The sequence below is a fragment of the Novosphingobium sp. genome (assembly GCF_032093395.1).
GTDB lineage: Bacteria > Pseudomonadota > Alphaproteobacteria > Sphingomonadales > Sphingomonadaceae > Novosphingobium.
The window spans coordinates 1-46,259 of record NZ_DAMDBA010000037.1 but is presented as its reverse complement, the minus strand read 5'-3'; the positions used below and the strand labels follow the sequence as shown (position 1 = coordinate 46,259).

The following is a 46,259-nucleotide window of genomic DNA, read 5'->3' as shown; positions in this document are numbered from 1 at the left end:
CGCACGGCGTCGATCTGCGCACCGGCGTGGCGGTGGAATGCCTCGAGGGCGACGGGCACAAGGTAACCGGCGTGAAGCTGGCGGACGGCGAAGTGCTCCCCGCCGAGGCTGTCATCGTCGGCATCGGCATCGTTCCGGCCGTCGGCCCGCTGATCCTGGCGGGCGCGGCAGGCGCCAACGGTGTGGACGTGGACGAATATTGCCGCACCTCGCTGCCCGACATCTACGCCATCGGCGATTGCGCGGCTTTCGCCTGCGACTTTGCGGGCGGCACGGTGATGCGTGTGGAATCGGTGCAGAACGCCAACGACATGGGCACATGCGTGGCCAAGGCGATCTGCGGTGACGAGAAGCCCTACAAGGCCTTCCCGTGGTTCTGGTCCAACCAGTACGACCTCAAGCTTCAGACTGCGGGCATCAACCTGGGCTTCGACCAGACCGTGATCCGCGGCAATCCCGAGGACCGCAGCTTCTCGGTGGTCTACCTCAAGGAAGGCAAAGTGCTGGCGCTGGACTGCGTGAACATGGTCAAGGACTACGTTCAGGGTCGTAAGCTGGTGGAAGCGGGCGCAAAGCCCGACCTCGCCGCGCTGGCGGACAAGGACAGGCCGCTCAAGGAATTGCTGGCGGAGCAATCACCGGCCTGACCTCAATCGATATCGGAAAAGTTTGCGGCCGCCCGGATCGGGCGGCCGCTTTCGTATCAGAACCGGAAAGTCGCATAGGCCGCTGCGTAGAACAGGTCGCGGCCCGGCTTGAACTTTTCCGAAACGTCTCCGTAGATCGTGTAGAAGCCCAGGGTCGTGAACGGGTTCAGCGCATAGCGCCCGGCCGCCGTGGCCCGCTTGCCGAAGAAGCGGGAATCGCTCTCGTCGGCGCTGCGCAGCACCTGCCCGCCCAGCGAGTAGACGCCGTCGTGGATCGAGGTGCGCCACAGTCCCGCCGCCGAGAAGTCCAGCGTCAGGCGGGCGTTCGGTTGCAGGGTCAGCATCGGCTGGAAGATCGTCAGGTTGTGCGGGCCGAGGTCGCCGTTGTAGGTGAGGGGCTTGGGGAACAGCGGGCCATAGGTGCCGAGCTTGCCGTCGTTTGGATTGCGGTCTCCCGAACCCACGTCCACGCGAAGGGCCAGCTTGGGTTTCCAGCCCGACGCCCAGCCATGGGCCACGGTTCCGGTCACGTAATAGGCGTCGATATCGAGATTTCCGAAGGAGCCCCACTGGCGGATCGCCTCCACGTCGACACTCCAGGCATTGGCCTTTCCGGCATAGCGCAAGGAAAGCGTGCGCCGCCGGTCCCGGGCCGCCGCCGCGCTGTCGAAGGCGACGCTGGCGCGGTCCGAGGCGACGAACAGCATTTCCGCCCGCGACGAGCGTGCCCCGGAACCGAAATTGCGCCCGGCGTGGAAGCCGGTAAGGTCATAGTCGTGATTGGTTTCGTCATCGAACGTGCCGAGTTTTTCCAGCACGGCATGGCCGGTCAGGAAGCCGCCGTCCCATGGACCTGTGCTGCCCATGACGCGCAGCAGGTCGAGCGAGCGGCGCGTGTTGGCGCCTTCGCGCATGTCGAACACCGTCTGGTTGCCGATGCCGATTTCCTGACGCCCGAAGCGCGCGGTAATCTTCGCCTGGCCGACCGGAACATGCGCCTCGATGAAGGCCTGGTTGAAGTCTAGGCGTCCCTCCTCGATCGGCGCCATCACGGAATCGAGGCCGGAGCTGGTGGCATGTTCCAGATCGACGAAGGCGCGGAACAGTCCTTCGATCTGGAGATCGCCCCAGACGCGGGTGCGCTGCTGGAAATTGCCGTCATCGTCTTGCGGCCCACGGCCCCAGCGCTCGCCGATGCGCAGTTCCGGGCGCAGCCGCAGTTCTCCGCCAAGCGTGGCGTAAGTCTTGCCCGCCAGCGGGATGTACTTGAGCCGGGTCCACAGGTTCTGGTCCCTTACCGCGCGGAAGCTGGAGTAGTCCTCGTCATGATTGATCGGCTTGAAGGCGGGTTTGGGCGCCTTGGGCCGGTTGGGCGTCTCCGGCGCTGACGCCGTGACGACGGGTGCCTCTGCCTGCGCCTGCGCTTGCGGAGGAGGGGGCGCGGCCGCCGGAACCGGGGCAGCCGCCGAGGTCAGCGCAAGCGCCATCATATCGAACATTCCTATTCTCCCGAATTTCCTGGCCCGATCGGGCTCTGATTTTTCTATTGTCCTGTTGATGGCGATCAGGTCGCCGCGGCTCGCATCGGGCGCGATGCGAGGGTTTGGAGCACGTGGACCGACAGCCCGAAGATCAGCCCCCAGAACGCCGATCCCAGCCCGGCGAGCGTCATTCCCGAGGCGCTCACCGCGAACGTCACGAGCGCGCCGTCACGCCCTTGATCCGCGCGCAGGGCGGTGCTGAGTGAACTGGATACGACCGGGAACAGCGCCAGCCCCGCCAGCGCGGCGATCAGGGTCTTCGGCAGGGTCGCGAACAGCGCCAGCACGGTGGCCGCGAAAGCGCCGAAGAGGAGATAGGTCACGCCGCCCGCAATCCCGGCGAGGTAGCGCTTCCGGGGATCGGGGTGCGCATCGGGGCCGAGACAGATGGCGGCCGTGAAGGCCGCCAGGTTGAGGCCGTGGCAGCCGAACGGTGCCAGCAGGATCGACCCGATCGCGCTGGCCGAGACGATCGGCCGCGCCGAAGGCTCCGCGTAACCGGCGGCGCGCAGCACGGCGATGCCGGGAAGGAACTGTCCGGTCAGCGCGACCACGGCCAGGGGAAGGGCGATGTTGGCCGTCGCGGCCCAGTCGAACCGGGGCGTCGTCCAGACCGGCAGGGTCAGGCGGGGAGTCCCGATCGTACCCGTGAGCCCCCCCTCGATCATGGTCAGTACGAGTCCCGTCGCCAGCACCGCGACTACGGCATAGCGCGGCGCCAGTACCCGTCCGGCGAAGAAGGCGGCGATCATTGCGATGACCATCAGCGGCGCCGAAGGCACGGCGCCCACCATGTCGATCACGAAGCGGAAGAGGATGCCCGCCAGCATGGCCGCCGTGATCGCGGCAGGCAGGCGGCGCATCAGCCGATCGAAGGTACCCGATGCGCCGACCGCCAGCACCGCCAGGTTGGCGACGATATAGGCGCCCACGGCCGTCGCGAAATCGGTCTGCGGCAGCATCGTCACCAAGAGTGCCGATCCCGGCGCGGACCAGGCGATCACGATCGGCACGCGCCAGCGCCAGCTCAGCACGATGCCCAGCACGCCGCTGCCGATCGAGATCGCCCAGATCCACGAGGCGACGAGTTCGGGTTTCAGCCCTTGCGCGGCCTGGAACACGATCACCAGCGGCCCGGCATAGGAAATGGTGGTGGCGATGATCCCGGCGATGATCGCCGGGATCCACGATGTCTGCCGCGTCGTCATGGTCATCCGCTCAGGCCGCGAGGGCGTAGTCCGGCTGGATGCGCTGTTGACGGCGGCTCACCATATAGAGCGCCGTGGCCAGTACCGAGACGAGTCCGGGAACGGCGAAGGCGATGAAGTTGAGCATCATCGGCAATTGCGCCGCCAGCAGCAGGCCGCCCAGCATAGGCCCGACGATCGCGCCGATGCGGCCCATGCCCGAAGCCCAGCCGAGCCCGGTGGAGCGCACCGATAGCGAATAGAACTCCGCGACACTGGCGTAGAGCAGGATCTGCGTACCCGTGGTCCCCGCACCCGCAATGAAGATCAACAGATAGAGTACCGGCATCGCGCTGTTGAGGCCGAGCAGGGCGATGCAGAGCGCGCCGAGGGCGAAATAAGCCATGACCACGCGGGGCAGTCCGAACCGGTCCGCCAGGCGGCCTCCGGCGATGGCGCCGAACATGCCGCCGAAATTGAGTGCCAGCAGGAACGAGAGGCTCGACCCCAGGCTGTACCCGGCGCTGCGCATGAGTTGCGGCAACCAGGAGCCCAGCGCGTAGACCATCAGCAGGCAGCAGAAGAAGCACAGCCACATGGAAAGCGTGCCGAGCGTCCGGCCATGGCGGAACAGTTCCGATACCGAAGCGCGCCCGCCGCCGCTTTCCTGATAGACCAGCCTGCCGCTTGTCGCGGCTTCGGGCGAAAGGTGCTGAAGGATGGCGCGTGCCCGGTCCTGCTCGCCCTTGCGGATCAGGAAACCGGCGGATTCCGGGAGCCCGCGCAGGACCACCGGCAGCAGGACGAGCGGAACGGCAGCGGCAAAGAACATGACCTGCCAGCCGAACAACGGCAGCAGCCAGATGCCTAGGCCCGCCGCGACCATGCCGCCGACGGCGTAGCCGCTGAACATCAGCGCCACGAGCGTGCTGCGCATCCGCTTCGGCGCATACTCGTTGGTAAGCGCAACGGCATTGGGCATCAGCCCTCCGCAGCCGAGACCCGCCACGAAGCGCAGCAGGCCGAACGTCATCGGCGTCGTAGCGAAGCCGTTGACGAAAGTGGCCGCGCTGAAAAGGGTAAAGCAAATGGCGATGCAGGTCTTGCGGCCGATACGGTCACCCAGCGGCCCGAACAGGAGAGCGCCGGACATCATGCCGAATAGCGCCCAGCTGGCCAGCGAGCCGGCTTGGGGCGCGGTAAGCTGCCAGTGCTCCATAAGTTGTGGAAGCACTACACCGTAGATGAATACATCGTATCCATCGACGATGAGAAGTAGTGCGCAGGCGACGATTATCTTTAAGTGAAAGCTACTGAACCTGGCTTCGTCGACACAGCGACCCACGTCGATATTATGCATATCGATTCCCTCTCCCATACCACTTTGCGTGATTACGAGGGAGCGTGATCGATTTGCAGCCGATCAACAAATACCGATTGAGTCAGCAATCGATACGCCGTGGGTATGTGGCCGCCGGTTCTCGGTGCGAAGGAACGGTCTCTCAGTCTGCGCGCGATGTTCCGGATGCGGATTTCCTGCTCCAGCCGGCATAGGCATCCAGCGCTTCCTGCGGAGCAGTGACCCACCAGTTGTAGCCGTTGCGGCGGCCGACCGATATCTCGTTCACGTCATCGTGGATCGAGCGGTCCTTGTCTCCGAAGATCGGCAGGCCCGACACCACATCGTAATTGCGCGACCAGAGCGGCCCGCCTCCCGCGCGCGGAAACAGCTTGCGGCCGTCCTCGGTCTTTTCCCAGGCATGATCGCGGAGCGCAACCTGCTTGAGCCACGCGATGCCGCCTTCGATGGCGGCGCGCACGGCGGGGGAGGGCGAGGGCTGGTTCATCAGGAAGATCAGCACATCGGTAGTCTCGCCGCTCGCGACCGATCGCGGTTCGTAATTGCGGGCGGAGATCGGCTCCAGCGTCAGCGGATCGACCTGTTGCGGCCAGCCGAGCAACCTTCCGTCCCGGCGTACCTGCGCGGCAAGGATCACGTCGACCGCCTTGCCCACCGCCGCGCCGGCCCTCTGCCGCAGAGAGCCGGGGACGAAGCGATAGGCCGGCGCCTGCGCCACGTCCTGAAGCAACATCGCCGCTTTGGCGACAGCATTGTCGTTGAAGGTGATGCCGTCGTGGAAGCCGCCTTCCAGCGGCCAGATCTGCGGCCAGCCGCCGTTGGGATACTGCGCCGCAAGGAGGTATTCCACGCCCTTGACGATGCTCTCGCGATAGCGGGCGCCCTCGTTTCCGGGCATGGCCTCCGACATGCGTGTCAGGAACCGCATCTCGGTGGTAGTGGCATCGTTGTCCAGCGTGCCGACGAATGTCCAGAACCGGTCGTAAGGGGCGTCGAAATTCGCCGGATCCTGGACCATGGTCTCGGCATCGTTGCCGTAACGCTGCCCGGGCAGGCGGGCCGGGCCGGCACGGTTTTGGTTCTTGCTCCAGCCTCCGGCGGGTGTCTGGAAGCTTACCATGGTATCGGCGATATGCCGGGCTTCGGCGGACTTGTACCACGCCGCGGGCCTATCGAGCGGCATGTTGTAGTGGGAGGGACCGACGGCCTGCGGCGGCGGCGGCGGGGTCTGTCCCGGCTGGAGTTCGGCGGCCAGGGACTGGCGATCGACGCGCGCCTGGGCCTTGGAGCGGAGCAGGTAGGCAAGCCATACCGCCTGCTCGGCATCGGGAAGGGTGCCGATGCGGGCTTCCGTCAGAGTCAGCGCGGGCTGGTTGATGGCGATGACTTTGGCCGCGGCAGGCGAGAGGCCGTCGGCCAACGCCGCAGCGACCAGACAGAACGCAAACATGCGCGCGGATTTCATGATCTCTCTCCCGTGACCTGCGGATCGGCGTGGGTGCTTGGAAGCCTGAAACCGGGCCGGTCTTCAGGCAGCACCTCTTCGGAACAGTCTGCTATCATGCGGAAAATCGATCGAGAAGAGGGAAAATCGAAAGTCATCATATAACTTTCGCCATTTTTGCGTTCCGTCATTGACACCGGTAACCCGTTCATGATGAGAGGGGGCAAAGGCACCGCTGCAAGGTGCCGTCATCCGGGAGCGGCATCATGATCCAGTCGTCGGCAAGCGGCGGTTCGGCACGATCGAGCGGAGCAAGGTTGGCATTGTCAGGCCTTTTATCGATGTCCTGCCTGGTCGGGGCCGTGGCGCCGGTCTTTGCCGGCACGGCGGGGGGCTTTGCCGGCACGGCGCTGGGGGCAGCCGATCGGATCGATCGCCGGGCACTGGTCCAGCGGCACAATCCGGTGCTTACGGCCATAGATCCGCATGCGCCGGTCATGCTGGGCAATGGCGCGATCGGCTTCACCGCCGACATCACCGGCCTCCAGACCTTTCCTGACCGATATTCGCCGCTGGCACCGCTGCTGACGATGGCGCAATGGGCATGGCACAGTTTTCCGGATAAGGCGGGCTACGCCGAGAAGGACGGTCTGGTGCAGGTGCCCGTGCCGGGACGCGGCGAGCAGCCCTACGCCTGGATGCGTTCCTGGGGCGATGCCGAAACCAACCCGGCGCTCAACTGGCTGCGTGCCAATCCCCATCGCATCTCGCTTGGCCGCGTGGCGATGACCATGGACGGCAAGGCGCCGCGCTTCGAGGCCGTTTCCAAGACCCGTCAGGTGCTGGACATGTGGTCCGGAACGCTGACAAGCCGCTTCGCCTATGAAGGGGTGCCGGTCACTGTCGTTACACGGGTACTGCCGGGGCGCGATGCGATCTCGGTGGAAGTCACATCCCCGCTCGCCGCTTCCGGGCGCCTTGGACTGGTGGCGCGCTATCCCGCCGTAGATGCACGGATCAACCCCGATCCTTCCTTATGGAGCGACGATCGCGGCAAGACGCGGATCCTTGCGCAGGGACCGAGCCGCATCCGATTGCAGCGCGATCTTGACGCCACCCGTTATTGGTCCACCGTGGAAAGCGACGGCATTCTTGCTTTTGACGGTAGGGCGACGGTCGGTGCGAAAGGGCAGGGCAGCGAGACCATCCGCCTGACCGTAAGCTACGATCGCACGGCCGCCTCGGCCTCGTTGCCGCCTGTCCAGGAGGGCGGCCGGGCCGTGGCCGATCACTGGCAGGCCTTCTGGACCCGAGGCGGAGCGGTGGACTTCAGTGGCAGCACCGATCCGCGCGCCGTCGAACTGGAGCGCCGGGTCGTGCTTTCGCAGTATCTCTCGGCGATCAACGGCGCCGGGGAACTGCCGCCGCAGGAGGAAGGACTGTTCTCCAACAGTTGGTTCGGCAAGTTCCACCTCGAAATGCACCCCTGGCACTCGGGCTGGCAGGCGATCTGGGGGCATCCCGAACTGCTCGAACGCAGCCTGCCATGGTATATCGCGCATCTGCCCAAGGCGCGGGAGGAGGCGGCCCGTCACAAGGTTCGCGGCGCCTGGTGGCCCAAGATGGTGGGGCCGGAGGGGCGCAACAGTCCCAGCCTGGTCTCTCCTTTCATCATGTGGCAGCAGCCGCATCCGATCCTGATGGCGGAACTGGTCTGGCGGGCCGGGAAAAGCCGCGCGGTACTCCTGCGTTACGGCGAACTGGTGGAGGCGACGGCCGATCTCCTGGCATCCTGGCCCACCGGGGCGAATGGCCGGATGAACCTGGGGCCGCCGCTGATTCCCGCCCAGGAGAACTACGATCCGCTGACGACCGCCAATCCCACTTTCGAGCTCGAATACTTCCGCTGGGCGCTTCAGACGGCGCAGGCATGGCGCGAGCGACAGGGGTATCCGCGCAAGGCCGAGTGGGACGAGGCGATCGGGCGGCTTGCTCCACCACCGATGCGCGCCGGGCTTTACCTGCCGGTCGAAACCGTGCCTGACTTCTGGCAAGTGGCACGCTCGCCGGCATGCCGGGGCAATGCGGTGGCGGAAGCCTGCAAAAACCGGGATCACCCATCTTTCCTGATGGCTTACGGTTTCATTCCCGGCGATCGCATCGATCGGGCGGCCATGCGGCGCACGCTCGATGCAGTGGCCGCGAATTGGGACTTGCGCCAGACGTGGGGCTGGGACTTCCCGATGCTGGCCATGGCCGCGGCGCGCCTGGGAGAGCCGAACAAGGCCATCGACTGGCTGTTCGCCGATCGCAAGAACAACCAGTGGGGGCCGACCGGCATGACGCCTCGGGTCCACCTCGATGCCCATGCCGAGGATCTCGTGCCGGTTTCCGGAGGAGCTGGCGGCGTCGCGCTGGAAGATAATCCGGACGGTGCCGGCTATCGCCGGGCGGCGGAGACCTACTTCCCCTCGAACGGTGCGCTGCTCATGGCCGTGGGCCTGATGGCGGGCGGCTGGGACGGGTCGAAGGGGCATGCTCCGGGATTTCCGAAAAAGGGCTGGAAGGTACGCGTCGAAGGACTGACGCCTGCGCCCTGATTGCTTGTTGGGAGATGACGATGACCTGGGAACGGCAGAGCCGACGCGGATTGCTGAAGGGCCTGGCAACGGGGAGCTTGGCAGCGGGTGGGCTGGCGGCGGGTGCTCTGGTGACGGCGTCGCGGAGCAGGGCGGCGCCTGCCCCTTCCGCTCCGGTGCCGGATCGCCTGGCGGACGCGCCGCCGAAGGACTGGATGGACCCCGTGACCGGTTATCGCATCGTCCGTCTCAGTCCCGACGAGGGCGGCGGCAAGCTCTATTTCTACAAGAACAGCTTCACGCCCGAGGGTGACCTGATGGTCATGTCCACGCCCTCTGGCATCGTCGCGGTGGACTTGAGGACGCAGGCGCTCCGCAAGCTCGTGAGCGATCCCAAGGCCGACCTGTTGTTTACCGCGCGGCGCTCTCGCCGGGTTTTCTACAGCGTCAGCGATCCCGGCGAGGAACAGCCGATGGACCGCCCGCGCACGATCTTCTCGGTCGATATCGACAGCGGACGGAAGCAGCGGATCGGCAGGATTCCCAACGGGCAGATCAATGCGGCCAATGCCGACGACACCCTCATGCTCGGCTTCGTCGCCTATGGCGCCAAGCCGCTCCAGCCGGGCGTCGCCGACCCGCGCAACCGGCGTTTCGATCAGGCCGAATATTCCGCCAAGGGGCCGGACGGAAAGCCGCTGAACTTTGCGCGGGCCAAGGGGGTGCGCATGCTCGAACGCTGGGCGGCGCGCTATCCGATGGAGATATTCACGCTGGATCTGCGCAGCGGCGAGCGTCGCACGATCCACAAGACCAACGAATGGATCGGACACACCCAGTTCTCGCCCACCGACCCGCAGCGCCTGATCTTCAGCCACGAGGGTCCGTGGCATCGCGTCGATCGCATGTGGACCATGCGCACCGATGGCAGCGACCTGCGCAAGCTCCATCAGCGCACGATGAACTTCGAGATTTTCGGCCATGAATGGTTCGGAGCGGACGGGCGGGAGGTCTTCTACGACCTTCAGACCCCGCGGGGCCAGGTGTTCTGGGTCGCCTCAGTCAATCTCGATACGGGCGCACGCGTATGGCGGCGGGTGGAGCGCAACGACTGGTCGGTGCACTTCAACCGCTCGCCGGACGGGACGTGGTTCGCCGGTGACGGCGGCGATGCGGACATGGTCGCTCATGCGGGCGATGGAAAGTGGCTGGTCCTTCTCCAGCCGGAAGAGGTTCCCGATGCCGACCCGCAGAGCGACCAGGCGGACCTGATCTCCACGCAGGTCATGCGATCGACCCGGCTGGTGAACATGGCCGCGCACGATTATCGCCTGGAACCCAACGTTACCTTCACGCCCGATGGACGATGGATCGTGTTTTGCTCCAACATGCATGGACGGAACCACGTCTACGCCGTGGATCTCGCGACCGCAAAATGATGTCGTATGAGCGGATGATCGGTTTCGGCTGGCCGTGCTGATATCGAGATAAAATCCTGAAACAATGCTGTTGCCAGACACGAAATGTTGTCATACATCTTTTCCATTGACACCGGTATCAATGAAAATGCCGGGCAAATGGAGAGGGAAGACCATGAGAGAGCGCTTCGGTGCAAAGGCTCGACTGGCGCTGGGAACATCGGCGCTGGCCGCCATGCTGGGCTTGTCCGCTCCGGCAACGGCGCAATCCACCGTTTCCCAGCCGGAGCAGGACTCTTCGGGCGAGGCCATAGGCGGCGTTTCGGCGCCGGAGATCATCGTCACCGGGTTTCGCACCAGCCTGGACAAGGCCTTGACGATCAAGCGCGGTGAAGCGGGTGCGGTCGACACGATCCTCGCCGAAGACATGGCAGACTTTCCCGATCTCAACCTGGCGGAATCGATCCAGCGCCTTCCCGGCGTGACGATCGAACGCGACGGCGGGCAGGGGCGCACGATCAGCGTGCGCGGCCTGAACGCGGATTTCACGCGCGTCCGCATCAACGGGCTGGAGGCGCAGGCGGCCTATGGCAGCAACCGCAGCCGCGGCTTCGATTTCTCGATCTTCGCCTCCGAACTCTTCAACTCGATCACCGTGCGCAAGACCCAGTCTGCCGAGATCGAGGAAGGCTCGCTGGGCGCGACGGTCGATCTTCAGACCGGGCGGGGCCTCGATTTCGGCGCCGGTCTGCATGGCGCCCTTTCCGCCCAAGGCTCGTACAACGACCTGTCGGAAAAGCTCCTGCCCAGGATCGCAGGCCTGCTCAGTTGGGCCAACGCCGACGAGACGTTCGGCGCACTTGTCTCGGTAGCCTACAGCGAGCGCAAGCCGACCAGCGAAAGCTTCAACACCACCCGCTGGCAGAGCGGCGATCCGTCCCTGGCCTATGGCGCCGGCAACAATTTCGCGGGCTGTGCAACCTGCACCACGCCCGAACAGCGCAGCGAGCTGCTCTCCGCCTACTATCCGCGCATTCCGCGCTATACCATCGGGCAGTTCTCGGAGGATCGCCTGGGCATCACCGCGTCGCTGCAGTGGAAGCCATCGGACGACACGGAGATCACGCTGGACGGCCTGCTTTCGCGGTTCAACCAGGAAGCGGAAAGCCCCAACATCGAGGCGATCAGCTTCAGTCGCGCCGCCGGCGGGGTGCGCGAAACGGGCGTGCGCGACTACGAGATAGACCCGACCAAGAACACGATCTCCTATGGCGTGTTCGATAAGGTGGATGTCCGGTCCGAGAACGGCTTCTCCCGTGACGAAAGCAGTTTCACGCAGCTTTCGTTCAACGCCCGTCATGCGTTCACCGATCGTTTCCGGGGCCGCATCAAGCTGGGAACGTCGCATTCGAAGGCGCGGACCCCGCTTTCGGTGTCCTACATGTTCGACGCCACCAACCGGGACGGCTACACTTACGACTTTCGCGGAAACGACCGCCTGCCGCAGATTTCCTATGGTTTCGACGTAACCGATGGGCGCAATTTCACGCTCACCGAATGGCGCCGGAGCACCGGCGGCGCGGACTACCGCCTGAAGACCGCAGCGGGCGCGCTGGAATACGACCTGACCGACCAGATCACCATCAAGGCCGGCGGCGAGTATCGCACTTACGGCTTCGACACTTACGGGTTCCAGCAGGCGGTCTCGGTCCTTTCCGGCAGCGACCGGGCGACCGACGTGACCAATCTGGGCAAAGTGGAAACCATCGGCGGCGGCCTTGCCATACCCGGTGGAACCGATCTCGATTACATCACCCCGGACATCGGGAAAATCAGCGAATTCCTGAGCATCTACGACGACCCGCTGGTCCCGACCTACAACGGCGTGCGCGAAGTGAAGGAACGCGATACCGGCGCTTTCGTACAGGCCGATTTCGACACCGATATTTCCGGCGTCACCGTGCGGGGCAATGTGGGCCTGCGCTATGCCCACACGGGCACGACCTCTTCGGGTTACCTCAACACCGACTATGTAACCGTGAAGAACGGATACGATGACTGGCTGCCGTCCTTCAACCTCGCGATCGAGCCAGGCGGCGATCTGGTGTTGCGGCTGGGTGCGGCGAAGGTGATGTCGCGTCCGGCCCTGGGCGATCTGACGCCGGGCGGCAGCCTGTCCACGCCGACACGCCGCGTTTCCTACGGCAATCCATTGCTCGATCCCTTCCGCGCGACGAACTACGATGCCTCGGTGGAATGGTACTTCGCCAAGGAATCGCTGCTGGCGGCGGCGGTGTTCTACAAGAAGATCGATTCCTTCATCACCACCGTCACCGACGTGGTGCCCTGGTCCAGCCTGGGTCTTCCCGACAGCCTGCTGATCGGTACGCCGGCCTCTCCGGACGAGGACTTCGAAGTCACCCGCAAGATCAACGGCAAGGGCGGCACCCTCAAGGGACTGGAAGTGCAGTACCAGCAGCCGTTCTCGTTCCTGCCGGGGCCGCTTCGGAACCTGGGCTTTATCGGCAACGTGACCTTCGTCGATTCCAAGGTCGATTACGGCGATTACGGCAAGAACCGCCTGACCGGGCAGTCCAAGTTCATGTACAACGCCACGCTCTACTACGAAACCAAGCGCTTCAGCGCCCGCGTCTCGGCGGCCTATCGCGACAGCTACCTGCTGTCCTTCCCGGGTGGAAACAACAATACTGAGGAGGGCGTCAACAGCACGCTGAACCTGGACGCCTCGATTTCCTATGAGTTGAACGACAATATCAAGCTGTCCGTCGAAGCCGTGAACCTGACCGACGAATATAACGACCGCTATGTCGACGCGACCGATCGTGTGTCCAACTACAGGCACTTCGGACGCGAGTTCCTGTTCGGCGTGCGTGCCACGTTCTGACCGGGCCAGTCCCGATGCGGATCCCCATGCGAGGAGATAGGGTGTGAAAGTGAGGCGCAGGTACTGGCATCGGGTTGCGGGCGCGCTGTTGCTCTCGGGAGCCTCGATGACGCCGTGGGGTGCGTCTTGCAAGGAACTCCAGGCGCAAGTGGACGGCGTCGATCCGCAATGGCTGCGCGTGCCGCCGCGTCCCCACCTCGATACCGAGGGCGCGCGCCTGCCGACGCGGGCGGAAGCCCTTGCGGCAGCGGAATACGTCAGCGCCGCCCAGATCGCCGACATGGCGGCCCGGCCCATACCGCTCTCCACCGGCGGCGCCTTGGATGCGATGGCGCCCAACTGGGTATCGGCGGTCTACTACGTGGGCGCGGCGCGGCTTGCGCGGGTTTCCGAACGGCCGGACACCCTGCGGTTTCTCACCATGATCGCCGAGCACTATCACTATGCGGTGCGCGGCGCCCGCTCGGGCGTGACGATGCTCAATGCCGACGATATCGCGGTGGGGGATCTCTACGAGGAACTCTATAGCAGGCGGCGGCAGGACGGCGTGCTGATGCCCTTGCAGCAGCGGCTCGACTGGCAAGTGCCGCACCTTGCGCGCAAGGAAGACACCAAGGCGCTGGTCTGGTGGTGGTGCGATGCCCTGTTCATGGCCCCCCCGGTGCTTGCGCGCATGTCCGCGATCACCGGCGAGCCCAAGTATCTCCTGGCGGCCGACAAGGAATGGCGGCGCACGGCGCGGCGGCTCTGGGTGCCGAAAGACCGGCTGTTCCTGCGCGACGAGCGGTTCGCGGGGCGCAGCGAGGCGAACGGCCGGCCGATCTACTGGGCAAGGGGCAACGGCTGGGTGCTGGGCGGCCTCGCGCGTTGGCTGGAGGCCATGCCGGCGGACCAGCAGGGGCGCGACTATTACCTCGACCTGTTCCGGACGCTGGCCGGACGCATTGCCGAACTCCAGCGGCCCAGCGGCCTGTGGAGCACAAGTCTGCTCGCGCCCGAAGCCTATCCCGAGCCGGAGACTTCCGGTTCGGCCTTCTTCGTCTACGGACTGGCCTGGGGCATCAACCACGGCCTGCTCGATCGTGCGACCTACCTGCCGCATGTTCTCAAGGGCTGGGCGGGCCTGAACCGGCAAGTGCTTCCGGACGGCCAGTTGGGTGCCGCTCAGAAGACCGGTGATCAGCCGGTACATACGGCCGCCCGCGATACCGGGCCTTACGCCAATGGCGCCTATATCCTGGCGGCACTGGAAATCGCCGATCTCTCCGGGCCGGTGCAGGCTCTGCCTCATGCGGAGCCGACCAAGGACAGCCCGGAAGTGATCGCCGCGACCTCGCCGGCGCCCCCCGCACCGAAGACCGTTCGCGGTCCCGTGGAAATGGCCAGGCGCGCGGCGGAGATGAAGGCCACTGCGGCACTTGCCTACGATCCGGCCATGACGGGCCGTCCTTCCACGGTGGAGCCGCTTCCGCCGCCCTCCCCGGCGGAGCGCGCCCCCCGCGCCATTGCGCGCTTTGCGCCGGATCGGCTCGACGACCTGCTTTGGGAAAACGATCTGGTGGCGCACCGCATCTACGGCCCGGCCCTGCAGGCCAAGGAGGCGCCCTCGGGATCGGGCATCGATACCTGGGCAAAGCGCGTGCGCTGGCCGTTTATGGATCGCCAGTTGAAGTTCCCGAACTATCACATGGATCGCGGCGAGGGGCTGGATTACTACGATGTCGGCCGTTCCCGCGGCAGTGGCGGGCTTGGCATCTGGTATGACGACAAGCTCTGGACGAGCCGAAATTTCGCGACCTACAGGATCGAGGAGACTGGCGGAAAGGTCGCGCGGTTCTCCGCCACGTACAAGCCCTGGCCGGTCGATGTCGTGCGAAAGGTCTGGGAAAGCCGGGAGTTTTCGCTGCCGCTGGGATCGCACTTCACCCGGATGCGCTCGACCTTGCAGTCGGACAGCAAGGAGCCGCTGGTCGTGGGCATCGGCATCGGCAAGAAGAGCAATGCGAACGGCAAGGGTTTTGTCGCCCGAGACGAGGCTTCGGCGCGCATGACATACTGGGAGCCCGAAAGCGCCGAGCACGGCACGCTGGGGATCGCCATCGCGGTCGATCCCGCAATGCTGGTGGGCTTTACCGAAGACGCGGAGAATTATCTGGTGCTCGTGAAGGTCCGGCCGGGCCAGCCTTTCACCTATTACATGGGATCGGCATGGGATCGCGGCGGCGACGTTCCCGACCGCGCGGCCTGGGAAAAGCTGGTGGCGGGCGAGAGGTTCGCGTTCTGAAACGGGCTCCGCCTGCCGTTTCCCCGGCGATAGTTATCGTATAACTATCGCCGGCTTCTAATCGCTTGTGGCATCAAGCTCACTGTCGGAGATGGCATCGCTTAATTCGGAATGGCGCATCAGGCTTTCCTGCATGTGCTGACGGGCAGCGGCGCGCGCGCGTTCGATATCCATGCGCACGATCGCATTGAGCACGGCATCATGCTCGTCATGGACCTTTTCGACATAGTCCTGATGGGCCACGGATGAACGGTCCCGAAGATACAGATTCCGCGGCGGAACAAGGCGAACGCCGAGAAAGTCGATGAAGCGAACGAAATACTCGTTCTTCGTCGCACGGGCGATGGCCATGTGGAACTGGGTGTCGGCCAGGGCCGAGGCAGCCGGATCGTCCGCCACCTCGCGCATATGTTTCAGCGCCGTACGCAGGGCCACGATATCGTCCTGATCGCGCCGCGCGGCGGCAAGGCCGGCCATTTCCGTCTCAATCGCCAGGCGCATTTCCAGCAGCTTTATGATGTCCGAGAGTTCGGACAATTCTTCGCGCGTCACCTGGAACGCGCGGTAGCGGGCGCTTTGGGATACATAGACGCCGGACCCCTGCCGTGCCTCTGCATAGCCTTGCGCTTCGAGCCGGGCGACGGCCTCCCTCACGACGGTCCGACTGACTTCCTCGGACTCCGCGATTTCCTTCTGCGATGGCAGTTTGGCGCCGGGTGCCAGTTCGCCGGACATGATGCCGCTCCTGAGCTTCGCATAGAGTTCGTCAGCCAGCGAAACGGCTTTGACCATCGGCTATCTTTCACTTCGATCTTGCGGCGAGAATGCCCGAAGAAAGAACTCTACGGCATCGCCCGAGGATATTACAGAGCCGATTTCGAGCTTGTATGATCAATTTTGGGGCGAAGTTCGAGTGGGGAAGGTCATGCAAGCCGTGTCGCAGCGGCAAGGCGGCCGAGCAGCGGCGGCCAGAACCGGAGCAGGCCCATTGCGATCGGCAGTACCGGCAGCGCGGCAAGCTGGTGGAGCAGCATCGCCTTGCGCACCTGCCCGGCGATTTCCCGGCGCAGCAGGCCGGAATAGGAGGCCGAACTCCGGCCCGCGCGGAGGCAATCGACCGCCAGAGCCGCGCTGCGCAGCGCGATGGCCATGCCGTCTCCGGTGAGCGGAGCGGTCAATCCCGCCTGATCGCCGAGGCGGAACAGGCCGGGGCGGTCGTCGGCCGGGTGATGGAGGTAACCATAGGGCAGGCCGGCGATGGAAGCCGGGCGGTCCAGCATTTCCAGCGCCCCGTCCAGTCTGCGCGCGACATGATCCTCGCGCATGAGTTCCGCCAGCAGATCGGTCCAGGATCCGCCGAAGCGCTCGCGCCGGACCAGTACGCAGAGGTTCATGACCCGCTCAGCCACGCGCTGGAGCCCCAGATAGCCACCGTCGAAAAGCACCAGTTCAACGGCATGGCCGAGTTCCTCGTCCTGCCGGGCTGGAATTTTCCAATGCATCTTGAAGGCGATATGCCGGGACCGTTCGCCTCCATCCGGCCGGTTCATGCCGCGCAAGTCATGCTTGCCGGTGGCCAAAAACAAGGTCTTCGCGGGGAATCGCCCCGCGCTGGTGCGGAGGCCGCCGTCTTCGATGGCCGTAACCCGGGTGCCGCGCAGAACCCTGGCGCCCGCTGCCGCGGCGGCATCGAGCAGGGCTTCGTCGAGCACTTCCCGGCTGACCCCCAGCGCCGTGAAGGGAAGGCGGGATTCGGCGCTCTTCCGGCCGCTCACGATTCGTACGCGATCGATCGGCACCGCGCCGAGGCGCAGCGGTTCGAACGCCATGTCGCGCAGGTCGCGCTGGGCTTCGACGGAAAGGAATTCGCCGCAGACCTTGTGATGAGGGCCGGACTGGCGTTCGAACAGGTCTACGCCGATACCCGCGCGGGCGAGCCTGAGCGCGGCCGAAGCCCCGGCAAGGCCGCCGCCCAATACAGCCACGGACTCTATGGGCACCGGCTCTACCACTTCGTCCGCTCCACGCAGTAGCGGAACGGAAAGCGCCAGTTCACACGCGCTGTGCCGATCAGGCCGGCCTGGCCGAGCAGCACGTCCCAGTCGTCGCGGCGAAAGGCGCGGGCGATGGACAAAGGGCCGTCATGCCGCACGAAAGGGTGCCAGCGCATCGCCGCCGCCAGCAGCGAAAAGCCATGATAGGCGAAGCGATGTCGGTGCAGATCGTTCACTAACCAGCCGAGCGCGGCCTTTCGTTCCATCCATTGCAGGAAATCCAGGATCCCGGCGTCTGACATGTGGTGCGTGACCAGCGAACTCACCACGAGATCGACCGGCTCGTCCTCGGCCATGGCGAAGGCATTGCCGGTGCGGTAGTCGATTGTCGTCGTCGGGGATGGGGCGGGGGGCGTCAGGCGACGGGCGGCGGGTTCGCTGCGCGGGTTGATATCGAAGCCGATCAGCCGAACCTCGCGCCCTCGCTTGCGCGCGTGTCGGGCGAGCGCTCGCAGCATGTCCCCCGCGCCGAAGCCCACATCGACCACGGTCAGCTTCCGCCCCGGCGGCGTGGCGGCGAAGGCCCGGTCCAGGAAGGCCAGCGTCGGCAGTCTTGCGAGCGTGATCGTGTTGACTTTCGCCAGATCATCGAGGCAGGCGGCGAACTCCTCCGGCGATACGCCATCGCCGTCCATCCACTCGGGCTCGCCGGATCTTCGGCGCAAGTCGATCACGCGGGCAGCAACCTGAACCGGAAGGTCTCTGCGGCAAGGCCGGGGCCGAACGCCATCGCGATACCGTTCCCGCCTGCGGTCGCGGCACCGCCTTGCGTCCGGTCCTCCAACATAGCCGCCAGCACGAACATCAGCGTGGCCGAAGACATGTTTCCGAACCTGCGCAGCACCTCCCGCGAGCGATGAAGCGCATCGGCTGGCAGGTTCAGCGCGCGGTCCACCGCGTCCAGGATCGTGCGGCCGCCGGCATGGACCGCCCAGAGATCGTAGTCGGCCGGAGACAGCCCGCGAAAGATGCTGCCCGGGTCGTTGCGGCCGCGCTCCGCACGCAGGGCATTGGCAATGAAGCTCGGCACCTGCCCGTCCAGATGCATGTCGAAGCCCTGGTCGCCGATCCGCCAGGTGATCGCCTCGCCCGATCCGGGGATGGCGGCGGAGCGAAAGTCGGTGAGGGCGATACCGTGCGGCTCTGCGGTCACCAGCGCGGCTGCGGCGCCGTCTCCGAACAGCAGCATCGACAGCAGCTTTTCCAGATCCTGCGTGCGCTGGAAATGGAGCGTGCAGAGTTCGAGGTTGACCACCAGCACGCGCGCCTCGGGCTCGGAACGGACGATGTGGTGGGCCGATCGCAGCGCATTGACCGCAGCGTAGCAGCCCATGAAGCCCACGACGGTGCGCTCCACGGCGGGGTCGAGTCCCGCTTGAGACACCAGCACCTGGTCCAGCCCCGGCGCGACGAAGCCGGTGCAGGAAGCGAGCACGAGATGGGTCACGCCCTCGGCGGCGATATCGGTGCTGAGGGCACGCACCGCCTGCAAGGCCAGAACCGGGGCGTCGCGCTCGTAGCGGGCCATGCGCGCGGCGGTCGAGGGCCAGTGTCCCAGGCCGTAGAAGCGGTCGCGATCGGTGATGCGACCGTCGGGCAGGACTTCGGGCTGGATGAACGAGAAGCGCCGCTCGATCCCCGCGCGCGTCACCATGCGGTCGAACAGGCGAGCATGGGCCGGGTCCGACAGGGAGGCCCGCACGAAACCGACGAAGGCGTCGTGGACCTGATGCGGCGGCACCGCCGTGCCGATGGCGTTGACGTGTGCGATTGCGGTCATGATGCGATCCTGCCCACGAGCACGGCGTTGAGCCCGCCGAAGGCAAAGCTGTTGGAAACCAGTACCCGGTGATCGATGGGCCTGGGCTGGAGAGCCAGCGGCAGGTCGCATTCGGGATCAGGCCCTAGATGATTGAGGACCGGCGGCGCCACGCCGCGCGCCAGCGCTTCCATGCCGATGACGAATTCCATGGCGGCGGTTGCGCCGATCAGGTGCCCATGGGCGGACTTGGTGGCGATCACCGTGTGATCGCGCAGCGCGGAGCCATAGACCGCTTTCAGCGCGGCGGCCTCCACCACGTCGTTGAGGCGGGTGCCGGTGCCGTGGGTGGAGATCAGTGCGGATTCGTTCGGTGCGATCCCGGCATCCTCATGGGCCATGCGGATGGCAGCTTCGATCCCGCGCAAATCCGGAGCGGTCATTTCGGCGGCATCGCTGCTGCTGCCGTAGCCGGCCAGCTCGCCCAGAATTTTCGCGCCGCGCGTGCGGGCGTGTTCCTCGCTTTCCAGCACCACCATGGCCGCGCCTTCGCCCAGGACCATGCCCTTGCGATCTCGCGAGAAGGGGCGGCAGGTATCGTCGGCCATGACGCCGACGGAGTTCCAGGCGACCCAGGATCCCAGGGTGAGGCAAGCCTCGCTGCCGCCGGCAAGGGCCACCTCCACCCGGCCCGAGCGGATCATGTGCATGGCCTCTCCCAAGGCATGGGCGGAGGAGGCGCAGGCGCTGGAGATCACGAATGTCGGGCCGTGGCAGCCGAGCAGCATCGCCAGATGGCTGGCGGGGGCGGAGATCATCGAGGCCGGGATGGTCTGGGGATGCACCCTGGCCATGTCGCGGGCGTAGAGCCGCTCGAAAGCCAGGTCCACCGTCGCATTGCCGCCGCTGCCGCAGCCGACCAGAATGGCGGTGCGATGTGCCAGCGAGGCGTGACTGCGCAGCCCGGCCGTTTCGACCGCTTCAAGCCCCGCGGTCAGGGCATGGAGAGAAAGCGGATCGAGTTGGCCCATGGGCCGCAGGTCCGCAGCGCCTAGTGCGGCCCGGCAGGCTTCGGCGTCTACCCAGGCGGCGGGCCCGTCGATGCGCCGGTTGGGATGCTCCGGGGGCGGTTCGCGCCGGAGCGGACGGATTGCGCCCTTGCCTTGCGCCACGTTCCGCCATGTTTCCGCAATTCCGATACCCAGGCCGCTGACGCAGCCGAAGCCGGTCAGGACGACCTTTCGGCTCATGAAGGCGCCAGTTGCCGCACGAGATTCACGAATTCCGCGATCGTGGAGGCTGGGTTCAACTGGTCGGGATCGATCTCCACGCCGAACTTGTCCTCGATGGCGAACAGCGTGCTGGCCACGTCGAGCGAGCCGATGTCGAGCTGTTCGAAAGTGGCATCGGGACGCAGGGCAGCCGGATCGAGGCCGGATTCTTCCGCTATCACGCCCAGTATCGCATCGGTGGAAACTGTCATGCCGCTCCTTTCCCCGTCAATCTATGGTGTGCTGGGCGCTGCTGCCGGAACGAAGCGACACGTGGCTCCATCGCGCATGCCGCATGGCAGGAGGGCAGCAGGAAGGCCGAGGTTGGGGCGGGCAATGCCGTCATGACGATCCTCCACCACGGCCGAAGGGATCGACCTAGGGTCAGGATATCACGACGGATCAGTCCCGTACATGAGTTTACGCCTTAAAGGGAGTCGACAAGCGGCGCGAAGGCGAAGCGGACGCCCCGCTTCGCCTTCGCGGCCTCATTCGAAGCGGGGTGCCTTGTCGAAGTCGCTTTTTCCGAAAGGTCGATCGCGGAACAGGTAGTCGTAGTAGAATGTCCGCAGGCGGCGGTGGTAGTCGCGGATACGCTCGCGGTAGGCGATCTGCGCCGCCAGGTCGGTCTCCGCCATGCGCGTCAGCAGCGCTTGCACCCCGACCGAGGGCAGCACCCAACCGATCCCGCGCGCCGCACGGTCCCGGCGTTCGAGGCCCTGGCGGTAGCCACCTACCTTGTCCGCGACGCTTTCGTCGCCCACCTGGTGGAAGGCGAAGTACCACTTATAGTGGAAATCCGTGCCGAGCGGAGCGGAATCGGCCCAATGGGGGTGATGCGCGTAGAAGCGCCGCATCGTCTCCTCACGCGGAATGTCCCAGGCGTGATTGACGGCCTCGCGCTGGGCGGAGGCGATCTCGGCGCCTTGCGGCAAGGGAATGGCGCGGTTGATCGCGACATGGCCGAGCGTCGGCAATACCAGCACGAGGACCAGCCAGAGCGCGCCAAGGCTTGCGGCATTGGCGACGCTGCTCCAGCGCAGGCGGCCGATCGCCGCGGACAGCCCCACCCAGAACAGCAGGTAGGCGGCGACCAGCAGCAGGATCACGAGAATGGAGCCTGCGTGAACGCCCGAGATCGCCGCCGCGACCAGGAAAGGAATGCCGATCGCGGTCCAGAGCAGCGCAAGACGCAGCACGGTGCGGCGGCGCCACAGGGCGGGGCCGCCATGTGGCAGCGCGGCCAGGGTGCGCCAGCGGCCCGCCTCGCGTTCGCTCGACGTCAGGTCATGGCACAGGGCAATGACGAAGAGCGGGGCCAGAAACACCAGGACGAAGGCGAAGTCGAAACGACCGGGGAGGGCCAGTTCGGGATTGAATGTGTCGCCGTCGTAGATCTGCGCTTCGAGCCCGAGTGCGCGTATGCGCAGGATATAGGGCGATACGTCGCGCATCCCCAGGGCCGCGAAGGCGAGCGGAGCAGGCGTGTCCCAGGTGGGATGGAAGCTGTAGTAGGCGGCGCTTCCCGCATCCTTTTCCTTGTCCACCCAGGTGGCGATGGCGCCGATGTCCTCGGCCTGGGCCACCGGAATGGCGGCGATGGCGGCGCGCTGGCGGGAAACTTCGGCCATCCCGGCGGCCAGCGCCGCGATCGTCAGCACCGCCAGCAAGGCGACCGCCGTCACGGCCAGGCGCTGGCGCAGCAGCAGGCGGGCCTCATGCATCCAAAGGTTCATCGGGCACAAGTTCATCGGCCACAAATTCATCGGCGCTCTCCAAGGCGGCGGGTGGCGAAGGCGAGCAGGGCTGCGGCAAACGCCAGCCAGCCCACCACCACGGCGAGATCGGGCAGGGCGCGTCTGGCGAGCGTCGCGCCATCTGGCGGGCGATAGGTGAAGTCAGGCATCTTTTCCCAGTTGTCGGCCTCGATCCGCTTGCGACTGTCTGCGCCGGCATCCTTGGCGGTGTCGTCGGCATAAGTGACGCTATCGGCCTGCAGCCGGTTCAGCCCCTGGACCAGGCCGTAGCGGTAGGCCTCCGCCTGTTCGAGGAACCCGCGATGCGCCGCAAAGTCGGTTCCCGCCGCCGCCATCGAAAGCGAATGCAGGGCGATCGTCGGGCTGATCACGCCCACTGCGCGCACGATGGCGTTCTGCCGGCCTTGCGCGGTGTAGCTCTCCATCCCGTAGCGGTCGAACAGGCCGGACGTGATCCTTTCCCCCTCCACCGCCAGCAGGCCCTTGTAGTTGACCGGCAGCTCCTCGATCCGGGTGACGCCATAGCGTTTCAGCACCGATTGTTTGAAGGCGGCGAAGTGCGGATCGTCGGGATTATGGGCATCGCCCAGCTTGCGCAGGTCGCGGGCGATGGCGACATCGGTCTGGAGCCGGTTCTCAAGCGGCACCACGGCGCGGGCGATATCCGGCGCCACGCGCGGCAGCAGCACCACGCTTACCGCCCAGATCGCGACGAGTGCAAGCAGCGCGTCGCGGCTGCGGCGCACCAGCGCGGAAACCAGAACGATCACCGTGACCCACAACAGCAGCCAGGCCGTATAGCCGAACACGATCGTCGCCATCGGCAGGATCGCGACGCCGGGCCCGCCGGCCAGCGCGACCAGTCCAAGTCCGGCGGGCAGTGCCACCAGCAAGGCGACCGTGCCCAGTGCGCGCAGCTTGCCGAGCACGATCTGTCCACGCGTTGCGCCCTGCATCATCAGCATGCGCAAGGTGCCGCGCTCCGTCTCGCGCGCGATCGCGCCATAACCGAGGAAGATCAGCAGCAGCGGCGCCACCGCCTGCAGCACGAAGGCAGGCGTCAACTGGCCGAAACGCACCAGCAGCGAACTCTGGTTGACGTCGCCGAAGTTGGCGGTGTTCTGGCGGTGGCCTTCGAGGAACATCGAACTGCCGGTAAAGGCGTCCACACCGGGGTCGAAGGCGGCGAGGGCGCCCGGTGGGCGGAAGATGAAGGTTCCATAGTGGACCATGCGGTGCGGATGCCGGTCGGGTTGGGCATCGAAAGCCTGTTCGGCTTCGTGCTGGTGGCGGGCGCGCAAATCCTCGATACCGCGTTGGTGGGCCCAGGAACTCGCCACGGCGACCACGGTGAGCAGCACCAGCAACACGCAGGCGATCACGGCGACGCGGTTGCGGCGCATCAGCTGCAATTCGTCGCGCGCTATGAGCGAGGTGGTGCTCATGCCGCCAGCTTTTCCCTGGCCACCGCGAACCGGGCATGCAGGGCCCGCACGTCGAAGCGCTCCGCACCGGGCCCGGTCGCTTCCGGTGCCTTCACATCCTCGGCGATGCGTCCGGCTTCGAGGAAGCAGATGCGATCGGCGATCTCGGCGGCGCTGAGCAGGTCGTGGGTCACCATCAGGATCGCCGTGCCGCGTTCGCGCACCGAAAGGACAAGCGCGTTGAAATCCGCCGTGGCACGGGGATCGAGGCCCGAAGTCGGCTCGTCGAGCAGCAGCACGGGCACTTCGCGCAACATGGCCACGGCAATGGCCACCTTCTGGCGCATGCCCTTGGAGAAGGCGCCGAGACGCTGGTCCCAGGCCCGCTCTTGCAGGCCCGCCGCCGCAAATGCGGCTACGATCGCCGCGCGGTCTTTGTTCGCGCCGGACAGCGCCAGCAGGTACTGCGCATTCTCCACGGCGGTCAGGTGTTCATAGAGGGCGACGTTCTCGGGCAGATAGGCGATCTGGCGCCGGGCTTCGTCGGGCGTCCCCGCCGGATCGATTCCGCAGACCGCGACGGTGCCCGCACTCGCCTTCACGAAGCCCAGCAAGGCCGAAAGCGTGGTGGACTTGCCCGCCCCATTGCCGCCGAGCAGGGCCGTGACGCTGCCTGCCGGTACCGACAGGGAAAGGCCATCCAGGACGAGGTGGTCTCCGTATGTCACGGATAGACTCTCGATGAGGATCGGCGGCAGCGATTCAGTCATGATGTTTCCCGAGCATTGCTGAAAAAGAGAGGATTCATGCGGCTTACGTCGCCTCTTGGCGCATTGAATGTTATGATGCAACATTACATTTATCCGGTCACACCACATGATTGCCCGCGCCGGGCATGGCACTGCGGGTGATTTTCCCTGTTGAGAGCCCCTGCTGCGGGAACCGCGGATATTGTCTGAAGGAATGTCGGCGCTCTATGGGGCGCCCCCTTTTCGGGAGGCCGATTCTGGAAGGTGAATGACGATGAACGCGGACGTGCAATTGCTGCCGATTGCCTCGATGCGTCCGCGCGTCCGCATGCCGTCTGCCAGGACCGGGGAATGGCTGCTGCTGCTCAGCCTGCTGCTTTGCTGGAGTTCCAGCTTCATCGGCATTCGCTTCACCGTCGATTTCGCGCCGATCACGCTGGTGGCGTTCTGGCGCAACCTCATCGCCGGGGTGGTGCTGTTGCCGTTCGCCGTCCTTCTGGGGCCGCGGCTGCGGCTTCGCCAGGTGGCGATCCAGGGTCTCTACGGCATTTTCGCCATGGCGGGGCTGATTCTGGGATGCGGGGTGGCCATCGAGCAGGGCGTGCCGACCGGCATCGTCGCCCTGATGTCAGACATGCTGCCGCTGGCGATCGTCCTGCTCTCGATCCCGATGATCGGCCAGGTCGTCGGTCGAGGAGAGTGGGTCGGCATCGGACTGGCCGTTTGCGGCATTCTGGTTGCCTCGGCCGGATCGTTCCACGTGGGTGCCGCGCCCGGTTGGGCTTATTCGCTGCCGTTGCTCGGCATGATATCCATTGCGGTCGTCACGCTGCTGCAGAAACGGTTGCCATCGACGATCCTGCCGATCCATCAGAGTCTCTGCATCCAGTCCCTGTCCAGCGCGGGACTGTTCCTGGCGCTGTCGTTCGTGGATGGGCGGGTGCTCCCGCCGGCAGAGCCCGCCTTCTGGGCAGGTATCGCCTGGCTCGTGCTGTTCGCGACGATCGGCGGCTACGGGCTCTATTATTTTGCGTTGAAGCGCCTCTCGTCGACCAGGGTCGGCAACATTCTCTATCTCAGCCCACCGGCAACCATGCTCTGGGGGCGCATCATGTTCGGTGAGCCTTTCTCGATGGGCATGGTCGTCGGACTTGCGATCACCCTGACCGGCGTCATGATCGCCTCGCGACATGGCGGAGAGCATCCCGTCTGACACGCGCGGAAACAGGTGCGGCGCGAGGCGGGCGGTGTTAAGCTCCGCTCATCCATGGAGAGGAGTATGGAATGCCGCTGATCGAACGCGCCGCTCGTGCCCTTGCAAAGTCCGAACACGGACATGACGACTGGGGCGGTCTGGGTCGGGACCGTCAGGAAGAATTTCGCAAGACCGCGATCGCGGTGATCCAGGCGCTGCGCGTGCCCACGCCGGTCATGTGCGAGGCTGGCCACAAGCTGCTTCTGCAGGATCGCGGCCTGTCCGTCGGCAGCAGCGATGCGCACGATGCCTGGCAGGTCATGATAGACGCGGCCGTCGGAACCGCGACGGCTTCTGCCGGGCGGGAGTAGGCCCTGAACCAACAAGGGCTGCCGTTCGGTCGTAACCGAACGGCAGCCCCGGTGGCTATTTATGCGCAGCCGTCAGAAGCGGAAGCGGACGCTGCCCTGAACCGTGCGGGCCAGGCTGCGGACGCCCAGCGGCAGCAGGTTCTGACTGCCGTGGTAGCGGAACACGTCGCTGCCCAGGATGTTCGACGCTTCCAGCGAGAGCGTCATGAACGATACCGGCGTGTAGTTGACGGCGGCGTCAAGGCGATCAGTCGCGCCGTAGTAGGGCGAATACATCGCGCGGTCGTCACCGTCGCCGTCCAGCCAGAAGCCCGAGCGGTAGGAGGAGCGGTAGTTGTAGGCCACGCGGGCGCTGAAGCTCGGCGTATCGTAGAACAGCGTGGCGTTGGCGGTCCACTTCGAGGTGTCGGGCGAGTCGAATTCGCCAGGGAAGCTCTCCTCGTCGTCGTATTCCACGCGCGCCTTCAGGATGTGTGAGGCGTTGAGGCTGACGCCGAAGTTGCTGAGAGCGCCCGGCAGGAAGTCGAAGAACGTCTGCACCGTGCCTTCCAGGCCGATGAAAGTGCCGTCTCCAGCGTTACGTTCCATGGCGATAATGCCCGATTCCGCATCGTAATCGGCCACATTAACGCCATAAGCAGCCATTTGCGCAGCCGATGCCGGTTCGCGGCTCCAGAGGAGGAAGCCGGTGGCTTTTTTGTAATAGCCGGCGAACGAGATCTGACCGCCGCGTCCGAAGTAGTATTCCGCGCTGACGTCGAATGCACGCTCACGCTGTGCTTTCAGTTCGGGATTGCCCGCATCGACGACTGGCGGATTGTTCGCCGTGTTGATCGAGAAGAACGGGCGCATGGAATAGAACGAAGGGCGTTGAACGTTGGTGGTGTAGGACAGGCGCAGCTGTGCCTTCGGCGTGAAGTGGATGATGGCCGACGCGCTGGGCAGGATATCGGCATAGTTGCCCGATCCCTCGGCGTCCTCGACGGCGGTTCCGGGGCGATAGCCGAAGCTGCGCGAGGTGCCCCAGGTGTTGGTGTAGCGCACGCCGGCCAGGCCTTCGACCGGGATGGTGCCCATGTCGAACCCATAGGCGAGTTGCGCGTAGGCGGCGAAGTTGTACTCCTTCGAGCTGAAGGTCTGGCCCTGGTCGCTCGGCGGATAGATGCTGGCGAAGCGATCGGCATTACCCGGGTTGTACTGCTGGATGAAGGCGCGCACCTGGTCGATCTGGCTCAGGACCACCGAGCCGGGGATGCGATACCATTGCGCGGTCGAGCCGCTGATGTCCGGGCCGACCAGCGATGCCGTGTCGTAACCGGGGAACAGGCTGAGCGGAGCGGGTTGTCCGTTGACCAGGGGCAAACCATCGCGATAGCCGTAATAGCGGCTGGTGCGGCGCTGGTTGTAGCGACCGCCGACCTGAAGGCTGCGCAGCAGCGAGGTGTCACTGAGCTGAAGCGTCAGGTCCGTCTGCGCCGCGAATTCCTTGTTCTTGGAACCGCCACGGTTATCCTGGAAGCGCTGTATGCCGTAGCTGGAAAGGTCGTTCACATCGACACCGTTGAAGGTGATCGAGGGCGCGCCCTTGCTGTAAACGTCCGAGGCGAAATCCACCGAGGCGGAAGTCAGCCCCTGGGGCCTCAGGATGCTTTCGACGAAGTAGTTTCCTTCGTTCGACCAGTTATACTGGACGCTGCTGTTGATCTGGACTTTATCCGAGTGCCAGTGGGCCTCGAAGTTGGTCGTGTAGAGATTCGAGTGAATCGTGTTGTACAGCGAATCGATACCGGCATTGATCCCATTGGGATTGCTGATCGTCAGTGAACGAACGGTCTTGCCGTCCGGCTGGAGCACGATATCGCTGTAACTGCCCGTCCCGATATAGGGCATATCCTGAACGTAGAGTCGTTCCACCGAACGCTTCTCGCGCGATCCCATGTAGCCGCCTTCAAGCACGAAATCGAGCTTGTCGCTGGGCTTCCACTGAAGCACCGCATTCAGCGACGGGCGCTTCACGTTGCCTTGCTCGATACCGTATTGGGCGCGGTAGGGGATGACGATGGTATTGCCGCCCACTACGGTCTTGGTGGGCGATTCGCTGTCGATGTAGTTTTCGCGGTAGTTGGTCTTGGTCCACGATCCGTTCAACAGGAAGCCGATCTCACCGATACCGGTATCAAAGCGGTTGGCGACCAGAAGGCTGGCGTAAGGACTGACCTTTTCCGACTGATCGTCATAAGAGCCGCGAAGGCTGCCCGCGACCGTCAGGCCCTTCTTCATGTCGAAGGGGCGGCGCAGTTCGACGTTGACGGTGCCGGCGATCCCGCCTTCCACTTGATCGGCAGAGCGCGTCTTGTAGACGTCCACCTGCTTCAGCAGTTCCGCCGGGATGTCGGACAGGCTGATGGCGCGGCCGTCACCCAGGTTGGTGTTGTTGCCGTTAAGCGTCGTCTGCACCTGGTCCAGGCCGCGAATGGTGACCTTCTGGCCCTGACCGCGGGCGCGGTCGATCTGCACGCCGGTTACGCGGGCGAGCGCTTCGGGGACGTTGTTGTCGGGCAGCTTGCCGACGTCTTCCGCCACGACGGAATCGACGATCTGCTTCGAGTTCTTCTTCTTGGTGGCAGCCGCTTCCACGCTTCCGCGCACGCCGGTCACGACGATGTCGGTTCGGGGGGCCTCACTCTGGTCGGACAATTCTTCGGCCGTTGCGCTGCCCGCCTGCGCCCAGGCGGGCGCGGCGACGCCGAGCACCGCGATTGAAGTCAAGGCAGTCGACAGCTTGAGGACTTTTACCGATGTCATAGAAAACCCCCTGTTTTGATCCCTCGGCACCTTCGTTTCGGCGCCCTTGCTTATATCGTATACGTCCTACGATATCTGAATCGAGTCAAGGCAATTGTGACGATTCGGAAATATTTTGTCTGACTAATCCCTGGCAGGCGAAATTTCCGCAAAGCCCATGCAAAAAGGAGCGCAAGCCTGGGCTCGCGCTCCTCGAAAAGTTTGTCGGAAAGAGCAGTGCTTAAGGGCAGGATGCCGGTGCCGGCCCCTCGCCGCGGATCGACATTGGAGCGGCCTTCGGGGCCAGCACTTCCCATTCCTGCACGGCGAGCGCCGCGTGGGTCTTGCCGTCCGTGGAGGCATCCATCACCGCGCGCAGGCAGCGGGTGGTGATCTTGCGGAACGTCACGTTCTGGAAGCTGTCGGTTGCGGTGCCATAGGCACTTGCGCCCGGCACGGGCTTCCAACCGGCTCCGCCCCAGTATTCGAGGTGCCAGTTCGCCGGAGGCGCCACGCCCATGCCCGAGCCCGCGGGCTGGTCGTTCCAGAACTGGATGCGCGATCCGTCGATCGTCACCGGCTTGTCCCAGCGGTACTCGATCCACTGGCGCGGCGGATTGGCGGGCGACCAGCTTCCCCACATGTCGGGCGGCAGCGGGGCCTCCTTGACCACGCCGTTGTTGAGCGCCTTGATCCAGAACTGGACCGGGACCGGATCGTTGGATGCGGTGGCCCAGGCGGAACGGGCGATATTGCGGCTGGGGGGCAGTGGCGGTTGCGGGCGCAAGGTGGGCACGACCGTGCGGATGCGCGCGGGGGTAACGCTGTCGTCCCACTCCATCCTGTCCAGCGCCACGCTGCGCCGGAAATGGCCGCCGCCTTTGGCATCCGCCGTGTGATAAGCCAGATACCATTGTCCCTTGAACTCGACGGCGCCGGGGTGCGAGGTGGTGGAGGATACCGGCTTCAGCACGATGCCGCGATACGTCCAGGGCCCCATGGGCGACGGTGCCGTGCCATAGGCGATACAGGCATAGTAGACGGCAGGCGTGCAATCCGAGGTCGGCCCCGCCTTGTTGCCGGCATAGAGCATGTAATAAGTGCCCTTGCGCTTCATGATCCAGGGGGCCTCGAAGAACCCGGTCAGGCCGGTCAGCGTCTGTTCCGGGCCCTTCGGCGTGATCATGTCGCGTGCAAGCTCCATGCCCCGCACTTGCCCGAAGGTGCCCCAGTAGATGTAGACCCGGCCATCGTCGTCGATCAGGACGGTGGGATCGATGTTCTGGATCGTGTTGGCGACCGGCACTTTCTGCGAGATGATCGGGCCGGAGGGGTGGGCATCGCGCCACGGGCCAAGCGGGCTGTCCGCTACCGCCACGCCGATCGCAAAGCGATCCTGCGCATCGCTGTTCTTCTCCAGCACCGGCGCATAGAGGTAGTAGCGCCTGGCTCCTTCGCGGCTCTCCGGCCCCTCGACGATCTGTCCGGCATAGGCGCGCGCTTCTTCCGCCCAGGCGAAGACGTTCTCCGGCTTGATGGTTGCGGGATAGTGCGTCCACTTGCCCGAGGCGGGATCGCCGGTCCGGAGCAATTGCCATTCGGGCATGATGAAGTCGTTGACGTCGCTCGCCGCCATGTCGCGGCCCGCCAGGATCCACAGGTTCCCTTCCGCCACGAAAGGAGCCGGGTCGGTCGAGTAGTAGTCTCCCTCGGCCAGAATCGGATTGCCGGGTACTGTAAGTTCCTGAGGGACCGCTGCCGATGTCTGCTGGGCCGAGGCTACGGAAGCCAAAGCGCCCGCAGCGAGGAATCCGGCGGCCAGACCGGTCCGATTCCCGTTTTTGCGCCGACTACTTCCCATCATCCACCAACCCCTGTCGAATATCGTATACAATACTGAAGGGTGATGGCTGGGGAAGTCAATCCCCCGTGAACGCGCTGTAAACCGGCGTAATGCCCCATCATTACCACTGCAATTCCGCGCTTTGCAGGAACCATGGTCCTTGGCGCCCCAGGAAAGTTGTCAACGGCGTCCCCGTCAAGACAAGACCAACAGAACTGATCATATATCGTATAATGTTCTTGACGCTTTGAGGCCGCCGCGTCATGACAACATGGCTTTTCCTGAAATAACCGAACGGTCTGCTGTCGTGAGTGCTTCGATCTCCCGTCTGTCGAAATCCCTCAGCCTCGGCGCGCTCGCCTGGGCGAGTCTGGCGGTCGCGGGATCGGCCGAGGCTCGCGAGACGCCCCGTTCGACGCCTGTGCCGAGCATCGACCAGCGTTATGCCGAAGCGGACAAGTACCTTGGCGCAACCCTGGGCGACCTGATCGACAATGCGGATATCGCGCCGCGTTTCGTGGAAGGCGGCCTGTTCTATCGTACCGGCAATCGACTGGACCAGCGTTACCAGTTCCTCGACCTTGCGACGCGGGAAGTCCGGCAGGTTTCCACGACTGCCGATCTCCTTGCGGCGCTTTCCTCGGCCAAGGGCGCGTCCGTTTCGATCGATGAAGCGCGGATCGCCGAGGTGGAATACGATCCGGCCAAACGCACCATCGGCCTGCGGGCCTTCGACGGCGCGCTCTGGAGCGTCGATGCCGCCGGCAAGGCCGTGGAACTGGAAAAGGCGGATCACCGCGACCTTGATCTGTCCTCGCCCGACGGCAAGACCAGGATCGTCGCACGGGACTTCAACCTCCATGCCGTGGACATCGCCAGCGGCCGGGAGATCGCACTCACCACCGACGGGACGCGCGAGCAGCCCTATGGCCGCTCAATTCCCCAACTTGCGGATATCCTGCGCGAGGGCACCGAGGAGCCGGCCATGCCGGTATCGGCGCAATGGTCGCCGGACGGGCGCTATCTGCTGACGTGGCGGCTGGACACGCGCGAGGTCCGGAAGCTTTCGATCACCCAGCAGAATCCGCAGGACAGCCTCTATCCGCGCAGCTTCAGCTACGTCTATCCGCTGGCCGGCGCCGAGAAGTTGCCGCAGGCGCAGAGGCTGGTGATCGACGTCCGGGAAGCGCTGAAGAAGGGCAAGGCACGGATCGTGCCGATCCAGGTGCCGTCCGAATCCATTCTCTATCCTTCGCCGCCCGACATGGGCTGGCTGGACGGCAAGATCCGCGTGCTCTGGACCGAGCGCGGGTACAAGCAACAGGCCGTCTATCTGGCCGATCCCGCGACCGGTGCGGCCCGGATCATCGCCCATGAAGCGGTGAAGCCGGTCGTCACCGTCACCTCCAGCATGATCTTCCCCTCGCCCGAACTGGGCGGCGAACTCTCGATCTCCGAAAGGACCGGCTGGGCGCAGCTCTATCTGGTGACGCCGGAGGATCCGGATGGCGGAAAGGCGCTGACCACAGGTGAGTGGGAAGTGCTGTCGGTGGATAACGTGGCCGAGGACAAATCCTCGCTCGTGGTGACCGGCGTGGGCCGTGAGGCGGCGCGCAATCCCTATTGGCGGGCGCTCTATCGCGTGCCGACCAAGGGCGGCGCGCCGGTCGAACTGACGCCCGAGCCGCTCGATCACGATGCTTCGGTTTCGCCGGACGGCAAGTGGATCGTCGACCAGATGTCCAGCCCCACCTCGCCGACCCGCGCCGTGCTGCGCGACGGCGCGACCGGGCGCATCGTCCAGGAACTGGCGCGTGCGGACGACAGCCGCCTGCTGGCGACCGGCTATACCCCGCCCGAACCGTTCCAGGGCGTGGCGGCGGACGGCACCACGCCGATCTACGGCATGATCTACCGCCCGGCGCACTTCGATCCGAAGCGGCGTTATCCGGTGATCGACAATGTCTATACCGGGCCGACCACGACCGACGTTCCCGCCACCTGGAGCGCCGCGCGGCGCGTGCCGGGCAACAGCGTGGCGCAGATCGGCGCCATCGTGGTGATGATCGACGGCACCGGCACCTCGCGCCGGGGGCAGAAGTTCCGCCTCCCGGCCTTCCAGAACCTGGGCGAAGTAGGGCTGGACGATCACATCGCGCTGATCCGCCAGATGGCCGCGAAGTATCCCTATATGGACGCGAACCGCGTGGGCGTGTTCGGCGGCTCCGCAGGCGGCTACGACACCGCGCGCTTCCTCCTGCGGCGGCCGGACTTCTTCAAGGTGGGCGTGGCGTCCTCGGGCAATCACGACCTTCGGCTCGACAAGACCTGGTGGCCGGAAGTCTCGATGGGCTATGCCGACGAGGCGACCTGGGAGCGCAATTCCAACATGTCGGTCGCGCATCAGCTCAAGGGCCATCTGCTGCTGGTTCACGGCGACATCGACGACAATGTGCCGGTCACCGAAAGCTTCCGCCTGGCCAAGGCGCTGATGGATGCCGAGCGCGACGTGGATCTGATCGTCATGCCGAACGCCACGCACAACGTCTATCGCCCCTTCTTCTGGAAGAAGTTGCGCGATTACTTCACCCAATACCTGCTCGGCGAAACACCGCCTGCGCTCGGCCCGGTCAAGGCCGCCAATACACAGCCAGTTCGATAAAATCCGGCCATTAGAATCCGGCCAACAAAATCTCGTGAGGACTTGAAATGAAGCGTCTCCTGAAGCCCCTGCCGCTTGTCGCCCTCATGCTCGGCACGGTTCCGGCCATTCTGCCGACGACCGTTGCCTATGCCCAGGAAGGAGAGGCGCAGAAGCCGAAGAAGGTCTTCCCGCCGATCCAGCGGACGGAGATACAGACCCCGGCCTTCGACCTGGCGCTGCGCGCGGATACCCAGACGCTGGCGCACCTTTCCCCCAAGGGCGAGGCCGCGTTCGACTTCGTTCCGGCGGGCCGCGAGGCGGAGCGGGCGGGTGACGGCTATGTCCATATCGGCGACATCCACATCCGCCTGAAGACGGCGGGTTCCGACTGGCAGGACTATTCCTCGGCCCGCGCGCGCAAGCAGATCGCGCCGCTGGCGGGCGGCTCCGGCGTGCTTGCCGCTGCAGACATCACCGCCTCGATGGGCCTTTCCGCAAATGGGGGGGCAATGCCGCTGAAGGTCGAGCGCCGCTGGGTGAACGAGGCGGGCGTGCTCGCCATGCGCTTCACGCTGGTGAACACCAGCAGCGCGCCGGTGGAGATCGGTGGGCTGGGTATGCCGATGGTGTTCGACAACATCATCCTCGACCGCGAACTCGATTCCGCCCATGCCGAGGCGAGCTTCGTCGATCCCTACATCGGCCGCGATGCGGGCTATCTTCAGGTCACTCGCCTCAACGGACGCGGCCCGGCGCTGCTGGTCCTGCCCGAAAAGGGCACGCCGCTGGAAGCCTACCGCCCGATCATCGAGGCGCGCGCGGCCAAGAACGGCGATATCTTCACCGACCGCAGCCCGCGCAGCCAGGTGTCGGAAGGCTTCTACGACTGGACCGTGGCCAGCAAGGGCTTCGCCGAGAAGGAATGGGCCAAGGCCGGCCAGCAGTGGAACGAGCCGACCAGCCTCACCCTGGCGCCGGGCGAAAGCCGCACCATCGGCCTGCGCTTCGTGACCGCGCCCAGCATCCGCGCGATCGAGGATACGCTGGTCGCCAACAAGCGTCCGGTGGCCGTGGGTATCCCCGGCTACGTGGTACCCACCGACCAGACCGCCAGCCTCTTCCTCAAGACGCCGAGCAAGGTCGCGAAGATCGAATCCTTCCCCGAAGGCGCGCTCACCGCGACGTCCGAAAAGAACGGGAACGGCTGGGCCCGCTACCAGGTCAAGGCCTCGGGCTGGGGCCAGGCGCGGCTGACGGTGACCTATGCAGACGGCCAGAAGCAGACCGTCAGCTACTACATCACCAAGCCGCTCGATCAGGTCATGGCCGATATCGGCAATTTCACCACGACCAACCAGTGGTTCGAAGGCAAGGGCGACCCGTTCCACCGCAGCCCCGCGATCCTGTCCTACGACCGCGAGGACAACAAGATCCTCACGCAGGACGGCCGCGTCTGGGTGGCCGGGATGAGCGACGAGGGCGGCGCGGGATCGTGGGTCGCCGCGATGATGAAGCAGCTCGACAATCCGAAGCCGGATGAAGTCGCCAAGCTGGAGCGCCTCGTCAACGAGACCGTGCTCGGCACGCTTCAGGTCAAGGACGGTGCGCAGGCGGGTGCGGTGAAGAAGAGCATCTTCTACTACGACCCGGTCGAGTTCCCGAACTACTACGACCCCAAGATCGACTGGAAGAGCTGGACCGCCTGGTCGAAGAAGGACTCGAACGACCTCGGCCGCTCCTACAACTACCCCCACGTCGCCATCGGTCACTGGGTGCTTTACCGTCTCGCGCGCGACAACCAGGGGCTGGTCAAGCAGCACGACTGGAAGTTCTACCTCGACTGGGCCTATCGCACGACTGTGGCGATGATGCGGGACGCGCCCTATTATGCGCAGTTTGGCCAGATGGAAGGCGATGTTTTCGTCGATATCCTCAAGGATCTGAAGCGCGAGAGGATGACCGCCGAGGCGACCGAGATGGAGGGCCTGATGAAGGCGCGCGCCGATCACTGGCGCACGCTGAAGTATCCGTTCGGCAGCGAGATGGCGTGGGATTCCACCGGCCAGCCGGAAGTCTATGCCTGGATGCGCTACTTCGACTTCCAGCCGCAGGCGGACGAAACGCGCGAAGTGATCCTGGGCTACGATCCGACCATCCCCAGCTGGGGCTATAACGGCAATGCCCGCCGCTACTGGGACTTCCTCTACGGCGGCAAGGTCTCGCGCATCGAGCGCCAGATCCACCACTATGGCTCGGCGCTCAACGCGGTGCCGCTGTTCGACGCCTATCGCCAGAATCCCACCGACCTGCACCTGCTGCGCGTGGCCTACGGCGGCATGATGGGCGGCGTGACCAATATCGACCAGCAGGGCTTCGGCTCGGCGGCCTTCCACTCCTGGCCCGACATGATGAAGTGGGACGCGATCACCGGCGACTACGGCATGGGCTTCTATGGCCATGCGATTACTGCCGCCAGCTATGTCGTGCAGGATCCGCAGCTGGGCTGGCTGGGCTTCGGCGGCGACCTGACTGCCAAGGGCGCCAAGGTCCATATCGCACCGAAGGACGGCGCGCGCCGCCGCCTGTTCATCGCCCCGGCCGGTCTCTGGATCACGCTGGAAGCAGGCCGCATCCAGAGCGCGGACTATGACGCGAAGACCGGCAAGGTCTTGCTGACGCTCGACCCCGCCTCGGCCACGGCGCCCACCGCGCGCCTGCTGTTCGAAACCACCACGGCGGGCGGCAAGGCTTACGGCGTCGATACCGGCACGGCCGATCGCGGCGGCTATGCGGTTACCCTGGGCAGCGGCACCACCACCGTCACGCTGAGCCCGCGCTGACCATGAAGCACCTTCTGCAGGCATCGGCGCTCGTGCTCTCCGTCCCTGGAGCAGTCATTTCCACGGCGCCGGTGCTTGCGGCCCCGGCCACCGGCTCCACACCGAGTGCAGCCTGCGTGGCCGGGGACTGGAAGGTTGCCGCCACGGACCCGTCGGATGCGGCCAATCTGGCGCTTCCGCTCCAGATGGAAAGCGTGCATTTCGCGCTGCACTGGAAGCCCGGCACAGTGGATGCCGAGGTGGCGAAGGCGGCGGCGGCGCATCTCGAATATGTCTGGGGCTATTTCCTCGGCACCCTGAAGTTCCCCGAACCCCATTGCGGCTCGGGAGAGAAGTTCAAGGTGAATGCCTATGTCGGCGTGGGGTACGGGCTGACCGGCGGTACGGACCAGCTTGGCCACATGGGCATGTGGATCGATCCCGGCGCGCTCAAGGACCGCTTCGGCCTTGCTCACGAACTGACCCATGCCTTGCAGGCGGCGACGGGCCGCCTGATGGATTCGCCCCACACCGGCTGGCTGTTCGAGAGCCACGCCAACTGGATGACCGTGCAACTGCCCGAGTTCCGGCAGAACACCCATTGCTCCGTCCTGCTCAAGCAGTATCCGCACCTCTACTACGGTTCCACCCGCACGCGTTACTGCAACTGGCAGTTCCTTGAATATCTCAAGGACAAGCATGGCTTCGAGACGGTCAACGCGATCTGGCGGACCGCGCCGGGCAAGGACGATCCCGCGCGGCTCACCGCCGATCCCTTCAGCGTGCTCCAGCACAACATGGGATGGACGCAGGACCAGTTGAACGACACGTTCGGAGACTGGGCGCTTCATAACGCCAACTGGGACTATACCAATCCCGACGGCAGCGATCAGGGCGCGGTGTTCCGCCACAACTACGGCACTTACGACCAGACCACCGATGCCGGCATCCTCTCCGCGACGGTACTCGATCCTATCGACCTGAAACGCCGCCGCTTCGCCGTGCCGGAGATGTGGGCGCCGCAGCGCTGGGGCTACAACGTGGTGAAGCTGCACCCCGATGCCGCGCAGAGTCGGGTGACGGTGACCTTCCGGGGCGTGGTCCAGCAGGCGAGCGCCGTGGCCTTGCTCCCCGGCCTTGCCGACGAACCGGAAACGATCCCGCCGCCCGCCTCCGACTGGCGCTGGGGCTTGGTGGCGGTGGGAGCGGACGGCAAGAGCCGCTACACGCCGCTACAGCGCGGTGCCAAGGGTGCAGCGTCGATCGAGGTGCAATCGGGCGATACCGGGCTCTACCTCGTGGTCATGGCAACGCCCTCGCAGATGCAGAAGATCCGGTGGGATCAGCCGTACTATTCGATCTACCGCTACCCCTGGATGGTGCAGTTCGAAGGTGCCCTCCCCGATCGCTGGCAGCCTGGCGCGGCCGATCCCGTGGCGGGTGGCCATCGCCATGCGAACGGCGGCGGCTGGGTGGGTCCGAACGCCGTCGTGGCGAAGAGTGCCTGGGTCGGACCTTACGCCCGCGTGATCTCCGGCGCCGTCTCGGGCAAGGCGCGGATCGAGGATCACGCCGTGGTGCTGGATCAGGCGCAAGTGCGGGACGAAGCGGTGATCTCCGGCCTAACGGTGCTGCGCGGCGACACCGTGATCAGGGACAAGGCGCAGGCGTCCACCGCGATGCTGGGCATCGGTGAATATGAGAAGGGCATCGTCCTTTCGGGAACGGCGCGCAACATCGGCGATGTCGAGCAGCGGGGCGGTTCGGCCGCGACCGGGGTGTTCTACGGCTTCGTCGATCCCGGCACCGTCCAGGATGCACAGCACGGCGCGACGCTCACCGCGCCGGTGCCGGAAGTGACGGCTAAACCGCGCTATCGCTGGATACCCTGAACCTCGCGCCGGCCATCTTTTCGCGCACCGCTTTCGAGAGGAAGCGGCGCACCGGCTCGTCGTAGTACCGCCCGGCGATCCATGCCACCGCTACGGAAAGGGCCAGCCCCGCCGCAAGCTCCACTTTGCCGGGGGCGTCCAGCCTGGCCGCCAGCTTCGAAACGACGAACAGCAGCGGATAGTGCAGGGCGTAGATCGGGTAGGAGATGAAGGCGCTGAACCGCGCGACGGAGGCGCTTGCGGCACCTTCCCGGAATTCCAGCGATGACAGGATCAGCAGTGGATAGACGATCAGGACCATGACCAGTCCGTAGGCGCCTTTGAACGCGCCGAGCGAATGGGGCAGGAAAGTCACCGCCAGGATGATCGCCGCCAGCCAGAACGGGACGTTGATCTTCCAGCCTTCCCGCACGCGGTTGAGCGCCATGCCCATCACGAACGAGGGGAACACGTTCAGCATACCCCAGCCGATGTCGCCGTTGCGGAAACCCACGTTCAGCATGTTGAACTTCACGGCCAGCAGGGTGGACCCCGCCGCACCGAGAACCGCCAGCGCCAGGATTGCGCGGGTCGGCAACCGGCACAGGACCATCGCGAAGACGAGGTTGGCGACGATCTCGTAGAACAGCGACCAAAGCGGCCGGTCGATCGCGAACATCTCGCCCATCAGCGAAGGCGGCGCGGGCAGGCACAGCATCGAGAAGAGCGTGGCGAGGGCGAGCGAGGGCAAGTCCGGCTGGCCGGTGAGCAGCGACTCTCCCAGCCAATAGGCGAAGCCCAGCAGGCTGCCCAGCACGATCAGCGGATAGAGCCGGATCACGCGGCTCACCACGAACTTCCCCAGCGACATACCGCCCTGGCGCAGGCGATCGGCATAGGCGTGGTCGATCACGAAGCCCGAGAGGATGAAGAAGAAATTCACCGCCAGATGTGCCTGGTCGAAGAAATGCCCGCCCGGCCCCAGCCATCGACGGTGGAACAGCACGACCGCGACCGCCGCCACGCCGCGCAGCCCGTCCAGACCCAGGTAATGCTTCATCGACGCTCCTCTCGCGGCCTGATTGCAGACGTTGGCCGTGGATGATCATGTCGCGCCTTGTATGGCGTCGCATGGGCACAAGCGGGCGGGTATTCCGGATGAGGGCGGCGGCGAATTCGGCGGATTGGTGGGGTTTCAGGAGCTTCGCACGCGGCTACCGCGCGGTGGCGCCACTTAGTCGATCTTGCCGGCCTTCCCGGAGCCCACGTCGTCGCGGGGCTTGCCCTTGGTGGTGCGCTGGGCCTTGGCGGTCGCGCCTGCCAGTACGGGGCCGCAGGCGGCGGACTTGGCATCGCCCACGTCCACGAAGGCCAGGAGCCCGGCCACGGGCGTCGCCGCCACCGCGATCCCCAGCCCGATACCGGCACGACCGAGCAGTTCCGGACTGATCACCTGAAGCGAGGGCTTGGCGAAGTGTCCGCCGATGCCCACGGGCGACTGGCCCGAGAACAGGCTGAACTTCTTGCCATCGGCGCGGAAGGCCATGTCCACCGCCTCGGTATCGAAGCTGAAGCCGCCTCGGCCGGCGATGACGTTCTTGGACGTGTCGATCAGGATCGGATCGGCCGCCGCCGTGCCCCCGCGCACCGTGAAGGCCACCAGCCCGCAATTGAGCTCTACCGGCGCCTTCAGCTTGCCCTGGAACATCTTGGAGGCGAACGTGCCCAGGTCCAGTTCGGCCAACTGTACGTTGCGCGTCCAGACCGCGCCGCGCGGCATCACGAAGGCGATACGGCCGGAGGCGGAGGCCAGTGAATCGTGGATCGTATCGCCCCGTCCCGCCAGCTTGATCCGGCCGCGGATCGTGCCGGTGGTGCCCGATTCCGCGATGCCGTATCCGGCCAGAAGGCGTCCCATCGGCGTGGACTTGAGGCGGATGTCGTAGCTGACGGCGGAAGGCCGCTGCCGGGTGTCGAAGACAAGATCGGAAGCGACGTCGCCGCGTGCCATCGAGAAGGTCAGGGGGGAGAGCGCCAGTCGTCCACGTTCCAGGGAGAGGGTGAGGGCGATGTCCTGCACCGGCACGTTTCGCGACCGGATCGTGCGGATCTTCCAGTCCAGCCCCGCATCGAAACGCTGCATCGTCTCGACCGGAAGCGCGGCGTCGGGCAGCACGCGCTGCGCGCCGGCCCCGGTTGCAGCTGCGGCGGCCACCGCGCCTTTCGAGGCGACGATGTCCGGATTGTAGCCGATGAACGGCGCTGCATCGACGATGTCCAGCCGCCGAGTGACCAGCGCCGCGTCCAGCCGCAGGCGTTCGGCGTTCTTTACCGTGAGCGTGCCCGAAAGGTCCGACTGGCCGAACGTGCCGGTCAGGCCGGTGAAGCGATAGGTTTCGTCATCCTTCACGAGCTGGGCGCGCAGGGCGTAGCGGCGGGTCTGCGGAATGGCGACGTCGATGATGCCGAGCAATTCGGACAAGTCCCGTCCGCGTGCGCGAACCTTGAGCGGTACGTTCTCGAAATCGGCGATCGAGGGCAGGGTGCCGGAAACATCGACCTGGTTGTTGGCGGCCCAGGCCGTGAGTTCCAGCGCGTTCTGGCCGCGATTGACGGTCGCGTCGGGAGAGAGCAGCCGGGCACTGACCCGGAACGGGGTCTTGCGCAGCACACCGTCGCCACGAACCGATACGGCCTTGCCGATCCGCGTGTCCGTGGCGGTCACCGGGTCCACCACGAGATCGGCCAGCAGCGGCATTTGCGGATCGACGTAGCGGACGCGGGTATCGGTGATCGTGGCCTGGTCTATGCGCGGCAGTTCGAAGGGCTTGCCGCCTTCGCCGCTGCCGAACGTCCAGGTGTTGCGCTTGTGCGCCTTGTCCCATTCCAGATCCACCCGGCCGCCCTGAAGGTCGAGGCTATAGGCCCGCTGTCGCCCGAACAGCAGAGACAGCGGCGCGATGCGGGCTTCGATCCGCTTCGCCGCGAACATCTGCGGCCTCCCGGCCCAGTCGGGATTGCCCACGTTCAGCCCCTCGGCCAGGAACTTGATGCGCAGAGGCGCGAAATAGAGCTGGAAATCGCCGCCGACGCTGACCGGACGTCCCGCCGCCGAACTCGCCACCCGCTCGAAAGGATGCTTGAGGAAACGTCCCTTGGTGATGAACAGCACCAACCAGACGGTGAAGACGACAAGCACGATCGCGATCAGGACATTGCGCAGGATGCGCAGCAAGCGCGCGCGGCGGGCCTGCTCCGGCGGCTTCGGCCGCCCGCTGTCCTGCCCGTCGATCTGCGTCGCTGCATCCATGTCCTGTCTAAAGTCCGGCAGGCGAATTGGTTTCCCGGAGAGGCGCAGCCGCGCCACGCATGGTCGCAACAGCGGCCGTATGGGAGACGTTCCCACGCGGATCGGCGGCAAATCATGCAGGTTTGTTGCAAATCATCAAAAAACGTCGGGCATTGGCCGCCGCTGCGAGAGATCCTTCTATAAACCATTGCAGCCGCGCCCGCCCCGGAAAGATCAGCTCCGGGCCGTGCCCCGCGGCGGCATTCTCTCGTCTCCCCCCAACAGAGAAATTCCATGACCGCCATTCGTGCATTTCTGAAACGCCAGCAACTTTCCACCAAGGTTACGCTCATGACGGTGGGGGCGCTCGTGCTGCTTTCCGCCGTGTTCTTCATCGGCACCCGATTCCTGCTGGTGCAGGACGCCCGCGCCCAGGGCGAGGAACGCCTCGATACCAACATGCGGGTCGCGTGGTCCGTGCTCCAGTTCAGCGGGGTGGACTACACCCTCCGCGACGGTACGCTCTACGCCGGACAGACGCCGCTGAACGAGAACAACGCGGCGGTGGACCGCATGAAGGAACTGGTGGGCGGCACGGCCACGATCTTCATGGAAGACCAGCGCGTCGCCACCAACGTCCAGAACCCCGACGGTACCCGTGCGCTGGGCACGCGGCTTGCCACCGGCCCCGTCAAGGATGCCGTGCTGGGCCGTGGCGAGCCCTATCGCGGCGAAACCGAGATCCTGGGAACGCGCTATTTCGCGGCCTACGATCCGATCAAGGATTCCGGCGGCAAAGTGATCGGCGTGCTGTTCGTCGGCGTTTCGGCCGAGGATTTCTACCGCAATGTCGACAATCTCGGCTGGCATGTCCTGCTGCTGGCCGTGGTGGTTACGGCAATCGCCGCAGCCCTCTGCATGCGCGGCGCGCGGCAGCTTTTCGCACCGCTCGAAGCCGCCAGCGCGACGATGATGCGCCTGGCCAAAGGTGACAATCAGGTGGACATCGGCGAGACGGAGCGGCAGGACGAGATCGGCGGCATCGCGCGCGCTCTGCTGGTGTTTCGCGACGCGGCGGTGGCGAAGGAAGCCGCCGACCGCGAGCAGCGCCAGGTGGTGGAGCGACTGGCCGACAGCCTTGCAGACTTGTCCGCCGGCGATCTCACCGCCGAGATCGCCCAGGCCTTCCCCGTGAGCTACGAGGCGCTTCGCACCAACTACAATTCGGCGCTGTCCGGCCTGCGCGGACTGATCGGCGCTACCGGCGAGAGCACCTCGGCGATCCGGGGCAGCTCGTTCGAGATTGCCCAGGCGTCCGAAGACCTAGCTCGTCGCACCGAAGCCAGCGCCGCCAGCCTGGAGCAGAGCTCCGCCGCGCTTCAGGAAATCGACGACGGCCTGAAGGCTGGCGCCCAGGCGGCGACGGACACCGTGAATCGCGCCGACGAAGCCATCGCCACGGTCAGCGGCGGCCGCGCCGTGGCGGCGGAGGCGGTCGATGCCATGCGCCGCGTGTCCGACAGCGCGACCAATATCGACGGCGTGATCGAGGGCCTCGACAAGATCGCCTTCCAGACCCGCGTGCTCGCCATGAACGCCGCCGTGGAGGCCGGGCGCGCCGGAGAGGCCGGCAGGGGCTTCGCGGTCGTCGCCGATCTCGTCTCGGCATTGGCCAAGCGTTCGGAAGAGGAAGCCCGCAGCGCGCGCGAGCAGCTTTCCGTCACGCAATCGGAAATCGTCGCGGCGCTCGGCGCGGTGGAGCGGGTGGATGGCGCCTTCGAAGGCATCGCCGGAGACGTGGCGCAAGTCCACGTCCTGCTGGGCGGCATGGCGCATCGCAACCGGGCTTCGGCCACTTCGGTCAGCGAAATCACCTCCGCCATCGGCGCGATGAACGTGGCGACGCAGCAGAATGCCGCCATGGTCGAACAGGCCTCCGCCGCCGCGCGGGGCCTTACCGAGGAAGTGGACCGGCTGGCGGCCCAAGCCGCGCAATTCCGCGTCGCCTAGGCCATCAAGATCGGGCCTGCGGAGCGTTTTTCCCTTCGCAGGCAACGGTCGGCCCTTCGCGGCGTTGGGTAATTTCGATCTGTCGCCAAAACGACAATCGGTTATAGCGTCGCCGGCCATAGCATTTTCTAATCAGATGGAATCATCTGATGACTCGGAAAATGCGTGAAACCAGAAACTTAGAGCGGTCGATCCGATGCAATCGGATCAACTGCTCTAGTTGGGGGCGTAGATGACAGACGGTTGCAGAAGAGGTGCTTGCACGATGATCCGGGATTGCCTGCCTTTCGGTTCGGCGCTGCTGCTGGCGGCGATGGCGCCGATGAGCGCTGCCTGGGCTCAGGCCGCGCCCACGCCGCAGGTCACGCCCGAGCACTTTCCGATGCAGTCGCCGGTAGGGGCGCCTTCGGCGCCCGCCTCCCCTGCGCGCGCGCCCTCGGCGCCCGCCACGCCGGACCGCATTCCCAGCCCCATGGCCTGCTCGTCGGACCCGGTCGATCTGCCGCCCGAGCTTTCGGCCTGGAACAAGCGCCGGCCGCTGCTGGCGGCGCGCGATACCCGCTCGCTCTCGGGCGCGAAACTCATGATCGGCAAGGCTATCGAAGGCGGGCTGCGGCCTGCTGCCGAAATGCGCTATGCCCAGAAACCTGAAAAGCCGGGCGGTTCGACCAGCTTCGGCGGGCTCTATACCTTCGCCGTGGCCGAAAAGGGCGACTTCCGGATCGCGCTCGGCTCGGCGGCCTGGGTGGACGTGGTCAGGGCCGGCGCGAAGAAAGGCGACGGCACCGTCATGAAATCCACCGGCCACGGCCATGGTCCGGACTGCTCGGGCATTCGCAAGATGGTGGATTTCAAGCTTCAGCCCGGGACCTACCTGGTCCAACTGTCCGGCAGCGCGGCGGCGCGCTTGCCCTTGCTGGTCGCTCAGTTGCCCTGAGAGTTCGAATTCAGCGGTTCTTCGCGGCGAGCGGCTCTGGACGGAGCGCATCTTCCAGCGCGGCATAGTCCTCTGAACCACGAAGGGCGGCCATCTGCGCCTCAAGCCCGCGATACTGCGCGAGCACTTTGTGCCCCGCTTCCGTCACCCGCGCGCCGCGCTCGTGGCCGCCTCCGGCCACGGCTTCGACAAGGGGCGTTTTCCAGCAGCGGTTCATGGCATCCACCAGCAGCCAGGCGCGCCGGTAGCTCATGCCCATCGCCCGTCCGGCGGCCGAGATCGAGCCTTCGCGGTCGATGGCTGCCAACAGGTCGGCCTTGCCCGGACCCATGGCGATCTCGTCCCCGCAATAGAGGCGGGCTTGCAGTTTCAGGCGGGGTCTGGCGGTCATGCTCGGTCGGTCGTCAGGCGATAGGGTGGGACCAGCCTAGCCGACGCGCGGGGAAGGTGCGAGAGCGAAAGCGGCCGCCCCGTCCGGCACCTCATTGTGCAGATGCGAGAAGAATCGCTCGCGAAAGGGTTTCCCAGCGGCCTATCATTTCACCGGATGCCCCCGGAAAGTGGGAATATTCCGCGTTCGAAGCGATGCTCGACAGCGCCTTCGCAAGTGCATAAACGGCGCGCGAATCGTTCCTCCAACCGGGTTTTCGCCATGACCGCCATCCGTCACGGACGCATCGAGGACATCTATGCCATCGCGGTGGGCAGCCTGCTGATCGGGCTGGGCCTCACGATCCTCCATTCGGCAGGATTGGTGACCGGCGGCATGGCCGGCCTGGCGCTGCTGGTGGGCCATTTCCTGCCGCTGCCGCCGGGCCTGCTGTTCGCCGCGCTCAACCTGCCGTTCCTGTTCCTGGCGCTGCGGGCGATGGGCGCGCTGTTCACCTTGCGCACGATCGCGGCCAGCGGCGGCATCGCACTGGCATCGGTGCTGGCCGAGCATGCGCTGACGATCGAGGTGAAGGATCCCTTCGCCGCCGCCGTTGGTGCCGGGACGCTGCTGGGCATGGGCACCCTGGCAGTGGTTCGCCACGGCGCCGGGGTCGGCGGCGTGGGGATCGTGACGGTCTGGCTCCAGCAGAAGCGCGGCTGGAATATCGGACGCAGCCAGATGCTGATCGACTTTGCGATCCTGGCCGCCTCGTCCGCTTTCCTGCCGCTGGACAAGCTGGCCTGGTCGGCGACGAGCGCGATCGGCATGGGCGTGGTGACGGCGCTCTGGCTGCGGCCGGGCCGTTACGCGGGGTTCTCTCCCCTGCGCGCGGCGCGGCGGGCGGAAGCCGTCACCAGGGTCAGAACCTAGGGGCCGGTGAGGCGATAACCCACGCCCGGCTCGTTGCGGAGCATGACTGGCCGCGCGGGATCGTCCTCCAGCTTGCGGCGCACCCCGCGCGCGGCGACGCGCAGATATTCGACATCGCTTTCATGCCCCGGCCCCCAGACCGAGCGCAGCAACTGGGCATGGGTGATGACCCGCCCCGGATTGCACGCCAGCTCCGACAGCAGGCCGTATTCCTTGGGCGTCAGGTGAACTTCGCTGCCGCCCTTGCGCACCACGCGGGCGAGGAGGTCGATCTCGACGTCCCCGAAGCGAACGGGCTTCTGCGCCGTCCGGCTGGGGAGACGGTGGCGCAGGGCGGTGCGGATGCGGGCCAGCACTTCCTCGCTATCGAAGGGCTTCGAAACGTAGTCGTCCGCGCCCATGTCCAGCGCGGCCACTTTCTGGTCGGTGGCATCGCGGGCGGAGACGACGATCACGGAAGCCTGCTCTTTCAACGCCGGGATCAGTTCCAGCCCGTCGCGGTCGGGCAGGCCCAGGTCTAGCAGCACCACTTCGGGCTGGTCGATCGCCAGCGCGTTCAGCGCTTCGCGCGCGGTCCCGGCCTCCACCACGTCATAGCCGGCGCGCGCCAATCCCGAGCGCAGGAGACGACGAATGGCGGGTTCGTCATCGACGACGAGGATCTTGACGCTGGGCTTCATGCGGGAGGGCTTTTGCACGGGAATGCCATCGCCTGTCGAGAGCCGGGAGGCGGGCAAGCAGGATAGGGCTTTGGAGCCCGTTCGGAAATTCGCTGAAAGCGAATTTCGCGGCACCGGCCCGCGCCCCCACCCTA

The 46,259-nt window shown here is 65.5% G+C and carries 33 protein-coding genes; 13 read left to right on the top strand and 20 right to left on the bottom strand.

Annotated features, from left to right (window positions below):
• Nucleotides 1-647 (top strand): NAD(P)/FAD-dependent oxidoreductase (locus RT424_RS13640; RefSeq protein ID WP_313439093.1); only part of this gene is annotated, 647 nt, incomplete at its 5' end.
• A gap of 56 nt (nt 648-703) precedes the next feature.
• Here the strand turns inward: RT424_RS13640 and RT424_RS13635 are convergent.
• The 5 genes from RT424_RS13635 to RT424_RS13615 form a co-directional block, all read right to left on the bottom strand.
• Nucleotides 704-2,146, bottom strand: a complete 1,443-nt coding sequence (locus RT424_RS13635; RefSeq protein ID WP_313439090.1) for an alginate export family protein — start codon at nt 2,144-2,146, stop codon at nt 704-706.
• Between the two features lie 65 nt (nt 2,147-2,211).
• Nucleotides 2,212-3,402, bottom strand: coding sequence for a benzoate/H(+) symporter BenE family transporter (locus RT424_RS13630; RefSeq protein ID WP_313439088.1), 1,191 nt, complete (start codon nt 3,400-3,402; stop codon nt 2,212-2,214).
• A 4-nt stretch (nt 3,403-3,406) separates the two neighbouring features.
• On the bottom strand, nt 3,407-4,735 hold the full coding sequence (locus RT424_RS13625; RefSeq protein ID WP_313439085.1) for an MFS transporter: 1,329 nt from the start codon (nt 4,733-4,735) through the stop codon (nt 3,407-3,409).
• 142 nt (nt 4,736-4,877) lie between these two features.
• Nucleotides 4,878-6,200, bottom strand: coding sequence for a pectate lyase (pelA, locus tag RT424_RS13620; protein WP_313439082.1), 1,323 nt, complete (start codon nt 6,198-6,200; stop codon nt 4,878-4,880).
• Nucleotides 6,197-6,370, bottom strand: coding sequence for a hypothetical protein (locus RT424_RS13615; RefSeq protein ID WP_313439079.1), 174 nt, complete (start codon nt 6,368-6,370; stop codon nt 6,197-6,199). The genes pelA and RT424_RS13615 overlap by 4 nt, the downstream gene beginning before the upstream one ends.
• Before the next feature lie 150 nt (nt 6,371-6,520).
• On the opposite strand from RT424_RS13615, the gene RT424_RS13610 reads away from it, so the two are divergent.
• The 4 genes from RT424_RS13610 (at nt 6,521) to RT424_RS13595 (ending at nt 15,365) form a co-directional block, all read left to right on the top strand.
• On the top strand, nt 6,521-8,779 hold the full coding sequence (locus tag RT424_RS13610; protein WP_313439076.1) for a hypothetical protein: 2,259 nt from the start codon (nt 6,521-6,523) through the stop codon (nt 8,777-8,779).
• Between the two features lie 20 nt (nt 8,780-8,799).
• Nucleotides 8,800-10,197 (top strand): oligogalacturonate lyase family protein, encoded by a 1,398-nt coding sequence (locus RT424_RS13605; protein WP_313439073.1) that lies wholly within the window; start codon nt 8,800-8,802, stop codon nt 10,195-10,197.
• A gap of 154 nt (nt 10,198-10,351) precedes the next feature.
• Nucleotides 10,352-13,081 (top strand): TonB-dependent receptor, encoded by a 2,730-nt coding sequence (locus RT424_RS13600; protein ID WP_313439070.1) that lies wholly within the window; start codon nt 10,352-10,354, stop codon nt 13,079-13,081.
• Between the two features lie 43 nt (nt 13,082-13,124).
• On the top strand, nt 13,125-15,365 hold the full coding sequence (locus RT424_RS13595; protein WP_313439069.1) for a glycoside hydrolase family 88 protein: 2,241 nt from the start codon (nt 13,125-13,127) through the stop codon (nt 15,363-15,365).
• Nucleotides 15,366-15,422: 57 nt separating this feature from the next.
• Here the strand turns inward: RT424_RS13595 and RT424_RS13590 are convergent, their stop codons facing one another.
• The 9 genes from RT424_RS13590 to RT424_RS13550 form a co-directional block, all read right to left on the bottom strand.
• The gene (locus RT424_RS13590; RefSeq protein ID WP_313439066.1) at nt 15,423-16,157 is read right to left on the bottom strand and encodes a FadR/GntR family transcriptional regulator; all 735 of its coding nucleotides are present in this window, start codon (nt 16,155-16,157) and stop codon (nt 15,423-15,425) included.
• 131 nt (nt 16,158-16,288) lie between these two features.
• Complete coding sequence (locus RT424_RS13585; protein WP_313439063.1) at nt 16,289-17,365, bottom strand: FAD-dependent monooxygenase; 1,077 nt, start codon at nt 17,363-17,365, stop codon at nt 16,289-16,291.
• A 5-nt stretch (nt 17,366-17,370) separates the two neighbouring features.
• Entirely contained in the window at nt 17,371-18,093 is a 723-nt protein-coding gene (locus RT424_RS13580; RefSeq protein WP_313439060.1) for a methyltransferase domain-containing protein, read from the bottom strand.
• Nucleotides 18,090-19,199 (bottom strand): type III polyketide synthase, encoded by a 1,110-nt coding sequence (locus RT424_RS13575; protein ID WP_313439057.1) that lies wholly within the window; start codon nt 19,197-19,199, stop codon nt 18,090-18,092. The genes RT424_RS13580 and RT424_RS13575 overlap by 4 nt, the downstream gene beginning before the upstream one ends.
• Nucleotides 19,196-20,428, bottom strand: coding sequence for a beta-ketoacyl-[acyl-carrier-protein] synthase family protein (locus tag RT424_RS13570; RefSeq protein WP_313439054.1), 1,233 nt, complete (start codon nt 20,426-20,428; stop codon nt 19,196-19,198). The genes RT424_RS13575 and RT424_RS13570 overlap by 4 nt, the downstream gene beginning before the upstream one ends.
• On the bottom strand, nt 20,425-20,661 hold the full coding sequence (locus tag RT424_RS13565; protein ID WP_313439051.1) for an acyl carrier protein: 237 nt from the start codon (nt 20,659-20,661) through the stop codon (nt 20,425-20,427). The genes RT424_RS13570 and RT424_RS13565 overlap by 4 nt, the downstream gene beginning before the upstream one ends.
• 276 nt (nt 20,662-20,937) lie before the next feature.
• On the bottom strand, nt 20,938-22,185 hold the full coding sequence (locus RT424_RS13560) for a DUF3526 domain-containing protein (RefSeq protein ID WP_313439096.1): 1,248 nt from the start codon (nt 22,183-22,185) through the stop codon (nt 20,938-20,940).
• Nucleotides 22,186-22,211: 26 nt separating this feature from the next.
• Nucleotides 22,212-23,651, bottom strand: coding sequence for a DUF3526 domain-containing protein (locus RT424_RS13555; RefSeq protein ID WP_313439048.1), 1,440 nt, complete (start codon nt 23,649-23,651; stop codon nt 22,212-22,214).
• Entirely contained in the window at nt 23,648-24,400 is a 753-nt protein-coding gene (locus RT424_RS13550; RefSeq protein WP_313439045.1) for an ATP-binding cassette domain-containing protein, read from the bottom strand. Before RT424_RS13550 ends, RT424_RS13555 begins: the two co-directional genes overlap by 4 nt.
• A gap of 247 nt (nt 24,401-24,647) precedes the next feature.
• On the opposite strand from RT424_RS13550, the gene RT424_RS13545 reads away from it, so the two are divergent.
• Nucleotides 24,648-25,592 carry a DMT family transporter gene (locus RT424_RS13545; RefSeq protein ID WP_313439042.1) on the top strand — a complete coding sequence of 315 codons (945 nt, stop codon included), beginning with the start codon at nt 24,648-24,650 and terminating at the stop codon, nt 25,590-25,592.
• A gap of 71 nt (nt 25,593-25,663) precedes the next feature.
• Nucleotides 25,664-25,945, top strand: coding sequence for a hypothetical protein (locus tag RT424_RS13540; RefSeq protein ID WP_313439039.1), 282 nt, complete (start codon nt 25,664-25,666; stop codon nt 25,943-25,945).
• Between the two features lie 72 nt (nt 25,946-26,017).
• On the opposite strand, the gene RT424_RS13535 is transcribed toward RT424_RS13540, so the two are convergent.
• Together RT424_RS13535 and RT424_RS13530 are read right to left on the bottom strand one after the other, a co-directional pair.
• A complete protein-coding gene (locus RT424_RS13535) occupies nt 26,018-28,714 on the bottom strand; it encodes a TonB-dependent receptor (RefSeq protein WP_313439037.1) in 2,697 nt (898 codons plus the stop codon).
• Between the two features lie 256 nt (nt 28,715-28,970).
• The gene (locus tag RT424_RS13530) at nt 28,971-30,521 is read right to left on the bottom strand and encodes a family 43 glycosylhydrolase (protein WP_313439034.1); all 1,551 of its coding nucleotides are present in this window, start codon (nt 30,519-30,521) and stop codon (nt 28,971-28,973) included.
• A gap of 358 nt (nt 30,522-30,879) precedes the next feature.
• On the opposite strand from RT424_RS13530, the gene RT424_RS13525 reads away from it, so the two are divergent.
• Genes RT424_RS13525 through RT424_RS13515 form a run of 3 tightly spaced genes read left to right on the top strand, consistent with a single transcriptional unit; the run spans nt 30,880 to nt 37,927 of the window.
• Nucleotides 30,880-33,234: a DPP IV N-terminal domain-containing protein gene (locus RT424_RS13525; RefSeq protein ID WP_313439032.1), complete on the top strand. Its 2,355-nt coding sequence runs from the start codon at nt 30,880-30,882 to the stop codon at nt 33,232-33,234.
• Nucleotides 33,235-33,281: 47 nt separating this feature from the next.
• Complete coding sequence (locus RT424_RS13520) at nt 33,282-36,056, top strand: DUF5695 domain-containing protein (protein ID WP_313439029.1); 2,775 nt, start codon at nt 33,282-33,284, stop codon at nt 36,054-36,056.
• A gap of 2 nt (nt 36,057-36,058) precedes the next feature.
• A complete protein-coding gene (locus tag RT424_RS13515) occupies nt 36,059-37,927 on the top strand; it encodes an Svx/AvrXca family virulence/avirulence protein (protein WP_313439026.1) in 1,869 nt (622 codons plus the stop codon).
• Here the strand turns inward: RT424_RS13515 and RT424_RS13510 are convergent.
• Together RT424_RS13510 and RT424_RS13505 are read right to left on the bottom strand one after the other, a co-directional pair.
• Nucleotides 37,899-38,966, bottom strand: a complete 1,068-nt coding sequence (locus RT424_RS13510) for an acyltransferase (RefSeq protein ID WP_313439023.1) — start codon at nt 38,964-38,966, stop codon at nt 37,899-37,901. The genes RT424_RS13515 and RT424_RS13510 overlap by 29 nt on opposite strands.
• Nucleotides 38,967-39,140: 174 nt before the next feature.
• Nucleotides 39,141-41,216: an AsmA family protein gene (locus tag RT424_RS13505; protein WP_313439020.1), complete on the bottom strand. Its 2,076-nt coding sequence runs from the start codon at nt 41,214-41,216 to the stop codon at nt 39,141-39,143.
• A 273-nt stretch (nt 41,217-41,489) separates the two neighbouring features.
• Between RT424_RS13505 and RT424_RS13500 the strand changes: the two genes are divergently transcribed.
• On the top strand, nt 41,490-43,205 hold the full coding sequence (locus RT424_RS13500) for a methyl-accepting chemotaxis protein (RefSeq protein ID WP_313439017.1): 1,716 nt from the start codon (nt 41,490-41,492) through the stop codon (nt 43,203-43,205).
• Nucleotides 43,206-43,470: 265 nt separating this feature from the next.
• Complete coding sequence (locus RT424_RS13495) at nt 43,471-44,142, top strand: homogentisate 1,2-dioxygenase (protein WP_313439015.1); 672 nt, start codon at nt 43,471-43,473, stop codon at nt 44,140-44,142.
• A 10-nt stretch (nt 44,143-44,152) separates the two neighbouring features.
• Here RT424_RS13495 and RT424_RS13490 read toward each other — a convergent pair whose 3' ends face one another.
• Nucleotides 44,153-44,533, bottom strand: coding sequence for a LysR family transcriptional regulator (locus RT424_RS13490; protein WP_313439012.1), 381 nt, complete (start codon nt 44,531-44,533; stop codon nt 44,153-44,155).
• A gap of 261 nt (nt 44,534-44,794) precedes the next feature.
• Between RT424_RS13490 and RT424_RS13485 the strand changes: the two genes are divergently transcribed.
• The gene (locus RT424_RS13485; RefSeq protein ID WP_313439010.1) at nt 44,795-45,445 is read left to right on the top strand and encodes a YitT family protein; all 651 of its coding nucleotides are present in this window, start codon (nt 44,795-44,797) and stop codon (nt 45,443-45,445) included.
• Here RT424_RS13485 and RT424_RS13480 read toward each other — a convergent pair.
• On the bottom strand, nt 45,442-46,125 hold the full coding sequence (locus RT424_RS13480; protein WP_313439007.1) for a response regulator transcription factor: 684 nt from the start codon (nt 46,123-46,125) through the stop codon (nt 45,442-45,444). The genes RT424_RS13485 and RT424_RS13480 overlap by 4 nt on opposite strands.
• Nucleotides 46,126-46,259: the final 134 nt, after the last annotated feature.

What these genes read in the sequence shown, in the direction of transcription:
- RT424_RS13480 (WP_313439007.1), bottom strand. Translation starts at nt 46,125, where the DNA reads ATGAAGCCCAGCGTCAAGATCCTCGTCGTCGATGACGAACCCGCCATT.
- RT424_RS13555 (WP_313439048.1), bottom strand. Translation starts at nt 23,651, where the DNA reads ATGAGCACCACCTCGCTCATAGCGCGCGACGAATTGCAGCTGATGCGC.
- RT424_RS13605 (WP_313439073.1), top strand. Translation starts at nt 8,800, where the DNA reads ATGACCTGGGAACGGCAGAGCCGACGCGGATTGCTGAAGGGCCTGGCA.
- RT424_RS13560 (WP_313439096.1), bottom strand. Translation starts at nt 22,185, where the DNA reads ATGAACCTTTGGATGCATGAGGCCCGCCTGCTGCTGCGCCAGCGCCTG.
- RT424_RS13485 (WP_313439010.1), top strand. Translation starts at nt 44,795, where the DNA reads ATGACCGCCATCCGTCACGGACGCATCGAGGACATCTATGCCATCGCG.
- RT424_RS13590 (WP_313439066.1), bottom strand. Translation starts at nt 16,157, where the DNA reads ATGGTCAAAGCCGTTTCGCTGGCTGACGAACTCTATGCGAAGCTCAGG.
- RT424_RS13540 (WP_313439039.1), top strand. Translation starts at nt 25,664, where the DNA reads ATGCCGCTGATCGAACGCGCCGCTCGTGCCCTTGCAAAGTCCGAACAC.
- RT424_RS13510 (WP_313439023.1), bottom strand. Translation starts at nt 38,966, where the DNA reads ATGAAGCATTACCTGGGTCTGGACGGGCTGCGCGGCGTGGCGGCGGTC.
- RT424_RS13565 (WP_313439051.1), bottom strand. Translation starts at nt 20,661, where the DNA reads ATGACAGTTTCCACCGATGCGATACTGGGCGTGATAGCGGAAGAATCC.
- RT424_RS13520 (WP_313439029.1), top strand. Translation starts at nt 33,282, where the DNA reads ATGAAGCGTCTCCTGAAGCCCCTGCCGCTTGTCGCCCTCATGCTCGGC.
- RT424_RS13495 (WP_313439015.1), top strand. Translation starts at nt 43,471, where the DNA reads ATGATCCGGGATTGCCTGCCTTTCGGTTCGGCGCTGCTGCTGGCGGCG.
- RT424_RS13505 (WP_313439020.1), bottom strand. Translation starts at nt 41,216, where the DNA reads ATGGATGCAGCGACGCAGATCGACGGGCAGGACAGCGGGCGGCCGAAG.
- RT424_RS13515 (WP_313439026.1), top strand. Translation starts at nt 36,059, where the DNA reads ATGAAGCACCTTCTGCAGGCATCGGCGCTCGTGCTCTCCGTCCCTGGA.
- RT424_RS13500 (WP_313439017.1), top strand. Translation starts at nt 41,490, where the DNA reads ATGACCGCCATTCGTGCATTTCTGAAACGCCAGCAACTTTCCACCAAG.
- RT424_RS13600 (WP_313439070.1), top strand. Translation starts at nt 10,352, where the DNA reads ATGAGAGAGCGCTTCGGTGCAAAGGCTCGACTGGCGCTGGGAACATCG.
- RT424_RS13545 (WP_313439042.1), top strand. Translation starts at nt 24,648, where the DNA reads ATGACGATGAACGCGGACGTGCAATTGCTGCCGATTGCCTCGATGCGT.
- RT424_RS13575 (WP_313439057.1), bottom strand. Translation starts at nt 19,199, where the DNA reads ATGACCGCAATCGCACACGTCAACGCCATCGGCACGGCGGTGCCGCCG.
- RT424_RS13610 (WP_313439076.1), top strand. Translation starts at nt 6,521, where the DNA reads ATGTCCTGCCTGGTCGGGGCCGTGGCGCCGGTCTTTGCCGGCACGGCG.
- RT424_RS13570 (WP_313439054.1), bottom strand. Translation starts at nt 20,428, where the DNA reads ATGAGCCGAAAGGTCGTCCTGACCGGCTTCGGCTGCGTCAGCGGCCTG.
- RT424_RS13615 (WP_313439079.1), bottom strand. Translation starts at nt 6,370, where the DNA reads ATGACGGAACGCAAAAATGGCGAAAGTTATATGATGACTTTCGATTTT.
- RT424_RS13550 (WP_313439045.1), bottom strand. Translation starts at nt 24,400, where the DNA reads ATGACTGAATCGCTGCCGCCGATCCTCATCGAGAGTCTATCCGTGACA.
- RT424_RS13630 (WP_313439088.1), bottom strand. Translation starts at nt 3,402, where the DNA reads ATGACCATGACGACGCGGCAGACATCGTGGATCCCGGCGATCATCGCC.
- RT424_RS13625 (WP_313439085.1), bottom strand. Translation starts at nt 4,735, where the DNA reads ATGCATAATATCGACGTGGGTCGCTGTGTCGACGAAGCCAGGTTCAGT.
- RT424_RS13635 (WP_313439090.1), bottom strand. Translation starts at nt 2,146, where the DNA reads ATGTTCGATATGATGGCGCTTGCGCTGACCTCGGCGGCTGCCCCGGTT.
- RT424_RS13490 (WP_313439012.1), bottom strand. Translation starts at nt 44,533, where the DNA reads ATGACCGCCAGACCCCGCCTGAAACTGCAAGCCCGCCTCTATTGCGGG.
- pelA (WP_313439082.1), bottom strand. Translation starts at nt 6,200, where the DNA reads ATGAAATCCGCGCGCATGTTTGCGTTCTGTCTGGTCGCTGCGGCGTTG.